Origin of the sequence: Hwanghaeella sp. 1Z406, assembly GCF_048892425.1 — a bacterium.
In the GTDB taxonomy this organism is placed as follows: domain Bacteria; phylum Pseudomonadota; class Alphaproteobacteria; order UBA8366; family Aestuariispiraceae; genus Pacificispira.
On sequence record NZ_JBLZHU010000004.1, the window covers coordinates 173,014 to 230,684 of the forward strand.

The 57,671-nt window shown below is 54.0% G+C and carries 50 protein-coding genes and 1 tRNA gene (2 of these 51 only partly in view); 26 read left to right on the forward strand and 25 right to left on the reverse strand.

The window, feature by feature from the left end:
- Both ACOSDR_RS10145 and ACOSDR_RS10150 read right to left on the reverse strand, forming a co-directional pair.
- Positions 1 to 837: the start of a CHASE2 domain-containing protein gene (locus ACOSDR_RS10145; protein ID WP_420731150.1), read on the reverse strand. The gene continues 990 nt to the left of window position 1, outside the view; 837 of the gene's 1,827 nt are visible here — the first part of the coding sequence; the start codon lies at positions 835 to 837; its stop codon lies off the left edge, out of view.
- Positions 838 to 941: 104 nt separating this feature from the next.
- Positions 942 to 1,505, reverse strand: coding sequence for a TetR/AcrR family transcriptional regulator (locus tag ACOSDR_RS10150; protein ID WP_420722710.1), 564 nt, complete (start codon positions 1,503 to 1,505; stop codon positions 942 to 944).
- A 308-nt stretch (positions 1,506 to 1,813) separates the two neighbouring features.
- On the opposite strand from ACOSDR_RS10150, the gene ACOSDR_RS10155 reads away from it, so the two are divergent.
- From ACOSDR_RS10155 to ACOSDR_RS10190, 8 genes are all read left to right on the forward strand, one after another.
- Positions 1,814 to 3,868: an AMP-dependent synthetase/ligase gene (locus ACOSDR_RS10155; RefSeq protein WP_420731151.1), complete on the forward strand. Its 2,055-nt coding sequence runs from the start codon at positions 1,814 to 1,816 to the stop codon at positions 3,866 to 3,868.
- A 40-nt stretch (positions 3,869 to 3,908) separates the two neighbouring features.
- Positions 3,909 to 4,703 carry an ABC transporter ATP-binding protein gene (locus tag ACOSDR_RS10160; RefSeq protein ID WP_420723124.1) on the forward strand — a complete coding sequence of 265 codons (795 nt, stop codon included), beginning with the start codon at positions 3,909 to 3,911 and terminating at the stop codon, positions 4,701 to 4,703.
- Between the two features lie 16 nt (positions 4,704 to 4,719).
- Entirely contained in the window at positions 4,720 to 5,667 is a 948-nt protein-coding gene (locus ACOSDR_RS10165; protein ID WP_420722708.1) for a branched-chain amino acid ABC transporter permease, read from the forward strand.
- Positions 5,668 to 5,681: 14 nt separating this feature from the next.
- Positions 5,682 to 6,761, forward strand: coding sequence for a branched-chain amino acid ABC transporter permease (locus ACOSDR_RS10170; protein WP_420722707.1), 1,080 nt, complete (start codon positions 5,682 to 5,684; stop codon positions 6,759 to 6,761).
- A 104-nt stretch (positions 6,762 to 6,865) separates the two neighbouring features.
- Positions 6,866 to 8,209 carry an ABC transporter substrate-binding protein gene (locus tag ACOSDR_RS10175; RefSeq protein ID WP_420722706.1) on the forward strand — a complete coding sequence of 448 codons (1,344 nt, stop codon included), beginning with the start codon at positions 6,866 to 6,868 and terminating at the stop codon, positions 8,207 to 8,209.
- Between the two features lie 49 nt (positions 8,210 to 8,258).
- A complete protein-coding gene (locus ACOSDR_RS10180; protein WP_420722705.1) occupies positions 8,259 to 9,098 on the forward strand; it encodes an ABC transporter ATP-binding protein in 840 nt (279 codons plus the stop codon).
- 19 nt (positions 9,099 to 9,117) lie between these two features.
- Entirely contained in the window at positions 9,118 to 9,744 is a 627-nt protein-coding gene (locus tag ACOSDR_RS10185; protein WP_420731152.1) for a hypothetical protein, read from the forward strand.
- Positions 9,745 to 9,917: 173 nt separating this feature from the next.
- The gene (locus ACOSDR_RS10190; protein ID WP_420731154.1) at positions 9,918 to 11,162 is read left to right on the forward strand and encodes a phenylacetate--CoA ligase family protein; all 1,245 of its coding nucleotides are present in this window, start codon (positions 9,918 to 9,920) and stop codon (positions 11,160 to 11,162) included.
- A gap of 55 nt (positions 11,163 to 11,217) precedes the next feature.
- Here ACOSDR_RS10190 and ACOSDR_RS10195 read toward each other — a convergent pair.
- Together ACOSDR_RS10195 and ACOSDR_RS10200 are read right to left on the reverse strand one after the other, a co-directional pair.
- Positions 11,218 to 11,324, reverse strand: a tRNA-OTHER gene (locus ACOSDR_RS10195).
- A 6-nt stretch (positions 11,325 to 11,330) separates the two neighbouring features.
- Positions 11,331 to 11,822, reverse strand: a complete 492-nt coding sequence (locus ACOSDR_RS10200; RefSeq protein ID WP_420731155.1) for a helix-turn-helix domain-containing protein — start codon at positions 11,820 to 11,822, stop codon at positions 11,331 to 11,333.
- A gap of 496 nt (positions 11,823 to 12,318) precedes the next feature.
- Here ACOSDR_RS10200 and ACOSDR_RS10205 point away from each other — a divergent pair, with 496 nt between their 5' ends.
- Positions 12,319 to 13,488 (forward strand): M20 aminoacylase family protein, encoded by a 1,170-nt coding sequence (locus tag ACOSDR_RS10205; protein ID WP_420731156.1) that lies wholly within the window; start codon positions 12,319 to 12,321, stop codon positions 13,486 to 13,488.
- 153 nt (positions 13,489 to 13,641) lie between these two features.
- Here the strand turns inward: ACOSDR_RS10205 and ACOSDR_RS10210 are convergent, their stop codons facing one another.
- From ACOSDR_RS10210 to ACOSDR_RS10220, 3 genes are all read right to left on the reverse strand, one after another.
- Complete coding sequence (locus ACOSDR_RS10210) at positions 13,642 to 13,971, reverse strand: YnfA family protein (RefSeq protein ID WP_420722702.1); 330 nt, start codon at positions 13,969 to 13,971, stop codon at positions 13,642 to 13,644.
- Positions 13,972 to 14,126: 155 nt separating this feature from the next.
- A complete protein-coding gene (locus tag ACOSDR_RS10215) occupies positions 14,127 to 14,447 on the reverse strand; it encodes a DUF2218 domain-containing protein (protein WP_420731157.1) in 321 nt (106 codons plus the stop codon).
- A 77-nt stretch (positions 14,448 to 14,524) separates the two neighbouring features.
- Positions 14,525 to 15,130 (reverse strand): PadR family transcriptional regulator, encoded by a 606-nt coding sequence (locus ACOSDR_RS10220; RefSeq protein ID WP_420731158.1) that lies wholly within the window; start codon positions 15,128 to 15,130, stop codon positions 14,525 to 14,527.
- Positions 15,131 to 15,313: 183 nt separating this feature from the next.
- Here ACOSDR_RS10220 and ACOSDR_RS10225 point away from each other — a divergent pair, with 183 nt between their 5' ends.
- The 8 genes from ACOSDR_RS10225 to ACOSDR_RS10260 all read left to right on the forward strand — a co-directional run bounded on the left by ACOSDR_RS10225 (position 15,314) and on the right by ACOSDR_RS10260 (position 21,210).
- Positions 15,314 to 15,958, forward strand: coding sequence for a LysE family translocator (locus ACOSDR_RS10225; protein WP_420722699.1), 645 nt, complete (start codon positions 15,314 to 15,316; stop codon positions 15,956 to 15,958).
- A 262-nt stretch (positions 15,959 to 16,220) separates the two neighbouring features.
- A complete protein-coding gene (locus ACOSDR_RS10230; RefSeq protein WP_420722698.1) occupies positions 16,221 to 16,535 on the forward strand; it encodes a hypothetical protein in 315 nt (104 codons plus the stop codon).
- 87 nt (positions 16,536 to 16,622) lie between these two features.
- Entirely contained in the window at positions 16,623 to 17,045 is a 423-nt protein-coding gene (locus tag ACOSDR_RS10235; protein WP_420722697.1) for an HPr kinase/phosphorylase, read from the forward strand.
- Positions 17,042 to 18,001 (forward strand): RNase adapter RapZ, encoded by a 960-nt coding sequence (gene rapZ / locus ACOSDR_RS10240; protein WP_420722696.1) that lies wholly within the window; start codon positions 17,042 to 17,044, stop codon positions 17,999 to 18,001. Before ACOSDR_RS10235 ends, rapZ begins: the two co-directional genes overlap by 4 nt.
- Positions 18,002 to 18,004: 3 nt before the next feature.
- On the forward strand, positions 18,005 to 18,400 hold the full coding sequence (locus tag ACOSDR_RS10245) for a PTS sugar transporter subunit IIA (protein ID WP_420722695.1): 396 nt from the start codon (positions 18,005 to 18,007) through the stop codon (positions 18,398 to 18,400).
- The gene (locus ACOSDR_RS10250; RefSeq protein ID WP_420722694.1) at positions 18,397 to 18,666 is read left to right on the forward strand and encodes an HPr family phosphocarrier protein; all 270 of its coding nucleotides are present in this window, start codon (positions 18,397 to 18,399) and stop codon (positions 18,664 to 18,666) included. Before ACOSDR_RS10245 ends, ACOSDR_RS10250 begins: the two co-directional genes overlap by 4 nt.
- Positions 18,667 to 18,672: 6 nt before the next feature.
- A complete protein-coding gene (ptsP, locus tag ACOSDR_RS10255) occupies positions 18,673 to 20,436 on the forward strand; it encodes a phosphoenolpyruvate--protein phosphotransferase (RefSeq protein ID WP_420731159.1) in 1,764 nt (587 codons plus the stop codon).
- Positions 20,437 to 20,661: 225 nt separating this feature from the next.
- Positions 20,662 to 21,210, forward strand: a complete 549-nt coding sequence (locus ACOSDR_RS10260; RefSeq protein WP_420731160.1) for a hypothetical protein — start codon at positions 20,662 to 20,664, stop codon at positions 21,208 to 21,210.
- A gap of 129 nt (positions 21,211 to 21,339) precedes the next feature.
- On the opposite strand, the gene ACOSDR_RS10265 is transcribed toward ACOSDR_RS10260, so the two are convergent.
- From ACOSDR_RS10265 to ACOSDR_RS10275, 3 genes are all read right to left on the reverse strand, one after another.
- The gene (locus ACOSDR_RS10265) at positions 21,340 to 26,232 is read right to left on the reverse strand and encodes an NAD-glutamate dehydrogenase (protein WP_420731162.1); all 4,893 of its coding nucleotides are present in this window, start codon (positions 26,230 to 26,232) and stop codon (positions 21,340 to 21,342) included.
- Between the two features lie 240 nt (positions 26,233 to 26,472).
- Positions 26,473 to 26,979: an Hpt domain-containing protein gene (locus tag ACOSDR_RS10270; RefSeq protein WP_420722690.1), complete on the reverse strand. Its 507-nt coding sequence runs from the start codon at positions 26,977 to 26,979 to the stop codon at positions 26,473 to 26,475.
- 11 nt (positions 26,980 to 26,990) lie between these two features.
- On the reverse strand, positions 26,991 to 27,506 hold the full coding sequence (locus ACOSDR_RS10275; protein ID WP_420731163.1) for a response regulator: 516 nt from the start codon (positions 27,504 to 27,506) through the stop codon (positions 26,991 to 26,993).
- A 148-nt stretch (positions 27,507 to 27,654) separates the two neighbouring features.
- On the opposite strand from ACOSDR_RS10275, the gene ACOSDR_RS10280 reads away from it, so the two are divergent.
- Positions 27,655 to 28,056, forward strand: coding sequence for a DUF2306 domain-containing protein (locus ACOSDR_RS10280; protein WP_420731164.1), 402 nt, complete (start codon positions 27,655 to 27,657; stop codon positions 28,054 to 28,056).
- A gap of 1 nt (position 28,057) precedes the next feature.
- On the opposite strand, the gene ACOSDR_RS10285 is transcribed toward ACOSDR_RS10280, so the two are convergent.
- The 3 genes from ACOSDR_RS10285 to ACOSDR_RS10295 form a co-directional block, all read right to left on the reverse strand.
- Positions 28,058 to 28,453, reverse strand: a complete 396-nt coding sequence (locus ACOSDR_RS10285; RefSeq protein ID WP_420731165.1) for a response regulator — start codon at positions 28,451 to 28,453, stop codon at positions 28,058 to 28,060.
- 15 nt (positions 28,454 to 28,468) lie between these two features.
- Entirely contained in the window at positions 28,469 to 31,540 is a 3,072-nt protein-coding gene (locus ACOSDR_RS10290; RefSeq protein WP_420731167.1) for an ATP-binding protein, read from the reverse strand.
- A gap of 143 nt (positions 31,541 to 31,683) precedes the next feature.
- Entirely contained in the window at positions 31,684 to 32,151 is a 468-nt protein-coding gene (locus ACOSDR_RS10295; RefSeq protein ID WP_420722685.1) for a MarR family winged helix-turn-helix transcriptional regulator, read from the reverse strand.
- Between the two features lie 130 nt (positions 32,152 to 32,281).
- Between ACOSDR_RS10295 and ACOSDR_RS10300 the strand changes: the two genes are divergently transcribed.
- The 4 genes from ACOSDR_RS10300 to ACOSDR_RS10315 are packed head-to-tail and all read left to right on the forward strand — an operon-like array spanning position 32,282 to position 35,680.
- Positions 32,282 to 32,980: a fumarylacetoacetate hydrolase family protein gene (locus ACOSDR_RS10300; protein WP_420722684.1), complete on the forward strand. Its 699-nt coding sequence runs from the start codon at positions 32,282 to 32,284 to the stop codon at positions 32,978 to 32,980.
- Positions 32,977 to 33,618, forward strand: a complete 642-nt coding sequence (maiA, locus tag ACOSDR_RS10305) for a maleylacetoacetate isomerase (protein WP_420731168.1) — start codon at positions 32,977 to 32,979, stop codon at positions 33,616 to 33,618. Before ACOSDR_RS10300 ends, maiA begins: the two co-directional genes overlap by 4 nt.
- Before the next feature lie 29 nt (positions 33,619 to 33,647).
- Entirely contained in the window at positions 33,648 to 34,856 is a 1,209-nt protein-coding gene (locus tag ACOSDR_RS10310) for a 3-hydroxybenzoate 6-monooxygenase (protein WP_420731169.1), read from the forward strand.
- 44 nt (positions 34,857 to 34,900) lie between these two features.
- Positions 34,901 to 35,680: an MBL fold metallo-hydrolase gene (locus tag ACOSDR_RS10315; protein WP_420731170.1), complete on the forward strand. Its 780-nt coding sequence runs from the start codon at positions 34,901 to 34,903 to the stop codon at positions 35,678 to 35,680.
- A 1-nt stretch (position 35,681) separates the two neighbouring features.
- Here ACOSDR_RS10315 and ACOSDR_RS10320 read toward each other — a convergent pair whose 3' ends face one another.
- The 7 genes from ACOSDR_RS10320 to ACOSDR_RS10350 form a co-directional block, all read right to left on the reverse strand.
- Positions 35,682 to 36,722, reverse strand: a complete 1,041-nt coding sequence (locus ACOSDR_RS10320; RefSeq protein WP_420731171.1) for an agmatine deiminase family protein — start codon at positions 36,720 to 36,722, stop codon at positions 35,682 to 35,684.
- 19 nt (positions 36,723 to 36,741) lie between these two features.
- On the reverse strand, positions 36,742 to 38,850 hold the full coding sequence (locus tag ACOSDR_RS10325) for a dipeptide ABC transporter ATP-binding protein (protein WP_420722679.1): 2,109 nt from the start codon (positions 38,848 to 38,850) through the stop codon (positions 36,742 to 36,744).
- Positions 38,851 to 38,859: 9 nt separating this feature from the next.
- Positions 38,860 to 40,011 carry an ABC transporter permease gene (locus ACOSDR_RS10330; protein WP_420731172.1) on the reverse strand — a complete coding sequence of 384 codons (1,152 nt, stop codon included), beginning with the start codon at positions 40,009 to 40,011 and terminating at the stop codon, positions 38,860 to 38,862.
- Positions 40,012 to 40,020: 9 nt separating this feature from the next.
- Positions 40,021 to 41,058 (reverse strand): ABC transporter permease, encoded by a 1,038-nt coding sequence (locus ACOSDR_RS10335; protein ID WP_420731173.1) that lies wholly within the window; start codon positions 41,056 to 41,058, stop codon positions 40,021 to 40,023.
- A gap of 135 nt (positions 41,059 to 41,193) precedes the next feature.
- Positions 41,194 to 42,849: an ABC transporter substrate-binding protein gene (locus ACOSDR_RS10340; protein WP_420731174.1), complete on the reverse strand. Its 1,656-nt coding sequence runs from the start codon at positions 42,847 to 42,849 to the stop codon at positions 41,194 to 41,196.
- 367 nt (positions 42,850 to 43,216) lie between these two features.
- Positions 43,217 to 44,416, reverse strand: a complete 1,200-nt coding sequence (locus tag ACOSDR_RS10345) for an aminotransferase (protein WP_420731175.1) — start codon at positions 44,414 to 44,416, stop codon at positions 43,217 to 43,219.
- Between the two features lie 58 nt (positions 44,417 to 44,474).
- Positions 44,475 to 45,752: an O-antigen ligase family protein gene (locus tag ACOSDR_RS10350; RefSeq protein ID WP_420731176.1), complete on the reverse strand. Its 1,278-nt coding sequence runs from the start codon at positions 45,750 to 45,752 to the stop codon at positions 44,475 to 44,477.
- Between the two features lie 137 nt (positions 45,753 to 45,889).
- On the opposite strand from ACOSDR_RS10350, the gene ACOSDR_RS10355 reads away from it, so the two are divergent.
- On the forward strand, positions 45,890 to 46,144 hold the full coding sequence (locus tag ACOSDR_RS10355) for a hypothetical protein (protein WP_420722673.1): 255 nt from the start codon (positions 45,890 to 45,892) through the stop codon (positions 46,142 to 46,144).
- On the opposite strand, the gene dusA is transcribed toward ACOSDR_RS10355, so the two are convergent.
- Positions 46,141 to 47,169 carry a tRNA dihydrouridine(20/20a) synthase DusA gene (dusA, locus tag ACOSDR_RS10360; RefSeq protein WP_420731177.1) on the reverse strand — a complete coding sequence of 343 codons (1,029 nt, stop codon included), beginning with the start codon at positions 47,167 to 47,169 and terminating at the stop codon, positions 46,141 to 46,143. The genes ACOSDR_RS10355 and dusA overlap by 4 nt on opposite strands.
- A gap of 175 nt (positions 47,170 to 47,344) precedes the next feature.
- Between dusA and ACOSDR_RS10365 the strand changes: the two genes are divergently transcribed.
- Positions 47,345 to 50,734, forward strand: coding sequence for an EAL domain-containing protein (locus ACOSDR_RS10365; protein ID WP_420731179.1), 3,390 nt, complete (start codon positions 47,345 to 47,347; stop codon positions 50,732 to 50,734).
- Here ACOSDR_RS10365 and ACOSDR_RS10370 read toward each other — a convergent pair.
- Both ACOSDR_RS10370 and ACOSDR_RS10375 read right to left on the reverse strand, forming a co-directional pair.
- A complete protein-coding gene (locus ACOSDR_RS10370) occupies positions 50,731 to 51,321 on the reverse strand; it encodes an HD domain-containing protein (RefSeq protein WP_420731180.1) in 591 nt (196 codons plus the stop codon). The genes ACOSDR_RS10365 and ACOSDR_RS10370 overlap by 4 nt on opposite strands.
- A 208-nt stretch (positions 51,322 to 51,529) precedes the next feature.
- Entirely contained in the window at positions 51,530 to 51,889 is a 360-nt protein-coding gene (locus ACOSDR_RS10375; RefSeq protein WP_420722669.1) for a zinc-ribbon domain and TM2 domain-containing protein, read from the reverse strand.
- A 322-nt stretch (positions 51,890 to 52,211) separates the two neighbouring features.
- Between ACOSDR_RS10375 and clpB the strand changes: the two genes are divergently transcribed.
- Together clpB and ACOSDR_RS10385 are read left to right on the forward strand one after the other, a co-directional pair.
- Positions 52,212 to 54,815 carry an ATP-dependent chaperone ClpB gene (gene clpB, locus ACOSDR_RS10380; protein ID WP_420731181.1) on the forward strand — a complete coding sequence of 868 codons (2,604 nt, stop codon included), beginning with the start codon at positions 52,212 to 52,214 and terminating at the stop codon, positions 54,813 to 54,815.
- A gap of 106 nt (positions 54,816 to 54,921) precedes the next feature.
- Positions 54,922 to 55,704 carry a hypothetical protein gene (locus ACOSDR_RS10385; RefSeq protein WP_420731182.1) on the forward strand — a complete coding sequence of 261 codons (783 nt, stop codon included), beginning with the start codon at positions 54,922 to 54,924 and terminating at the stop codon, positions 55,702 to 55,704.
- A 3-nt stretch (positions 55,705 to 55,707) separates the two neighbouring features.
- Here the strand turns inward: ACOSDR_RS10385 and recQ are convergent, their stop codons facing one another.
- Complete coding sequence (gene recQ, locus ACOSDR_RS10390) at positions 55,708 to 57,501, reverse strand: DNA helicase RecQ (RefSeq protein WP_420731183.1); 1,794 nt, start codon at positions 57,499 to 57,501, stop codon at positions 55,708 to 55,710.
- Positions 57,498 to 57,671, reverse strand: the 3' end of a protein-coding gene (locus ACOSDR_RS10395; protein ID WP_420731184.1) for an alpha/beta fold hydrolase. 603 nt of this gene lie beyond the right edge of the window; only the last 174 of its 777 coding nucleotides appear in the window; its start codon lies off the right edge, out of view — the gene reads right to left on this strand; the stop codon is at positions 57,498 to 57,500. The genes recQ and ACOSDR_RS10395 overlap by 4 nt, the downstream gene beginning before the upstream one ends.

Consider the following 57,671-nt stretch of genomic DNA (forward strand, 5'->3'; position numbering starts at 1 on the left):
TGCTGGTGATAAATACGAACCGCCCGGCCCGACCAGCATCGGATACCATCGTTCATTCGGTTCCCACCGCGTAACCGACTGATGGATATAATTGAATTGGGAACCATCTTGATCCGTTTTCATACGATCAAGCGCCGTTTCTTCGCCGGTCCATCTTTCCTCTGCGGCCGCAAAGTAAATCGGCGTTGTCTTATCAAACTCGGCCAATTGCACGGCCTGTGCCTTATGCACACGCTGACCAAAAGTGTCCAGGCTTAGGTCCCATCGTCGGGGCGCGCCATAGGTTATGTCCACCATAATTGCGGCCGGTTCCAGTTCAACCAGCTTGGCAATCAGATAGTCATGGATGCTGTACGCAATCGGCCATACTTCGGTGGGGTTATCGACCGGGAACCGGATCATCTGATCATTTTGCGAAAAAGATCCCCCCTGTTGCGACAAGGCCTGCAGGTCGCCAACGCAGGCTTCTTGCGCCATTTGCTTTCCCCGGCTGGCGCATTGCGGGCGGCAAACCGCCTCTGACTCTGACGTTTTAATTTCACACAGGCGCGTACAGGCTTCCAGGCATTGATTCACCCGAAGGGCCTTTAAGGTTTCATCTGTGATTTCCACAACGACGGCAGATTCATGATCTTTCTCCCGCCCATCCGGGGGGAAATACGGCGCGGCGATTGAAACGATAATCTCTTGCGTTTCTTCGTCCAGAGTATCAGACAATCCGAACGGCGAGGCATTAATCAGCCAAAGGCCAACACCCCAGATAAGCACCAGCCTTAATGTGAACAGCTCAATCTTCTGAGATTTTTGAATGACCCGCCAGATTCTGTTTTCTGTCATCCCATCCCCAAACGCCTTGCCCAATGGCCAGCATACCCAAGACCCCACGCTCAAAGGGTATCATAGAACAATTTAAAATTAATAGTTAGAAACACACAATTGTCCTAATGCCCCTCGATCAAGGCGCGGCATTGGGTATGCAGGCGCTCCATCACAGCCGTGTTGCCTGCAAAACTGAGCAAGCCCTGGGCGAAAATATAGGAAAAGAGCAGCAAAGCGCGGGCATTGGCTTCCGCCGGGTCAAATCCCGCCTGCTGGAACAGGTCCGCCGTATAGGACAGCCTTTGCTGGTCAACAGATTCAACCACGGTTGCTACTTTCGGATCCTGACGCGCCCAAATGCGCATGGCCAGTTCCAATGAACCCCCGCGGCCCGGACGCTTGGAAGTTGCGACAATATCCAGCATGAACCGGATTTTATCGGCGGGCGAGCCGCCATTCGCTTCCGCCCGTGTGATCACCAATTGATCATGCCAGCGCAGCAGAATCTCATCCAATAGATCGTTGCGATCCTTAAAATGCCAATAAAAACTGCCCTTGGTAACGCCAAGCCGTTTTGCCAGGGCTTCGACGTTCAGGGACTTCCAACCACTATCCGAAAGAGTGCTATAGGCCGCCCGTACCCAGTCTTCCTTACGCAACCGAGACTCTTTCGTCGGACGTTTCATTTCTCTTGAAGCCGCCATCCATTCCCGCTCAATCAAGATTGACATTCGGTGTTAATGTTGCGGTGCAACAATAAACCAAGACCAAAAATTTCAAAATTCTGCACGCTTGACGAACAATAATACCTTCGCTACAAACCATACGCAAGCGTATGGAGTTTTATCTGTGCTCTGTTAAAGCGAAGAACTTACGCAATCTATCGTTTTCAGTTTTGATTAAAACAATTAGAATGTTTTGCGTTGAGTGAGCGACCGGATCCAAAGAGATCAAACAGAACGGCGCTAGCAGGGAACAAGGGAGGATACGACGGGTGTTAACCGGGTCGAAAACCTATACGGCTGCACCATTGCCGCCGGCGCCGGATATGCCGGACATTGATGTCTATGACACCTTTCCAAAACTGCTGCGCTATAACGCCGTGCGATTGGGTGACCAACCCAGCATGCGCGAGAAAAGTTTCGGCATTTGGCAATCCTGGACGTGGTCACAGGTCAAGGAAGAAATCTATCGCTACGCCGCAGGGATGAAAGAGCTAGGCGTCCAGCGCGGTGATAAGATTGCGATCATTGGGGATAACCGCCCGCGCATGTATTGGACCATTTGTATGGCCCAGTGCCTGGGCGCAGTTCCAGTCCCGATCTATCAGGACTCCGTCGCTGAAGAAATTCTGTTTCCCCTGGAACATGCCGAAGTCCGTTTCGCCGTCGTCGAGGATCAGGAACAGGTCGATAAGCTGCTGATCATCAAAGATCGCCTGCCGAAGCTGGAAACCATCGTCTATGACGAAGAACGCGGAATTCGGGACTATACCGAAACCTTCCTGCACTCCTACCGGGACACACTGGCTTTAGGCGATTTGGCTCTGGCAAAGAATTCATTGCTAATTGACGACGAAATTGACCAGGGAACCACCAACGATATCTCCATCATCCCCTATACATCGGGCACGACCGGGAACCCGAAGGGGGTGCTGCTGAGCTATCGCAATGTGATGCGCGCAGCCTATAACGGGGCGCGGTTCGAAGGGTTAAAATCAACCGATCAAAGCCTAGCCTATCTGCCAATCGCCTGGATTGGGGATCACATATTCAGCTACGGACAGGCCTATATTTGCGGATTCTGCGTTGCCTGTCCGGAAAGCAGCGATACGGTGTTAACCGACCTTCGGGAACTCGGGCCCAGCTATTTCTTCGCGCCGCCCCGGATTTTTGAGAACATCCTGACCACCGTGATGATCCGCATGGAAGACGCCAGTGCGATCAAACGTAAGGTCTTCAATTACTTTATGGATCACGCCCGGCGCGTGGGTGTAAAGATCCTGGATGGTCACACGGTCGGGCTGTGGGACCGGTTTCTGTATGCGCTGGGCGGGGTTCTAGTCTATGGGCCATTGAAAAATGTCCTGGGATTCAGCCGGGTCCGGGTCGGCTATACAGCCGGCGAAGCGATTGGCCCGGATATCTTTTCTTTCTATCGCTCCATCGGTATCAACCTGAAACAGCTTTATGGCTCCACTGAGGCTGCGGTTTTCGTAACCATTCAGCCCAATGGAGAGATTTATGATGACACTGTCGGCACACCCGCGCCAGAAGTCGAACTGCGCATAGCCGATAATGGCGAAGTGCTGTTTCGCAGTCCGGGCGTTTTTGTTGAATACTTCAAGAATGAGGCCGCAACGAAGGAAACCAAAACGGCTGATGGCTGGGTCCATACCGGCGATGCTGGGTTCATGGATGATCGCGGCCACCTGAAGATCATCGACCGCGCCAAGGATGTCGGAAAGCTGAACAACGGGACATTGTTTGCGCCGAAATACATCGAAAACAAGCTGAAATTCTTCCCCAATATCAAGGAAGTCGTCGCCTTTGGGAATGGTCGGGACTACTGCGCCTGTTTCATCAATATCGACCTGGAAGCCGTCGGCAGTTGGGCAGAGCGAAACAACCTCTCTTATGCTTCTTTCCAGGATTTGTCTTCTCGCCGTGAGGTCTATGACATTATCAAAGGCCATGTGGAACAGGTCAACCGGGACTTGGCACAGGAAGAGATGGTCGCGGGCTCTCAGATCACGCGCTTTCTGTTGCTGCCCAAGATGCTGGATGCCGATGACGGAGAACTGACCCGCACCAGCAAGGTCCGTCGCAGCTTCATTGCAGAGAAATACGCGTCCCTGATTGATGCCCTATATGACCCGTCGGCCAAGACAGGATCAATCAAAAGCGAGATCACGTTCGAGGATGGGCGCAAGGGAATGCTGGAGGCCACCGTCGATATTTATGAGGCGACACAGACCCCACCCAGCCATACCTCAACAAAAGTGGCGCAGAGTAAGCGACGTGCCAAAAGGAGATGTCAGGGTGAGTGATAGCCTAGCGCAAGAAACCAATTCCGGCCCATCGCGCAGCGTGCTTGCGCACCAATCACGTATCGGGGACGTCCTTTTGAAGGTCGAGAACATCACGCTGCGCTTTGGCGGGGTGAAGGCGATCAACGGCGTATCCTTTGACATTCGCAAGGGTGAGGTTCGTTCTATCATCGGGCCGAACGGGGCCGGTAAATCCTCCATGCTGAACTGCATCAACGGTTTTTATCAGCCGCAGGAAGGATCGATCTGGTATCAGGGTAAAACCTACAGCCCGATGCGTCCCTATGATGCCGCATCCAATGGTATCGCCCGCACATTCCAGAACATTGCCCTGTTCAAGGGGATGACGACCCTGGACAACATTATGACCGGGCGCATTCTGAAGCAGAAGGCAAGCCTGCTGGAACAGGCGTTTTACATCGGACGCGGCCGGTCTGAGGAAATTGAGCACCGGGAATTTGTCGAAGACATTATCGACTTCCTGGAGATCCAATCGATCCGCAAGACACCCGTCGGGCGCCTGCCTTATGGCCTGCAAAAGCGGGTTGAATTGGGCCGCGCCCTGGCAGCCGAGCCAACACTGTTGCTGTTGGATGAGCCAATGGCCGGGATGAATGTTGAAGAAAAAGAGGACATGTCCCGTTTCATCATCGATGTGAACGATCACTTTGGCACGACCATCGCGCTGATCGAACACGATATGGGCGTCGTCATGGACCTGTCGGACCGGGTTGTGGTTCTGGACTATGGGTCGCTGTTGGCAGATGGAACCCCCGATGAGGTCCGGGGCAATCAGGCAGTTATCGACGCCTATCTGGGCGTGGCGCACGACTGATGCGAGGGGGATCGGTATGATTGAGGCATTCGCAAATATTCTGGGCATCGACCCTTTCGAGATTTGGTTCTTTCTGGAAGTGCTGATCAGCGGCCTGATGGCCGGGGTGATGTATTCCCTGGTCGCATTAGGATTTGTCCTGATCTTCAAGGCCTCCAGCGTTTTCAATTTCGCCCAGGGCGTCATGGTGCTGTTCGCCGCGCTTAACTTTGTGGGCTTCATCGATCTGGGTGTTCCCGCTTGGTTGTCTTTCCTGATGACCGTCGGGGTGATGATCATTCTGGCCTTCGCCATTGAACGGGTTGTGCTGCGCCCATTGGTGAATCAGCCCCATATTTCCCTTTTCATGGCGACAATCGGGATCGGTATATTTCTGGAAGGCTTCGGTGAATTGATCTGGGGATCAAACGTCAAACCACTGGATATCGGAATCCCCAACGATGCCGTCTTTATGGGTGAGGCAATGATCCAGGAAGCCGATATGTTCGCCGCCGTTGTGGCCAGCATTCTAGTGGCAGTTCTGGCACTGTTTTTCCATTATACCCGCATCGGTCGGGCGTTGCGCGCGGTGGCGGATGATCACCAGGCGGCTCTTTCTGTGGGAATTCCCTTGAATACGATCTGGGTCATTGTCTGGTCCGTTGCCGGTTTTGTCGCGCTGATTGCGGGCATCATGTGGGGATCGAAGCTGGGGGTTCAGTTCTCCCTCTCCGTCCTGGCGCTCAAGGCCCTGCCTGTGCTGATCCTGGGGGGCTTCACCTCCATTCCTGGTGCCATCATCGGGGGCTTGATCATTGGGGCGGGCGAAAAACTGTCCGAAGTCTATATCGTCGATTTCATTCAAACATTCGACCCGACCTTCTCAGGCGCGATTGAAGAATGGTTCGCCTATATCCTTGCCCTGGCCTTCCTGTATTTCCGACCACAGGGGCTGTTTGGCGAAAAAATTATTGAGCGGGTGTAAGGGGAAAATTCACTATGTTCTATCGTGAGGCCGGACAGTTCAAAACCACCTATGCCGCCGATCAACAGATGCTGCCGATTCCGCTGGATCGGAATTTCATGATTGCCCTGATTGTGTTCGCGGTTGTGATCGTGCCCATGATCGGATCGCAATATTGGCTGGAATCCATCCTGATCCCGGTTCTGATCCTGACCATCGCCGCTTTGGGGTTGAACATCCTGACGGGCTATGCCGGACAGTTGTCCCTGGGAACCGGGGGCTTTATGGCGGCGGGCGCCTATATGTCGTACAAGATCGCAACCAATATGCCGGAATTCATGCCGATCTGGGTGCCTGTCATTGCTGGTGGCTTCTTTGCCGCCGCGATAGGGATTGTGTTTGGCATACCGTCCCTTCGGATCAAAGGCTTCTATCTGGCGGTCGCCACCCTGGCGGCACAGTTCTTTCTGATCTGGGCGTTTCAGAAAATCGGCTGGTTTGTAAATGACTCGATTTCCGGCGTTCCCTCCACCCCCCCCAGTTCACTATTCGGCTATGGCGTGACCGGGGCCACGGCCCTGCCGGAGGCGAAGTATCTCTTCGTGCTGGCCTTTACCATCGTGCTGGCGGTCATCGCGCGGAATCTGGCCCGAGGCCGGATCGGGCGATCCTGGATGGCGATCCGCGACATGGATATCGCCGCAGAGCTGATCGGTATCAGACCTTTGCAAACAAAGCTCAGCGCCTTCGCCATCAGTTCTTTTTATTGCGGCATTGCCGGCGCGCTGTGGTCCTTCTGCTATATCAATACGGTGGAGCCGTCAGCCTTTTCCATCACGCGGTCGTTCCAGATCCTGTTTATGATCATTATTGGTGGTCTGGGCTCCGTTCTGGGGGCGTTTCTGGGCGCGGCCTTTATCTTCCTGTTGCCCATTTTTCTGAACAATGCGCCGGCTTGGGTTGGTCTGGAACTGAGGACAGATACCGTCACCCATATCGAATTCATGGTCTTTGGCGCGCTGATCATCTTCTTCCTGATCGTGGAGCCCCATGGGCTGGCCCGCCTGTGGCGCATCGCAAAGGAGAAATTGAGATTATGGCCATTTCCTCACTAACAGAGGCGATGTGAATGAGCCGGCGAAAAGTCCGGCCCTGCCATGAAAACCCAAACCCTCGGGGATAAGAGGGCGCTAGAAAAAACCAAACAAGGAGAAACGTCATGTTGGTGAGTAATGTTGTGAAGAATAGCCCAAGAGCCTTGATGGGCTTGGCGCTTGGGACAATCCTGGGGGTCAGTGCCTTTGCCGCTGGCACCGCATCGGCACAAGAACAGGTCATTCCGTCCCTGGTCTATCGCACCGGCCCTTATGCGCCGGGTGGTATTTCCTTGGCAGATGGCTATGCGGATTATTTCACCCTGATCAATGAACGCGACGGCGGCATCAATGGCGTCAAATTCAAGGTCACGGAATGTGAAACCGGCTACAGCACCGACCGCGGCGTCGAATGCTATGACCGAACCAAAAATGAGGGCGGCGGGGCCACGGTTTATAGCCCCTGGTCCACCGGTATCACCTATGCGCTGATTGAAAAGGCAACCCAGGACAAGATCCCGGTCCTGTCCATGGGCTATGGCCGTACCTCAGCGGCGGATGGTCGATACTTCCCGTACATCTTCAACTTCCCGTCAACCTACTGGAATCAGGCAACCGCCATCGTTCAGTATATCGCCAATCAGGAAGGCGGGATTGAAAAGCTGAAGGGCATGAACTTTGCCTATATCTATCTGGATCACCCCTATGGGAAGGAGCCGCTGCCGACCATGGATGTCATGGCCGCCAAATTCGGCTTCTCCTTTGACCGGTATCCAGTTCCGCCCGCATCGATGACAGAACAGAAATCGATCTGGCTGAAAATCCGTCGTCAACGCCCGGACTATGCCATCATGTGGGGCTGGGGCGCGATGAACGGCACGGCTGTGAACGAAGCCGCCAATATCAATTTCCCGATGGACAAGTTTATCGGCAACTGGTGGGCCGCGGGTGAAGACGCCGTAGAAGCCGCTGGTCAAGGGGGCATTGGCTATAAGGCAGCAACCTTCCACGGGGCCGGTGACGATTATGATGTCTACAACGATTTGAAAAAATACGTGTATGACACCAATAAATTCGCCGGGAATGGCGATCAGTGGGGCCGTGTACTGTACAATCGCGGCGTCGCCAATGCGATCTATGTCGTGGAAGCTCTGAAGATCGCCCATGCAAAATATGGCACGGGCGTGATCACGGGTGAACAAATGCAATGGGCGCTGGAAAACCTGAACCTCACCGATGCAGACATTGCAAAGATTGGGGCTGCGGGTCTGGTGCCTGCCGTCAGCGTCACCTGCGCCAATCATGAAGGGCAGAACCCAGCAGTTCTGATCCAGCAATGGGATGGCAAGGAATACAAGATCATCACCGACTGGATCCCGGCTATGGCGGACCTAACCCGGCCGATCTTGGAAGAAGAAGCCGCGAACTATGCCAAAGAGCAGGGCATCACCGCCCGCAGTTGCTCTTAAGGCATTGTGACACAGTAGCCAAACGGTAAGCCGAACAGGGAGAGACCCGATGAGCGTACAGGCACAGGATCTTGCAGAGAAACCCGCAACAGCGGAAATTCTGCTACAGATCAATAATGTGGAAGTGATTTACGACCACGTGATCCTGGTGCTCAAGGGTGTCTCCCTCTCGGTGCCGAAGGGGGGGATCGTCGCCCTGCTGGGCGCCAATGGCGCTGGCAAAAGCACGACACTGAAATCAATCTCCAACCTGTTGCGCGCCGAACGCGGCGAGGTCACCAAGGGCAGCATCGAATTGGCGGGCGAGAAAGTCCACCAGATGACCGCCAATGATCTGGTCAAGCGGGGCTGTGTGCAGGTGATGGAGGGGCGTCATTGCTTCGAGCATCTGACGATCGAGGAAAACCTGCTGACCGGAGCCTATACACGCGGCGGCGGGTCAGAAATCAAGGCAGACCTGGAAAAGGTTTATGACTATTTCCCGCGCCTGCGTGAACGGCGCAAAAGCCAGGCGGGCTATACATCCGGTGGGGAGCAACAGATGTGCGCCATCGGGCGGGCGCTGATGGCAAAGCCCAAGCTGATCCTGCTGGACGAGCCCTCCATGGGCCTGGCCCCGCAATTGGTAGAACAAATCTTTGAAATCGTAAAAAAGCTGAATGAGCAGGAGGGGGTTACCTTCCTGCTGGCCGAACAGAACACCAATGTCGCCCTGCGCTATGCCGATTACGGCTATATCCTGGAAAGCGGACGTGTTGTTATGGACGGCAAGGCCGACGCCCTCCTCTCCAATGAGGATGTAAAAGAATTCTATCTGGGCCTCTCCACAGAAGGCCGCAAAAACTTCCGCGAAGTAAAACACTACAAACGCAGGAAACGGTGGCTGTAAGCGATAGGAACTTTCAGTGATGCAAATTGATCAAGGGTTACTTCAAATTGCGTTAATTTTCATTCCGGGTCTATTATGGGCTTCAATTGAAAAGAAGTATGCATCTAAAGGTATGTTAAGTATCACTTGGTTTGTTATGAGAACCTTCCTTTTCGGCGTTTTAAGTTACGCAATTCTCATTGCAATTTTTCTAATGTTTGGGATCCAATCAGATTTGGTTACTAGTTCTGCCACGCAAAGCGATGTAATACCAAACGTGCACCTTCAAGATGCAATTCTTGCGACAGTTGTTAGTTTTCCATCAAGTATTCTTTGGCTTTACATCCAAAATTACAAAATCCTAACAAAATTATTGCAGGCGATTGGTGCTACAAAAACTTTCGGTGAAGAAGATCTCTGGGATTATATCTTCAACAGCGCCAACAAAGGCGTGGTGGAGTATGTACACGTTAGAGATTTCGATAAAGAGTTGGTTTATAGTGGTTGGGTTATGTTATTCTCAGAAACGGATAAGCTGCGTGAATTGCACCTAAAGAACGTGGAAGTTTCTGATTTTTCAGGAAATACATTGTATGAAATGCCTTGGGTCTACTTAGCCCGTGAACCATATGACGTAACTATAGAATTCCCCAGAAGAAATGGTTAAAAGGAGCAACTCATGTCGTCACTACGAAATCAAGCCTCTGATAAGAACGGTGTTTTCTTAGAAGGTTACAAATCACGAGGTGGCAAGATGGGAACTGTCGTTAACTCGAATCGACCGGCCTCTCCTCCACCAATTAAAATTGATCATAAGCAGGAACCTGCAGCCAAAACAAAATGACAAATTTTTTCGATTCGCTTGAGACCGACAGCACCGATGCCCGCACTGCCCGACAATTGGCGCAATTGCAGGATCAGGTCGCCCTGGCACAGGCCAAAGCTCCATATTTTGCGGAAAGTCTGAAGGGTGTTGATGCGGACAGCCTGACCAGCCTTGAAGCCTTAGCCGCCCTTCCGGTGGTGCGAAAATCGGACCTGATGGACCATCAGCAATCCAATCCGCCCTTCGGCGGCATGACAGCAACCCCGTCAGCGGATCTGGCGCGGCTGTATATGTCACCCGGCCCGATCCTGGACCCGGACGGTCATGCCCCGAATTTCGATTGGTGGCGCTTTGGGCGGGCCGCCTGGGCAGCGGGTTTGCGCAAGGGGGATCGGGTCGCGAATTGCTTTTCCTATCACCTGACCCCGGCGGGGCGCATGTTTGAAGAAGCCGCCCATGCCTGTGGTGCCGCCGTGATCCCCTGCGGCGTTGGCAATACCGAGGCTGTGGTCCAGGCCATGGCGTTATTAAAAGCCACCGCCTATTCCGGCACGCCCGACTATCCCAAGGCGCTGTTTGAGAAGGCCGTTGAATTGGGGTTGGACCTGTCTGGCGTTAAAACTTTGATCGTAGGGGCAGGTCCGTTGTTCCCGTCGATGCGACAGGACTATCACGACCGGGGATTGGTCTGTCTGCAAACCTATGGCACCGCTGATCTGGGCAATGTCGCCTATGAAAGCAAGGCGATGGAAGGTCTGATCACCGATGAAGGCGTGATCGTTGAAATCGTGCGCCCCGGCACCGGTGATCCCGTGCCAGAGGGTGAAGTTGGAGAGGTTGTTGTCACCCTGTTGACCAACCGGGACTATCCGCTGATCCGCTTTGCGACCGGCGATTTGTCTGCAGTGATGAATGGCACCAGCCCCTGCGGCCGCACGGCGCCCCGCATCAAAGGCTGGATGGGCCGTGCCGATCAAACCGCTAAAATTCGGGGCATGTTCGTGCGCCCCAGCCAGGTTGCCGAAATTGTTTCCCGCCACACGGAAATTACCAAGGCACGGATCGTGATCTCTTCTGATTCAGCAAAAAAAGACATCATGACCATACGATGTGAAGCAACGGGCGATCTGGATGCCGCCCGGCTGGCAGAAACGGTGCAGAGCGTCACAAAGCTGCGCGGTACCGTTGAGGTGGTAGAACCCGGCACCCTGCCCAATGATGGCAAGGTGATTGACGACACGCGGGATTTTTCCGCGTAAAGCGGGAGCGGTATTTAAAAAAAGGTTTTTATTAAAACAATGGCCTTGATTCGGCTGGTTGCAACGGCAGGACTTGAACCTACATCTTTCCGCCCGTATGTTCCATTTGGCAATAGACACTACGTAGATAGCAGAAGCTTTATCCAGTTAAGCTACGTTGCAATATATTTACTCCGAAGAAACCACTTTCAATTTCGGCTTGCCTTTCCGTTTAGCACGGGCAGATTGTTCACGTTGTTTGTGAGCAATATCATCAAGTTTTTCTTGCGCATATGGAGCGGCGGCTTCAATCAAACCATCTAGGTGATACAAATTTGTCTTACTTCCTTTCCCAAAAATTCGTCGTTCTTCACGACGAATAAGGCCCCCTTTTTCGAGCGATGCAATTCGTCTTTGAACAGTTCTTGGGTCAATACCGATTGCATTAGCTATAGTCTTCTTTGATGGGTGAGGTTTGTTTTCCTCCGTCCACCAATAACTAGCCAAGTGAAGGATGATGTTTATATCAACCGCATCCAATCCCAGAGCTTGCTGTCGCTCAATAATGATACTTGGGATGGCAGTCCATCCAGCATTCATAAGTGGCTTCGACCACTTTTTTTCATTAACCTTTAACTGGTCTGTTTCATGTTTTTGAACATCCTCTTTTTTTGTCGCCATTGTTTTGTTCCTTCTTCTGACTTTGTTAAAATCCTATATGTGTCCATCACCAACAAAATGCAAACTATACCGGGAGGCAACAGTGTCTAGGGCCCCTAAATAATTAGAGATTAGCTTAGGAATGTCTACGCTAGTTACGTCTGCATAGAATCGCGTATACTTCGCGAGGCACCGACGCCTCTCACCGGGAGACACTTAAGTCTCCGAGGGCCTAGACAATGATGTCTACTGGTAGGAGGCACTGGTGTCTAGGGGCTATTCCAAAAAAACTTCAATTTAATACTCGCCAGAGAATTTTGCCGCACTGCTATAGCTAAATTCAGCTTTATAAATGTATCTCTAAATTTACACAGCAACGCTACCGCCATCAAATGAGAACTCGTACCTCGGTCAGTTATTGCCAGCCTTAGTTTGGGACAAAAGGGCCGTTGGTAGCTGCAGCATTTAAGTCTAAGCTGATGTCCGATCAAACTGGCCCTCCAATTGAAAGACGACAATGTCCAGTCCGACCGATCTTCAGGAACAGATGACCCGATGGCGTCACGACCTGCATGCCCACCCTGAATTCGGATTCAGTGAGAAGCGTACCGCCGCCTTTGTCGCCGCGAAACTGCGCGAATTCGGATTGGATGATGTCACCGAAGGGGTTGGCGGGACAGGCGTTGTTGGTACTTTGAAACGGGGCACCGGCAACCGTGCGATTGCCTTGCGGGCCGATATGGATGCGCTGCATATCACCGAACAGGGCAGCCTGCCCTATAAGTCGACCCATGACGGCTATATGCATGCCTGCGGTCATGATGGGCACACCATCATGCTGTTGGGCGCGGCCAAGACCCTGACCCAGCAGGAAGGGTTTGATGGCACGATCCGGTTTATCTTCCAGCCAGCGGAAGAATGGGGCCAAGGCGCGATAGCAATGATCAACGATGGCCTATTGGATCGCTTCCCGTTCGAAGAAATTTACGGTCTGCACAATATGCCAGGCTATCCGATCGGCCAATTTGTGACGAAGCCGGGCGCGATCATGTCTGCGGAAGATGTTTTTGAAATCACCCTGCGAGGCGTCGGGGGCCATGCGTCCAGACCGCATTCTGGCAGTGAAACACTGGTCGCCGCCTGCGCCCTGGTCACCAATCTACAAACCATCGTCTCTCGACGGGTCGATCCAACAGCAGTCGCGGTGGTATCGGTTACTGAATTGACCACCGACGGCACCCGCAATGTCCTGCCAGGCCAGGCACAAATCCGGGGTGATGCCCGCAGCTTTGACCCAGCCGTCAGCGCACAGATCGAAAAGCAGATGCGCCTGATCGCCGAAGGGACGGCGCTCTCCTATAATGTCAGTGTCGACGTCAATTATGCCCGGGAATTCATCTCTCTGTTGAATGACGAGGCCCTGACCCAGGAAGCCCTGAATGCGGCCAGGGATGTGCTAGGGTCGGATGCCGTTATGATTTCCGACGAACCCATCACCGCGTCAGAAGACTTCGCCCAGTTCCTGCGCCATGTGCCAGGATGCTTTGCCTTTCTGGGCAATGGGGAGGACTCCCTGCCACTGCACAACCCCAACTATGATTTCAACGATGCCAGCCTGACCGCCGGGGTCGCATTCCACACCGCCATCGCCCGCCGTCGCCTGCCCCTAGCGACCCCACGAGCCTAAAACACTTTCTTAGCTTTCGCGATTGCGCCAGAGCAAAGCCTGCGCAAACAGGCTCGAGTGCGACGACGTATTTACTGAAAAAACAGTTGGTAAGAGTATCATGTGTGAGCTCCTGCGAGCGCATGATGCTCTAACGCACGACGCGGGATATATTCAGGTGGGTGCCCTGGGGATCGCGATAATGATAATCGCCCCAACAAGACAAATAACAGCGCCGGTAATATCCCAGCGATCCGGTTTGATACCTTCGACAAGCCACAACCAGACAAGGGAGCATACAATATAGACCCCGCCATAAGCTGCGTAGGCGCGTCCAGCGGCGACGCTGTCGACCAGCGTCAACAGATACGCAAATAAGGCCAGGGATGCGATCCCCGGCAGAACCCACCAAATTGTCTTGTCGAGGCGCAGCCACGCCCAAAATGCGAAACATCCTGCGATTTCAGCAATAGCCGCGCCAATATAGGCAACGAGAGTCGGCATGTTGATTGTTTCTCCTTACAGCGATTACTATCAGAACCGACGCAGGCGTTATGGGCAGGGCTTCCGGCTAGCAGAGACCCTGCGCCACCTTAATCCGGTCAAGAAATGATGGCATATGGGGCCTATCTCCGCACGACTGAGAAACCATTTCGCAATTAGGCGTTTTTCCAGTTGAAAGTCAAAGGGGCTTCCCGAAAGGCAAAACGATCCAGATGAGACGCAAGTACATCTTGCAATGCATCTCTCTGCCCCGTTTCACTGGCTTCGATCCGACATTCCAGATGCGCTGGATGGGCGGTCAGGATTACGGTTGCATCCTGTGACCAAGACCCGCTGCGGCCATCTTTCGGGAAAGTGATCCGCCCTTGCCCGGATGTGAAGTCGACCGTCAATTTATGCGCCCAGTGCTTGCATAATTGCTGCAGATACCGGCTGCCGTTTTCGGTTGGTATTTCGGTGGTGCTGATGGTTTGCATAGTTATATTCTCCTGAGTTTGGGGCTCTGCGTCCAAGCCGTGACGACGGCGCAGGGTGTCTTGAAGTGTCGCTCTCATCACAACCGCTCAATCCGCTGGGCTGTTTCGTCCAGAATTCCCGCGACCGTGTGCAGCATGTCTTTATCCACATCATCATTGCCCAGTCGGGATCGTATGACGCGTCGCAAATTCTCTATGGCCCGGCGCACCGGCCCGCCATCCATCCGTTGATGGGTTTCTCGCATCGCAGACATACGGGCAATGATCCCGTCAATTTCCTTTACACTGGCTGTGATTTCCAGCGTCCCCTGATCTGTGAGGGAAAATGCCTTGCGAGATCCCTCGGACTCCAACTCAGAAATCAGGTCCATTTCCTGCAACAAAGTCAGAGTTGGATAGACCATACCAGGGCTGGGCGCATAAGCCCCGCCCGTCATGGCCTCAATCTCGCGGATCAAGTCATAGCCATGGCGCGGAGTTTCCGACAACAGCTTCATCAGCAACAGGCGTAATTCGCCCGAATCAATGACCCGATGGCGACCATGGCGACGTTGATGTCCACCACCATGGTCGCGCTCATGATGATCTTTGCCAATAAAGTCATTGTCGTGGGCACCATGCCCTCTTCCGCGGCCAGATCGTCCACCTGGATGACGGGATCGCCCTTCAATAGGATTATTCATTTTTCTCTCCAATCTATTTTAGATAAGTTAAGATATATCATGAGTCTTTTAAAATACAAGAAACGTCGAGCAGAATTTTTGATTCAAGCATCACAAATGGCACTCTGCATCCGGTGAAAATTGCTCTTGCGCTGGGTGGAATGCCTGCTCAGGATGCGTCAGAAACATCGATAGGGTTCTGCTATGTCAAACTGGGATTTGTTGTTGCCGTTCCTTGCCGCCACTGTGGTTTTTGCGCTTATTCCCGGACCGGCACTGCTCTATACCGCCGCCCAGACATTAGCGCATGGTCGACGCGGGGGATTTATGGCGGCATTGGGTTTGCAAATCGGGGGATTGTTCCACGTTGCCGCCGCCGCATTGGGATTATCAGCCCTGCTGGCCGTGGTGCCGACGCTCTACACCGCGTTGAAGATCGTGGGGGCATTGTACCTTGTCTATATGGGGATATCGATTATCCGCACCAGACTTGCCACAGAAGAGGGCAATCCAGGAACCCTGAACGGCAAACTCCGGAAGCAGGGACGCTCCGCCTTTATACAAAGCATGTCGGTGGAGATGTTGAACCCCAAGACGGCCATGTTCTTTGTTGCCTTCCTGCCACAATTTGCAGACCCCAGTGCCAGTTTCCCGATCTGGCTCCAGATGTTGATCCTTGGGATTATTGTGAACCTGGCTGTCACCTTTGCGGATGTCGCCGCCGTCTTTCTGACCAACGCGGTAATGGCAGGCCTGCGCAAGGGACGGCACACGATGCGCATCGCCCGATGGGCCGGGGGGTCCATTCTGATTGGGTTGGGAGTCAATCTAGCGATCACGCAACGGTGAAGATTTGCCCTTAAAATGCCTTAATTGAACCTCTACAAAACCCTGTTTGCCACCCAATATCTAAACTGCTGAGACCTCCCCTCTCACCGGGGCGCCCCCAAACTGCCCCGGGACGACCTTCAACAGGTCGTTGCAACCGCGATAGACGGCCGTCGATACCCCCCCATCGGCGGCCGTCGTTTTTTGTGGTATCCCTTATTTACATTCGCTATCCAAGTGGCGTGATCCAATAAACCCCGACAGTGTGACGGCAGAATGATCAATGCGCCATATTAAGCCCCAGGATTATACCGGAACGCGCCCCTGGGATGCGCTGGATATCGAAACAATCGATACCGCCACCATTCGGCTGCATTGGACGGACCAGGCCTATATCTGGCATGTCAATGACGGGCCGGAGGTTTTCGTGTTGCTGGACGGGTCTCTGCGCATGCATTTCCGCCATCCCGATGGCCGGGAAGACAGCCTGATGATGGAACCCGGCGACATTGTGCATTGCCAGGCTGGAGATGCCCACAAGGCGGAACCCTTAACCGCCTGTCGCATTCTGGTGGCGGAACGTGCAGGGTCAATTTAACCTAAAATGACTGCACAGCCTCGCCATCTTGATTGACAGGTACCACGCTGCACCGCACGCTAATTCTGGATGGGAGTGACAGGGACCATGGGACTGGTGCACGGGACAACAATCGCCATCGATGGATGCGGCATTTTGCTGCGCGGCGCATCGGGTGCGGGAAAATCTGACCTGGCTCTGCGCCTGATTGATGCGGGCGCCGAACTGGTTGCAGATGATCAAACTGCGCTGACTGTCGATAAGGGCATTCTATACGCCCAGGCGCCAGATCAATTACGTGGACTGCTGGAAGTCCGGGGTATTGGCATAATGACCCTGCCCTATCGCAATCGCTGTGCCTTGGCCCTGCTGGCCGATCTGACATCTGGTCCGATTGATCGGCTGCCGAGCCCTGACCAGGATATTATTGAGGGGGTGAGCCTGCCCTGCCTGACAATTAACCCTTTTGAGATCTCTGCACCCATCAAGCTGAAACTTGCCTTGCACCATGGCTTTGGGGTGCCGGCATGACTGAGACGCCCTCTGCGAACGCCAATAATCGGGCTGATCTTGTGCTGGTAACCGGCATGTCGGGGGCAGGACGCTCCACGGCCCTGGCGGTGCTGGAGGATTTGGGGTTTGACGCGGTTGATAACCTGCCGCTCAGCCTGCTGCCACGCCTGGCCCAGTCGATACGCGAGAATCCCAGCGCCTCACCGGTCGCAATTGGGGTTGATATCCGCAATCGAGATTTCGGCATTGCCAGCCTTCAGGCGGAAATTGATACATTAAAGATGGCCGACGGCCTGAAGGTTACAACCCTGTTTCTGGATTGCAGCGACGATGAATTGCTGCGGCGCTTCACCGAAACCCGCCGCCGCCATCCCCTGGCTGCGGATCGCCCGGTCGCTGACGGCATTCGCATGGAACGGGAGGCGATCCTGCCTCTGGCGTCCCATGCCGATATGATGATCGATTCCACAGGGCTGACCGTGTGGGATTTCAAACAGCGGATGACATCCCTGTTTGCCGATGGCAGCCCAGTTGGGGCGGCGATCACGGTGATGTCCTTTTCCTTTCGCCGGGGTGTCCCCAGAGAGGCCGATATGGTTCTGGATGTGCGGTTTCTGAAAAACCCGCATTATGAGCCGACATTGCGGGATTTGACCGGCCTGGACCCAAAAGTGGGCGCGGCGATTGAAGCCGATCCAGATTGTGCGGGTTTCCAAAAGGACCTGCAGACATTATTGACCCGCGTGCTGCCGCGCCAGGAAGCCGAAGGAAAAAGTTATCTAACGATTGCATTTGGCTGTACAGGGGGCAAACATCGGTCTGTCTATATGGCAGAACAGCTTGCAGACTGGCTGACACAGCAAGGACGACCGGCCTACCGCTTTCACAGGGATATGCCAGCAAATGCCGACGGTGAAACCCCAACGGCACAGATAAACCACACTACGGATCAAAACGGGGCGAAAAAGGGATAACGCATGATTGGATTGGTCTTGGTCACCCATGGGGGGCTCGCGCGGGAATTCGTGTCGGCCATGGAACATGTTGTCGGGGCGCAACAGAACGTCACGGCCATTTGTATCGGCCCCGACGATGACATGGAACGCCGCCGGGTCGATATCCTGGAAGCGGTTAAAGCAGTCGATACCGGAGAGGGTGTCGTCGTCCTGACCGATATGTTTGGGGGCACACCGTCTAATCTGGCGATTTCGATCATGGATCAGGCCAAGGTTGAGGTTATTGCGGGCCTGAACCTGCCGATGCTGATCAAATTGGCGAAGGTGCGCCAGACGGAAAGCCTGGAGGCGGCGGTCGAACAAGCCCAGGATGCCGGCACGAAATACATAAACGTCGCCAGCAAGCTGCTGGGATGAGCGATGCCACATTAACGATTTGCAACAAGCGTGGCTTGCATGCCCGCGCTGCTGCAAAATTTGTGCAGACCGCGGAACGATTCGATGCCCATATCGAGGTATCCAAGGACGGTCAGACCGTAACGGGGACGTCCATCATGGGCCTTATGATGCTAGCCGCATCCAAAGGAACAACGATTAGCATCCGTGTCTCCGGTCCGGAGGCGAAAGCGGCAATGGATGAAATCACCGCCCTGGTCAATGCCGGCTTTTACGAGGAGACCTGACCTGCAATGTCGGTGAAAATGCCGCAGCATATTCTGACCGGAGTTGGGGTTTCCCCCGGTGTCGCCTTTGGGTTTGCGGCACAGATCGATGCGACGGGGATGGCTGTTTCCGAACACAGGATCATGGATGCCGACATTCCAGACGAGGTTGAGCGACTGGAAAAAGCGGTTCGCAAGAGCCGTCGGCAAATTTTGGCTTTGAAGAGAATACGTGGGCGCGTCACGGACAACACGGCCGAGGGATTGAATGAAATTCTGGAAGCCCATGTCCAGATGCTGCAAAACTCGCGCCTTGTGCGGGGGGCGCGGCAGCGTATCGAATCCGACCGCCTGAACGCCGCTGCCGCTATGAAAGCCGAAAGTGATGCGGTGATAACCGGGTTTCAGGCGATGGATAATCCCTATATCGCCGCCCGGGCGGAGGATGTGCGAGAAGTATCCCATCGGGTGCTGCGCAACCTGATGGATGTGCCCAAGAATGCCTATGCCGCTGCCGAGAAGGGCGCGATCATGCTGGCGGAATCGATCAGCCCTGCTGATACCGCCCTGATGGATCCAACCCGGATCAATGGCTTCGCCGCAGAGCAGGGCGGCGCGCAGGGTCATACCGCCATCATGGCGCGGTCCCTTGGAATCCCAGCCGTCCTTGGGCTGGCCGGTGCAGCCTCTGTCCCTGCCGGCACACCTGTGATCCTGGATGGCGGCGAAGGGGTTGTGATTGCCAACCCCACGCCAGATACCGAGGCGCGCTATCGCGAGAAACGCGCAAAACAGCTGCGCGAGCAACAGCGTCTGGAAACCCTGATCGGGGAAAGTGCCGCAACACGCGATGCGGTTATCATCTCTCTGGAGGCCAATCTGGAATTACCCCGGGAAGGGATCATCGCCCACCGACTGGGTGCAGATGGCATTGGCCTGTTTCGTACAGAATTCATGTTCATGAACCGCACCCTGCCCCCCAGCGAAGACGAACAGTTTGAAAGTCTTGCCACCGTCATTCGCGCCATGGCGGGCCGCCCCGTTACCATTCGCACGATGGATGTAGGGGGGGAAAAGCTGGCCTATTCCCTGGGGGATGATCTTACCCCATCGCCCAATCCGGCACTGGGCCTTCGCGCCATACGCCTGTCCCTGAAACGCCCAAGACTATTGGAAACACAGCTTTGCGCCATTCTGCGCGCAGGGGCATTGGGCCCGGTTCGCATCCTGCTGCCAATGATCACAACAGCCGGTGAAGTTCGCACCGTTCGTGATATTTTGCACCGCATGGTCAAGCGCCTGAAACGTCGGGGCGTCGCTATCGCTGATCCGGTGCCACCACTTGGGGTGATGATTGAGGTGCCCGGCGCCGCCCTGGCCGCTGACTCCCTGGCGCAAGCCGCAGATTTCTTTGCCATTGGGACAAATGATCTGACGCAATATACGCTGGCCATCGACCGCACCGATGATCAGGTCGCGCATTTGTACAACCCGCTGCATCCCGGCGTTTTGCGACTGATGGATTTTGCCATTCAGGCCGCATTGCGCGCGCGCATCCCGGTATCAGTTTGTGGGGAAATCGCGGGCGACCCGAAGTTCACCGCCCTTCTGATCGGCCTTGGCGTGCGGGATTTGTCGATGGCGACGACAAGCCTGCTGCAAGTAAAAAATCGGGTTCGGCAGATTGAATTCACCGCAGCGGCTGCCCGCGCCCGCATGATTATGGAAAGCCATGATAGCGGCCGAATTCGCATGTTGCTGGAAGATTTGAACGGCATCGCACAGGGTTAGAATCGACCTTCGACTCCGGTCTGGTTGATTGTATCGAATATGACAATTCTGATAACCCAACCAACCCCTTGCGCCGAAAGGCCAAAAAAACTGGCCTTGATTTCTTTTCAAAGCGCTGGATACTGTGGCCACATTAAGGCAGCGTTCAATCTGAGTTGTGACGCGATCTAAGACTCATGGGCAGGGAGAGTGCATCCGATGCATGGTTTCAAGCAAGTTTTCAATGTGAGAAAATTCGTCAAGTCATGCATGGTCGCAACGGTATTTGCGGCGTCTTTTTCCGTCTCAGGCATTGCACAGGCCTGCCTTAGCACGGTCGCCCCGAAACACACATTGGCCCTGTCGGTGCGGACCTTGCAGTCGGATATGATGGTTGCCGCTCTGTCTTGTAACGAGCGCGATCACTACAATGCCTTTGCGATCCGGTTTCGCCCGGAAATACAAAAACAAGGCGGCGCGCTGAAGAGCTACTTCAAGAGCCTGCACGGCCAGAATGCGACACGGGAAATCAACGCCTATGTGACGGATCTGGCAAATTATGCGGCCGTCCGCCATGCTGAGAACCGCAAGTCCTTTTGTGGCGGCGCAGCCAGCGCTTTCACGGCTCTGTTGGAAGATCCAAACTCGGATATTTACAAAATAGCGCTGGCATATTCGATGCGCGTCTCTCCATCCCTGAAACAGGAAATCGTTCTGGCCGCTGCCAGCGGTGGCTGTGATGTTATCGCCCGGGGCGATATGGTCGCTGCAGACGGCATCACCATTCTGAAATAATCCCCCACGGACAGTTTCCGCCGAAACACAGAAGCCGCCTGGACCCATTGGTTCCGGCGGCTTCTTCATTTTTGAATTGGATTTGGGGGGGAGTTGGCTTCTCCCCCCAGATCGATTTTACGTGCTTCGTCAGGAGGCTGTCAGGTTACGCAGTTCGCGGTTCAGCACCGCCAGCATCGCCAGATCCAACTGTGGCAGGCTGTGCAGTTCCAACAGCAATGTGTCCAGCCGTTCTACCGTATCATTCCGCCGCGCGGACCATTTATCAACAGCGTCGACACCGGCCCCTTCCCTGGCAAGAACGCGGGACGTAATTTCCGACTGCAAGCCCCACAAATCATCAATAATCGCCCCCAGCGCCAAACGGTGCCATTGATTGTCCGACGGAATTCGATTTGCCGCAGACCGCAGCCAATCCAACCCGAACCGGGATCCAACGGTTGAATAAACCCGGCCCACATCCACGACCGGCGCATCGGCCTGACCGGCAAGGCGCACAACATCGCAGGATGAAGACAAGACCTTTAGTTGCGCAACCGACAAGGCCAGATCATCCGGCACACCGTTCTTCTGGAACCGTGCCAGACGTGCAGCCACATCATCCTTGGCGAATTTGGACAGGATTGTATCCAGATTTTCCTTCAACGTGGTCACACCGGGACGATAGGTCTCAATACTGGACTTCATATCAATGGGATGATCGCTGTTGCGCAGGAACCATTCTGTCATCCGTTCAATGGTGCGTTCTGTTTCACGCAACATGCGGATCTGGATCTTGGCATCGGTCTTATTGTCCAGTGCCTCAATTGCAGCCCAGATGCCACGAAGGCTGAAAACCTCCCGAACAACTGTATAGGCACGGGCGATTTCGGATTCGAACCGACCTGTGCGCTGATGCATTTCACTGACAAAGGCGGGGCCGGTCCGGTTGATCATGGAATTCGTCACCGCCGTTGCGATGATTTCCCGACGCAAGCGATGGTTCTGAATTGCATCAGGATAGTGTTCCTGCAGCGCTGTCGGGAAATAGCGGAACAAATCCGCCTCCAGCATCGGGTCGTCCGGCAAATCGGAATCCAGCAATTCGCGATAGGTGATGTTCTTTGCATAGGCCAGGATCACAGCCAGTTCCGGGCGGCACAGTCCTTCTTTCTTCTGCATCCGCTCTGCAATGTCTTCATCATCGGGCAGGAATTCCAGTCGGCGGTTCAAATCCCCGGCCCGTTCCATCGCCCGGATCAAACGCTGGTGACGATCCAAAAGCGTTTCCGCTTGAGACAATTCCACCGACAGCGATTGAGTCTGCTGGTAATTATCACGCAGCACCAGGGCGGAAACTTCGTCGGTCATTTTTTCCAACAGCGTATTGCGCTGCTTTTCCGTCATATCCCCGCGCTGGACGACATCCCCCAACAGAATCTTGATATTCACCTCGTGGTCGGAACAATCCACACCGGCAGAGTTATCAATGGCATCGGTGTTAATCCGCCCACCCAACTGCGCAAACTGAATACGGGATCGGTGGGTCACGCCCAGATTGGCCCCTTCGCCAATGACCTTTGCGCGCACTTCATCGGCATCAACCCGCAGTGCATCATTGGCGCGATCCCCGACATCCGCGTTGCTTTCATCGGTATGTTTCACATAGGTCCCGATACCGCCGAACCACAACAGGTCCACTGGCATCCGCAGCGCCGCCTTAATCAATTGCGCTGGTGGCATCGTATCTTCCGTCACCTCCAGCATTGCCTTCATTTCCGGCGTTAATTTAATCGACTTGGCGGAACGATCAAAAATGCCCCCTCCTTTGGAGATCAGAGAGGTGTCATAATCCGCCCACCCTTTCACCGCATCAAACAAACGTTTGCGCTCAACAAAGGTCTTCTTTGGATCTGGAGTCGGATCAATGAAGATATGCAGATGGTTAAAGGCGACCTTCAGGCAGATATGCTCACTGAGGATCATGCCATTGCCAAAGACGTCGCCGCCCATATCTCCGATCCCAACAACACTGAAATCCTGGGTCTGGGTATCGTGACCAAATTCCCGGAAATGGCGCTTAACCGCTTCCCAACCGCCTTTAGCCGTAATGCCCATCTTTTTATGGTCATAGCCAGCCGACCCGCCCGATGCAAAGGCGTCCCCCAGCCAGAAACCATAGTGTTGCGATATCGCATTGGCAAAATCTGAGAATGTCGCCGTGCCCTTGTCTGCCGCAACCACCAGATACGGGTCATCCTGGTCATGGCGCACGACATGCGCCGGCGGGACGACTTCACCCGTCACCAGATTATCGGTAATGTCCAACATGCCGGAAATGAAGGTCTGGTAACAGGTAATGCCTTCCTGCAGATATGCCTGTCGGTCGGAAGGGGGCGGTGCCTTCTTCAGCACGAAACCACCCTTGGACCCGACGGGCACGATAACAGCATTCTTTACCTGCTGCGCCTTCACCAGGCCCAAGACCTCTGTGCGAAAATCTTCACGCCGGTCGGACCATCGCAGCCCGCCACGTGCAACAAGACCAAAGCGCAAATGCACAGCCTCAAACCGGGGGCTATAGACGAAAATTTCCCGCAACGGCGCAGGCTGAGGGATTTCCAGAATATCCCGGCTGGCGAATTTCAAAGACACATAGGACTTTGGCCGCCCATCGGGTCCAGGCTGATAAAAATTCGTGCGTAGAGTGACCTGGACCATATTCAGGAAACGGCGGATGATCCGATCCTCGTCCAGATTGCTGACATCTTCCAGCGCCGCTTCGATCTGTGCAACATATCCTGCGCACACACCCTCGCGATCCCCTGAGAAATTCGGATCAAAGCGGGTTGTGAACAGTTTCGCCAGATTGCGAACAATGTCGGGATTCTTCGCCAGGGTTTCGGCCATATAGTCCTGAGAGAAGGGAATACCGGCCTGACGCAGATATTTTGAATAGGCACGGCTGATCACCACATCCCGCCATGCCAGTCCGGCAGCCAGGACCAATCGATTAAAGCCATCGCTTTCGACTTCACCCGACAGGACCTGCAGGAAGCTGTCGTGGAAAACCTCGCGAACGCTGGCAAAGTCGATGTCGCGCCCGTCTTTACTTTCCAGAGCGAAATCGTGGAGATACAGGCTGTCCTCTGCATCACTCTCATCGGAGTCAGTCGTGTGGTCTGTGACCAGTCGACCGGGGACATTCTTTGACCCCGCCGGATGGATTTCATACAGCAATTCTTCCATCACCATGACACCCATATTTTCCAGCATGGGCATCACCGCCGAGAGAACCAGCGGCTTATTGGGGCTGTAGATCTTAAAGCGCAGTTGGTTCGCGCCAGCCTCAATCGGGTGATACAGATTGACCTGCGGATTGTTGGTGGCAAGCGCCCGTTCGACATTCTCCAGGTCGTAACAGGCTGTTTGAACATTAAACACTTCGGCATAGGCATGGGGGAAGGCTTCGCGATAGCGATGGAACAGACCCATGCCACGTTCTTCACCCAGATTCTCCACCAGGGCCTGCTGTAGACGATCTTCCCAGGTGCGGGTCACATCAGCCAGATGCTCTTCCAACTCCTTCCGGTCGATGTCAGGCACATCACCGGGTTGGGTCTTGACGATGAATTGCACACGGGTAAGCGGTTCATCGGTCATGAAGGTATAATGCGCGGAAATATGGCCCTTGAATTCCTTGGCCAATTGCCGGCCGATCAGTTTGCGCAGGGATGAAGAGAAGCGGTCCCGGGGCACATAGACCAGGGCGGAGATATAGCGCTGGAATGGGTCTGGACGCAGAAACACAGCAATCCGCTGGCGTTCCTGCAGAAACAGAATGCCCCGCGAAATATCGCTCAACAGATCTACGGAAATCTGAAACAGCTCATCACGTGGATAGCTTTCCAGGACATGGGTCAGCGCCTTTGACGAATGGCCGCCGGGTTCAAAACCAGAGGCTTCAATCACCGCATTGACTTTTTGACGCAACAGCGGGATTTCGCGCGGCGATTGGTTATAGGCGACAGAGGTCAACAGACCGATGAACAGATGTTCCCCGACCACGGCTCCGTCCGCGTCAAACTTCTTGATCGCGATCGTATCCATATGGACACGACGATGAACGGTAGAGCGATTATTGGCTTTGGTGATACGGACCAGATCCGGCGCGCGCATCTGTGCCTGAATCTGGGCCGGCAGAGCCCCCAGATTGCGCAGCCCATCGAAAACAAGGCGTTGCGGGTCCTTCAGGATTCCCAGTCCGCTGTCTTGTACGATGTCCAGTCGCGCTTTTTTCCCGGTGCCGTGATAGTCGATTTCACGGTAGCCCATGAACGTAAAATGGTCATCATGCAGCCATTTCAGGAAGGATGCCGTCTCTGACACCAGGGTTTTATCCATGCCCTTTGGCGGCGTCTTGCTAAGTTGTTTTTCGATCTTCAGGGTCTGCGCCCGCATGTCACGCCAATCCGTGACCGTGGCGCGAACATCTTCCAGGATCGCCAGTATCCCATTCTCAATCGCTTTGAGGACCTCCGGACTGGATTGTTCATCAACTTCGATATGCATGAAGCTTTCGCGCGGAAAGTCTTCTGTTTTGGCCGATTTCGACGGGAAATTCTGGGCCTTGCCTTTTGAATCCCGGTCGACGCCAAAGACCGGGTGAACAACCAGATGCACCGTATACATCTGGCGCGTCAGTTCCATTGTCACACTGTCCACAAGAAACGGCATGTCGTCATTGACGATTTCAATCACCGTATGGGTCGCATGCCATCCGTGTTTTTCAAATCGCGGATTATAGGCGCGTATGCAGGGTTTCCCGGAAGGTCGCTCCTGACCAAATGTCCACATGGAGATCGCGGCACCATACAGATCTTCAGGTTCGCGGTTACAAATGTCTTCCGGTGGGACATTGCGGTAATAGTGTGTGGTGAAGACATGGGCGGGTTCGCGTTGCTCCTTCTTGATGCGATCATCAATCAGGGCGTGTACCTTTTCCAATAGTTCCTGTTTCCGAACGTCGATCCGATCAGCCATAACAAATCCCCCGCATGGTTTCATTCGCACTGTCCGCTGTAAGGAGAAGGGTGACTATCCCCCCACCCAAGCGCGTGACGTATTTTCATTCTCAATAGCTTAGACCTAAAACGCTAAGACGCAAATCCCGTCTGGACCAAACCGATCCAGAACCAAATCCGCATACAGGTTCTTAACGGTGAATTGTTACCGTTCATGTGGCATCCGCAGTGCTTTGAAAATTTGATTTAGACGCCCAGGTCAAATCAGTTCGCGACGAACGACTTCTTCCAATGCCGTTGCAACAGATACGGAAACCGCATCCCCTTCCTTTGCCTTGCGCTCTTTCAAGACGATACGCAGGGCCTGGATATGTTGTTCTATCAAAGACGGCTTTATCGGACGGTTTGGATTTCGTTCAATCATGTAAGAACAAAATGAACTGCCGATCCGGGTGATCAATGGAAAGCCCAAGGTCGTCCCCTGGCCCCGCAGATTGTGTACCCGACGGAACAGTTTGTTTAAGGTTTCTTCATCTTGTGATTTCTTGTAGCTGGACATAAGGGCATCCAATTCGTCCAATTCTTCCCCCAGTATGCCCTCAAATTCCTGAACCACCGCAGCAACGGCCTTGTCTGCACGTCGCATTGCCTCGTCGACAGAAGGCCCGCCGACGGCAGGAACCTTTTTGGCCAGCGATGTCGGCGTGAAAAACTCCGCCTTCTCTTTAGTCTTAGATTGTTTCGGCTCTTCCCCGTCAGCGGTCATGGCCTTTTCTTTCATCCAAGATCTGCATAATCTTCAGGGGCTCGTCGTTCTGCCCCCGAATAGCTTTCATTCGCAGCCCGGCGCCGATCCGGTCCAAAATAATCCCGCCCTACCCGCACAAAGGGGCGTGGGCGTTCCACCAATGCGACAAGGCGCGCATGCAGCGCCTTTGCAGAAACCGGCTTAGACAGAAACTCGGTGATACCAAAATCCCGCGCAGCGATGACGCGGCGCATTTCCGCATATCCTGTCAGCATAATGACATTTACATAGGGATCCGGGCTTTTGGGGTCATTACGCAACAAGTTAACCAATTCAGGCCCCTCGCCCCCATCCATATCCCAGTCGGAAATCACGATATCCGGATTATAGCGACAGGCCGCTTCGAACCCGTCGCGCCCGGACGTCGCGGAAAACACGGACCCGATCCCCAAGGCTTCCAATATATTAGAAACAACGCGGATCATGAACTGGCTGTCATCAACCACAAGCACCCGCAAATTGCGAAAATCATAATTCCTGGCCACAGTAGAATCCCCCATTGACCCTGCTGAACATCGCATCTTAGGGTGCGTTGAGCAGTCCTTATCCAAATATTCATTAACCAAAATATCATACGCCCTAAAAAGAGCCCTGCAAACGGTTTAGTCTTCCCCGAATTAAAGGTGATGCGGCATGACGTTAACCCCCCTGTGGAATGATGGGGTCATCATCTCAATCCATGCTATAGTTGCGATAGGCGCCATGGTGCTGGGCGCATTTCAATTCATTTTGCCAAAGGGTACATCGACCCATCGCGGGATAGGAACCTTATGGGTGTCCCTGATGGCGATCGTTGCCGTAAGCAGCTTCTGGATACATGAGTTCAAGGTCTTTGGACCGTTCAGCGCCATTCACCTTCTATCGATTATTGTGCTTTTCTATTTGTTCAGCGGAATCAGGGCCGCAAGACGGGGCGAAATTACAAAACACAAACACCAGATGACTCAGCTATACCTTTTAGCGCTGTTGATCACCGGGGCATTTACCCTGTTGCCGGGGCGCACAATGCACGCAGTAATATTCGGCGCCAGTTAGCCTACCGCGACAGCACGGCTTCAATCCGGTCTTTCAACGCATTCAAAGAAACAGGTTTGACCAGATACCCATCGACCCGCAAATCCTTGGCGGCAATAACCGTCGTACTGTCAGTATCTCCCGTTAGAAAAATAACTGGCTGGGCCGCATATTTCGGTTGGCTCAATGCCCGCAACTTTCGCAAAAAGGTGATGCCATCCACCGGTTCCATGTGAATATCGCACAAGATGACATCGGGCTGAACGCGCAGCAATGTCTTGAACCCTTCAGACCCATCTGCTGCTTCATCAATCAGGCGATAGCCGATTTGACGCAACAATCGGCAGATGATTTTCCGAATGTGGATTTCATCTTCAATCACCAGAATCCGCGTTGTCTCATAATTAATTTCCGCCATGTTCAATCTCCCCGGCTACACAGCAAGAATCCTTGGTAGGATCGCATTAAACTCATCCAAAGAATCCATCAGCACTTCTGCAAGCATACCGGCCATATCCATATCCCCCTCATCCAGGGCATCCTGAATATCACTGGCCAATCGTCCCAATCTCTTTGCCCCAACGGACAGGGCCGCGCCCTTTAGCGCATGGGCCGCATGTCGTGCCGCTGGCTGATCCCCTGCGGTGATAGCAGCCTCAATTTCCTCAATACGCCCACGCCATCCCTGTGCCGCATCCTTGATCAGGGCTTTTGCATCGGCATCAATGCTGCCAAACGCTTCTGTCATCTGCGTTGCGTCAAAGATCTCAGTATCCCAATCGGGACCAGCCGCTTCCGGCGGGTCAACAGGGTCCGGTGTCGCCATTACCTGGGTTTTTCGCAATGACAAGGCCTGGGGCAAAAATTCAGCCAGCGCTGCGCCTAATTTACGACTGTCGATCGGTTTGGTGAAGAACCCATCCATACCCGCGTCGCGACAAGCCTGTTCTGCGCCTGCCAAGGCATCCGCCGTCAGGGCCAAAATGGGCAAGTGTCGCCCTGTACCCATTTCCTGCGTGCGAACCGCACGGCTGAGCTCAAACCCATCCATGACGGGCATGTTAAAATCAGTCAATAACAGGCCATAGCCAGGCCGCGCCAGCATATCCAGCGCCACTTGCCCATTTTCCGCCAGTTCACAGGCAAATCCCATTTTGCTGAGCATCTGACGGATGACGATTTGATTGGTTTCATTATCTTCCGCCACCAGAATCAGCGCGTTTTCACGGCGCGCATCCTCCACATCTGGGGGTCCAAAGGCGAGATCTTCTCGTTCCAGAAGAACTTCTGCCGCCTCAAGCCCAAGCGCGACGGCAACCACATGCCATAAGGGTTCCCGTGACAGTGGATAGGTCATTACACCGGACAATCTGGCCCGATCTGTCGCCGATAACTCCGCAATTGCACTGCGGGAACCGACTACAGCGATAGCAGCACTGACATCTGGCAATGGATAGGATGCATCAAGGATCAAAAGATCCGACGTCTCATCGATATCCCCTAGGCTCTTTGCAATCGTTACCTTCGTAACGTCTGTGGCATGCAGATAGCGTGTCGCGATATCGATTACCCGGTCCGGCAGACCAAGCAGACAAACACGGGCCGCTGACAAATCCGCAGGATATCGCAGGGCTTCATCTCCCTGCGGTGACAAGGGTAAATCGAACGTGAAGGTCGACCCTTCCCCAATTGCGCTGGTAACAAAGATATCTCCGCCCATCAGGGTGCACAGCCGTTGACAGATGGACAGCCCCAGACCGGTTCCACCGAATTTGCGGGATGTTGATGTATCTGCCTGCACAAAGGCCTGAAACAATTTGCCCTGCTGCTCTGGTGTCAGCCCGATCCCGGTGTCATGCACCTGAAACCGCAACCAGTCACCATCCTGCCCCCCTTCAGTCTCCGGTCTTTGGCCAACCACAATTTCTACGGATCCAGACTCCGTAAACTTAACGGCATTGCCGCCCAGATTCAGAAGAACCTGACGGATGCGCGTTGGATCTCCCAACCGATGATCCACCAGTGCCGGGTCTATTTCTACAGCGAAAGCCAGGCCCCGCTCATCCGCGCGGGGGGCCAGAAGTTCGGCGCATCCATCAACCACTTCCGACAGGGAAAACGGGATCGTTTCAATTTCGATCTTTCCGGCCTCAATCTTGGAAAAATCCAGGATATCATTGATGATCGTCAGCAGGGCCATTGCAGAATTATTGATAATGCCCGCCATACGCCGTTGTTCCGTATCCAGGCGCGTCAACGTCAATAACTCTGCCATAGAGACAACGCCATTCATTGGCGTTCGAATTTCATGGCTCATCGTTGCCAGGAATGTTGATTTTGCCTTTGTCGCCGCCTCTGCAATTTCCTTCGCGTCGATCAGTTCCGCCTCGGCGCGTTCACGGGCCAGTACCTCCACCCGCAGTTTCACGGCATACAGGCCAACAATGCCGAAAATCAAAATCGCGCTGAACAGCAGGATCACATTTCGCTGCATCCCGGCTTCCGCATCGGCCAATACGACATCAAGATCCCTGGCGATAAAGATATTCAGGGGCATCGCTTTGGTAGGGTCCAGAACGGCCTTGATCGCGATAAAGGACCGCTTATCCAGAGACAGCGGCACCACCTGACCGGGCGTTGTGACGGTTCGTTGTACGGTGCCTTCAAAACTGGTCGGTACACTGTAACGGGCAAAAAAGGTGGCGGTATCCCGCCTCATTTCTTCCGCCTGCTCCACAAAATCGGGATGGCCCAGCATTTTGTTTCCCAAATCGGTCGCAAACACAAGATTACCAATGCCAGCCAGATCGTCCGCAGTCTGCAGCATTGTCCGCGACAATGTATTTAACGACAGATCAATTCCCAACACCCCCCATAAAGCGCCGGTATCGTCGAAAAGCGGTTGGGCATAGGTAACGCCGATTTGGCCGCTGGATGCGAATACATAGGATTCCGTCCATACCGGCCCATTCGCTTCTAACGCGCTGGTGTACCACGGACGGGTGCGGGGATCGAAAGGTTCACTGCGTGTCTTGTCGTAAGCCCATTTCCGACTTACCGGGTTGTACAGTTCCCAATGCCCCTCTGGCTGATTTATCGGGTCCCCGATTGTCCGCCGATGGATCGCAACTCTTTCCATATTCCGGGCACCCGACAATGTCAGATTCTGGATATGAAAGAACCGCCCATCTGGAAACCCGATAAAAGCACCGTTGAGATGTTCAAACTGGCGCACAGGTCCGGTTGTTAAACTAAAGAACGAGTCAGCATTTCCGGCTGGATCTTCACGCCAAATTCCAGAATCAACAATCGTTCGCGACAAGACCAGGGCTGGCTCAAAAATATCATTCAAAGCACGGACAAAGGCATCCGCAGAAACATGTAGCTCTTTCGATGCCTGAGTGAAAAGGCTTTCTTTTTCATACTGATACGTGAAGTAGGAAACCAACCCACCCGCAATCAGAATCAAGCATCCCAGGGACAACAATATCGGCCGGCTGCTCATGCTTTTATTCAATTTCATAAATATGTTTTCTTTTCTGGATCAATCCACAACCACAGCAAGTTTAGCCACTTCATTTGTATCGCACTACAACTCTTTCGTCGGTACGTTAGATTCTTAATTCTGCGCCCTGATTGTCGATTTTGTTAAAGGGACTGAATATCAATAAAGGGGGCACGGCTGCGTTGGTTGCCTGCCTGCGTCGCTTTACTTAACAAAGCGATTAATTGAGACCGCTCCCCAGCGTCCAATCCGTCCAGCATGGCTGATTGAATTTCGGAAACCACCGGCTCCGCCAGGTCTGAAAGACGCCGCCCAGCCTGTGTCGCTGTCAATGCCCGGGCACGTCGATCCTGGGCCTTAGGAATACGTTTAACCAAAGCCTTACGCTCCAGTCGATCGACAACGCCCCCAATTGTCGCACGATCATAAGCAATTGCCCCGGCCAGGGTGGCTTGATCGATACCGGGATTGCGAAGAATCGTCTTAAGGGCGGCATACTGCACCGGGGTTAAATCAATCCCGGCTGCCTGGGTCATTTCAGCAAAAACCGACTGGGAAATCTGGTGCAACCTGCGGATCAAATGTCCCGGCATATTGGTAATATCTGCCATGGTATCTCCCGCCTTCCCGGAAAAGGACATACTTCGCTTACATTCTTATTTGACAGTATACTTATTAAATTAGAGAGTACACTTACATTTTATCCATCGGCACGCATCAAAACGATCAGGAGCCATTATCGTGAGCCTATTGTTTAGCATTGAAAATGAATTCTCTGTCCCCGTGGAACAGGAGACTGCGCATTATCCGGTTGGCCGGATATTCTGCGTTGGGCGCAATTATGCAGCCCATGCCGCGGAAATGGGCGTCGAAGTAGATCGGGAAGCGCCGTTCTATTTTATCAAACCTTCCTCTGCCATTGTAATGTCCGGTGCGACCGTGCCCTATCCTCCAGGTACGGAAAATTACCATTACGAAATGGAATTGGTGGTCGCAATTGGCGCGCCTGCCTTTCGGGCCCGTGTCGCCGATGCCGGAAAGGCCGTTTATGGCTATGCCGCCGGCCTGGATATGACACGCCGGGACCTGCAACTGGCCGCGCGGGCAAAACAGCGCCCATGGGATCTGGGCAAGGCCTTTGAGCAATCTGCCATCATCGCACCGATGAAGAAGGCCACAGACTATGTCGCCGATCTGGCACCCCAGCGCATCACGCTGGCAGTGAATGGAGAGACTAAGCAGGAAGCCACCCTGGGCGATTTGATCCATTCGGTCCCGGAGCTGATCGCGGACCTGTCTAAATACTATCATCTGATCCCCGGGGATCTGATCTATACTGGCACGCCCGCAGGTGTGGGGCCTGTCGTGCCTGGCGACAAAATCCATGGCGTTGTAGACGGCTTGCAGCCAGTTGACCTGACTGTTGGAGACCCGGAATGAAGTATTACGGATATTTCAGAAGCTCCGCCGCCTTCCGCCTGAGGATTGCTTTTAATCTGAAGAGCCTGTCGCCGGAGATGATTCCCATTCATTTGACGCGCAATGGTGGGGAGCAGAAAACGGATGCATTTCGCGAGATCAATCCCCAGGCCATGGTGCCAGCATTGGAGACGGATGGCACCATCCTGACCCAGTCCATGGCCATTCTGGAATGGTTGGAAGAAACCCACCCCCAACCACCGATCCTGCCCAGCGATCCGATTCAGCGCGCCAAGGTTCGGGGTTTTGCACAGGTTATCGCCTGCGATATTCACCCCCTGCAAAACCTTCGGGTGCTGAGCTATTTACGGCAGGATTTAAAGCTGGACGAAGACGGTGTAATGGCCTGGATCCATCGTTGGCTGACCGATGGGTTGATGGCCTGCGAACAGCTGCTGGCTGATCAACCAGAAACGCGGTTCTGCTTTGGCGATGCGCCCGGTCTGGCGGATATCTGCCTGGCACCACAATTGTTTTCCGCCGCCCGCTTTAAGGTGGATCTGACAGATATGCCCCGTTTGCGCGCCATTCAAACACAGATGGACGACCACCCGGCCTTTAAGGCGGCGCAACCTGGCGCACAGCCAGACGCAGAGTAACCGACAATCCGTTCTGGGAGGAACGCGAAATGACAGAGACAAAGCGCATTCTGATCGCAGGCGGCGGCATCGGTGGTTTGGCCCTTGCCAGCGGCTTGGCGCAGAAAGGCATTGCATCCCTGGTCCTGGAACGGTCCGCCAAATTGGGGGAAATCGGGGCGGGTATCCAGCTTGGCCCGAATGCCTTTCACGCATTCGATTATCTGGGGGTCGGTGACACGGCGCGCAGCATGGCCGTTTATGTCGATAATCTGCGCCTGATGGATGCCATGAGCGGTGATCAGATCTGTCAAATTCCTCTGGATGAAGGGTTTCGTAAACGGTTTAAGAATCCCTATGCGGTCGTTCATCGCGGCGATTTGCATGGTGTTTTCCTGAAGGCCTGTCAGGATCATCCGCTGGTCGAATTGCGCACCAGCAGTGAAGTCGTGGATTATGATCAGGATGGCACCACGGCAACGGCAATCCTGGCCGATGGATCCCGGGTGACAGGGTCGGCGTTGATTGGTGCGGACGGATTATGGTCTAAAATCCGCACGAAACTGGCTGCCGACGGCCCACCGCGTGTTTCCGGCCACACAACGTACCGTTCTGTTATTCCAACAGACCAGATGCCCGAAGAGCTGCGTTGGAATGCAGCGACACTGTGGGCCGGACCGAAATGCCATATCGTGCATTACCCGCTATCAGGCTGGAAGGTCTTCAATCTGGTCGTCACCTATCACAATGATGCCCCGGAACCTGTTGCCGGCCTGCCCGTTACCCATGAGGAAGTCCGGCGCGGTTTTGAACATATCCATCCCCTGCCCCGCGAGATTATAGAACGGGGCAAGGATTGGAAGTTATGGGTCCTGTGTGATCGCGACCCAATCACCAATTGGGTCGATGGGCGTGTGGCCTTGTTGGGAGATGCGGCCCATCCGATGATGCAATATTTCGCCCAGGGCGCTTGCATGGCGATGGAAGATGCCGTTTGCCTGACCGCACAACTAGAGGCCCTTTCCGGCAATGTGGAACGCGCCCTTGCGGCCTATCAGAACCGCCGCCTGTTGCGCACGGCGCGGGTGCAACTGCAATCACGTGCCATCGGGGACCATATCTATCATCCTGACGGGGCCCATGCGGCCCTGCGAAACGCGATCATGCGCGCCAAATCCACCGAAGATTGGTATGATGAGATTGAATGGATTTATGGGGGCAGTGGATTGAGCGAAGCCGCCAGCATTGATCCAACCTGAAATTGATCCAACCTGGAATCAATCTGGCCCAACCGGAGGACAGCATGGCCCTGAAGATCGCCGATCATTGGTTTGAACGCAAAACAATCGATGACGCGATTACCTTGCTTTGGGAACCTTATGTCGACCCGCTGATCCGCTGTAACATCTGGCATGTGCGCGGGCGGGATTTTGACCTTATGATCGATACCGGCCTTGGCATTGCCAGCCTGGCAGAGGCCGCACAGGACCTTCTGGAAAAGCCTGTCAAAGCCGTGGCAACGCACACCCATTACGACCATGTCGGCGGACACCACGAATTTCAGGAATGCATCGTGCATAAGCTGGAGGAGGCGTCCCTGCGTAATGAGGATAAGAGCAACTTTGCGGGGCTGACCAAAGACACAATAGACCCCTATGTCGCAGAGAAGATCGAAGCGTCCGGCTATAAGTTAAAAGATGTTCTGGTTACCGCGATCCCGAAAAAAGGGTTCAATCTGGCAGACTATGAGTTGAAGGGCGTCCAGAACAAAATCACCACGGTTGAAGCGGGCGATGTTATCGATCTGGGCGATCGGCAGTTTGAAATCCTGCACCTGCCGGGCCATTCTCCAGGCAGCATTGGCTTATGGGAGGCGAAGAGCGGCACCCTGTTTTCTGGCGATGCGATCTATGATGGTCCGCTGATCGAAACCCTGCCCGGGGCAGACTTGGACCAATACATCGCGACCCTTAGGACACTGATGGATATTCCAGCAACCGTTGTTCATGCCGGTCACGACCCCAGCTTTGGCCGTGACACGCTGCAACAGATTGCCCGCAAATATCTGACTATGTGGGCCTGATCTAGGCGCGCGGCACCTGTTGGGTGATGCAATGAATACCACCCCCGCCCGTCGCTAAGGCATCAACTGACACGGCCACAATTTCGCGACCAAACATCACATCCTCGAAAACCTCGCGGGCGACATCATCGGCGGGAATGCCATATCGGGGCATGATGAAACCACCATTGGCGATATAGCCATTCAGATAGGATCGGCAGAATTTATCGCTGTCCGATTCTGCCTCCAATGCTTCCGGGATCAGGGTCATATGGATTGAACGGCCCTGCGCATCCGTTTGCCCATCCAGTGCGGCAATGTTGGCGCGTTTAATCTCTCCCCAGGGATCGCCCGGCTCGTCCCCATCTTCTATCAGGACCTGGCCCGGCGCGACAAACATCGCAATGCCATCAATATGGCCATTTGTTTCTGTCTCTAACTCATTGCCCGGCAGCCAAATAACTTTCTTCACCCCCAGCATGGCTTTCAGTTCCGCCTCAATCTCATCGCGCGACCAGTCGGGGTTTCGGTTTGCATTGGGGAAACAGGTCTCGGTGGTCAGCAAGGTGCCTTCCCCATCGACGCAAATACCCCCACCTTCCGCAATCAGTTTGGAATGAAACTGCCGCGCGCCAGTCTTGGACAACACGAATTCCGAAAACGCATTATCCGAATCATACGGGTGATAGGTTTCCCCCCAGGCATTGAAGGTAAAATTAACCCCCGCACGATTGCCTTTGCCATCGACCAAAAAACAGGGGCCTGCATCCCGCGCCCAGGAATCATCAATGGGTATTTCCGCCAAGGTGATATCGCTGCCAAGGCGATTGCGGGCATCTTTCACAGTGCCTGGCGGAACGGCCATGGTGACAGGTTCGAATCGTGCAATCGCATGAGCAATTGCAACATAATCCTGCTTCACCGCCTCGATATCGCTCCAAACTTCCTGGCGGCAGGGCCACATCATCCAACAGCCGTCATGCGGTGCCCATTCAGCCGGCATATAAAACCCGCATTCCGCTGGAGTTTCAGCCTGTGTCACGGCATCAACACCCTTTGTCATTCTATCTATGAACGTCGAATTACGCGCTTGGTTGGCTTGAAGGTTTTGCCTTATCAGTCCGCTTTGAATTGACCACGATGACGGGTTCCATCTTGTCAAAGATTTCCTGCGCCAGATGACACTTCACATAATGCCCATCGCCCAGTTTCACCTGTTTCGGAACCTCAGTGTTACACCGATCATTCGGAACTGAGTCTCGGCGTTGGCATCGCGTGACGAAAGGACAGCCCTTTGGCGGATTCAAGGCAGACGGAATGTCGCCTTCCAGAACAATGCGACGTTTTTCAACCGATGTGTCTGCAATCGGCACAGCCGACAACAGGGCTTCCGTATAGGGATGATAGGGCGGGCTGAACACCTGTTCAGTCGACCCCGATTCAACGATATGACCCAGATACATAACCACAACACGGTCGGCCAAATAGCGAACCACAGACATATCATGACTGATGAACAGCATCGTCGTGCGGGACTGGCGCTGAATATCCATCAGCAATTCAGTCACCGCGGCCTGAACGGAAACGTCCAGTGCAGAAACCGGCTCATCCGCAACAACAACTTCCGGTTCGCCAGCAAAGGCCCGGGCAATCCCAATACGCTGTTTCTGACCACCCGATAACTGTCGCGGCATGCGTGTCGCGAATTCACGCGGCAACTTTACCAGATCCAGCAATTCCAGCATGCGCTCCTGTCGTGCCGCGGTATTCTCCCCAATATTAAACTTCTCCAGAGTACGAACAATCTGACCACCTACCGATTGGCTGGGATTGAGCGTATCGAACGGATTCTGGAAAATCATTTGAATTGACGCAACCGTGCGGCTGGTGCGCTGGTTGACAGCGACCCTGCCGATTTCCTGACCGCTGAGCAGCGCATCACCCGCAGTGGAGGTTTCCAAACCCAGAAGGATCTTGGCCAGCGTGGATTTCCCGCATCCGGATTCCCCAACGATGGCGACAGTTTCCGCCTCGCGTGCGTCCAATGAGATATCCTCATTGGCTTTAACCGTCAGATTTCGATTGCCGCCAAAGATCGAACCGCCGCCGACTTCATACCATTTCTTCAGTTTCCGTACGTCCAGAACGACGTCACCGGATTTCACTGGTTCAGAAATAACATGTTCAACAGGCGGTGCTTCCCAATCGATCTCCTTGATCCGCTCGCATCTGCTGAAATGGCGATCATCCTCAGAAACCACAGACATATGAACATCACCGATGTCGCATATATCCGCCTTAAAATGATCACAGCGCGGTCCGAAATTGCACCCGCGTGGGCGCTGATGCGGCAGCGGCAACTGCCCGCGTATTGGCACCAATGGCCGCTGATTCTTATCAGCACCGGGCAACGGAATCGAATTCAACAACCCCTTGGTATAGGGATGGCGCATCTCATCAAACACACCTTTGATTGAACCTGTTTCCACAGCCTCCCCAGAATACATAACCGTGATGCGGTCACAGGTATCCAGGATCAGCCCCAGATTATGGGATACGAAAATCATCGAAGTCCCGTAATTTTCCGCCAGTTCTTTGACCAATTCAACGATACCGGCTTCGACGGTGACATCCAGGGCCGTGGTTGGCTCATCCAACAGCAACAGTGACGGCTTGGACAACAGACCCATGGCGATCACCACACGTTGCTGCTGCCCCCCTGATAGCTGGTGCGGATAGGCATTGAACACACGTTGAGGATCGGGAAGCTTCACCGCCCCCAAAATTTCAATTACCATTTCCGCCGCTTCAGATTGGGACTTGCCCTCGTGAAGCATTGGCACTTCCATCAACTGTCGACCGATCTTCATGGCCGGGTTCAATGACGCCATCGGCTCCTGATAGATCATCGCGATCTCGTTGCCACGCAAATGGCGATATTCCTCATCCGAAATCTGGGTCAGGTCCTTGCCTTTGAACTTTATAGAGCCGCTCATAATACGACCGTTCTTGCCCAGATCCCCCATGATTCCCAAGGAAACGGTAGACTTACCGCAACCAGATTCTCCCACCAGTCCCATGGTTTCACCCGGCATCACAGTGCAGGAAAAATCCATAACGGCTGGAATTTCCCCAGCCCGGGTGAAGAACGAAATGTTCAGGTCTTTGATCTCCAGAATAGGCTCTACCATGGTGACCTCCTAATCCTTGAGCGACTGCTCGCGCAGCGCATCAGCAAGCAAGTTAAGACCCAGAACGAATGACATCAGGGCAATGGCAGGGGGCAGCGCAGGGTGATAATACAGGCGCAGCAATCGACTGCCTTCCTTGATCGTCGTCCCCCAATCCGGGCTTTCCGGCACCAGGCCCAACCCGAAATACCCCAAAGTTCCAAGCAGAATGGTCGTATATCCGATCCGAAGACAGGCATCGACGATCAACGGCCCGCGCGCATTGGGCAGAATCTCCCACAACATGACATAAAAGGGGATTTCCCCGCGCGTCTGTGCGGCAGCCACATAGTCACGGGTGGCGATATCCATCGTCAGCCCCCGCACGATCCGGAACACGCCTGGGCTGGAAGCAAAGACAACCGCCACGAAAATGTTCAATTCGTTGGGCTCCAGCGACAAGACACCGAACGGATCCGCATCAAACACCAGGCTGACATAAACCCAGCCGCCAAAAATCAGCACGAATGCAAGCTGCCAGATCAGTTTCTGCGGCCGTTCACGAAAGCGGCTGTAAAACAGCATGCCAAAAAACAGGATCGGGAAAATGAAGAAGACACCCGCCATGGATTGCGGCAAGGCAGTCTCTCTGATCCCAGGCGTCACCAGCAGGTAGAACAACAGGATGACCGGAAAGGCCAGAACCATATTGGCCAGAAACGACAAAATGCTATCGATCTTGCCCCGGTAATATCCGGCTGGAAGTCCCAGGGAAATACCGACGACAAAGGCAAACATTGTCGCAGCAGGCGCAATGACCATGACAATCTGGCTGCCCGAAATCATCCGGCTAAAGACGTCCCGACCAAACTTGTCGCCTCCCAGATACTGCACCAAACCCGTGGTCGGTTCGATAACGCCGGGGCCCTTATTCTTCAGCATTGCAAACTGATCCAAGGGGCTGAAGGGCGAGATAAAATCAGCATACAGGGCACAGAACAGCCAGAAAAACACGATGAACAACCCGATCAACCCGGCGGGGCTCTCATAAATCCGACCATACAAAGACAGCTTCTTGTGAAATTTCCAGCTTAACCCCATAACCACAAGGATGGATATCCAGACAGGGATTAACTGCGTGAAAAGTCCAAGGACGATTTGTCCAAATCCGACATATTCCATAGCTGCCTCCTATCGCACGCGAATTCGAGGATTGAGGTAGGCATATCCAATATCGGATATCATCTGGGTCGACAGAACGACCAGAACTGAAACGATTGAGCAGCTTAGCAGCATATCAATATCGTTGTTCCCTGCCGCTTCAACCAATACCCAGCCAAACCCCTGATAACGGAACATAACCTCGACGATGACAACGCCCGTCAGCAACCAGGGAAATTGCAGCATGATAACCGTGAAGGGGGCGATCAGGGCATTACGCAATGCATGGCGCAGCACCACGGTGTGAAACTTCAGACCTTTCAGTCGGGCGGTCCGGATATATTGCGAGGTCATGACTTCCGCCATAGAGGCCCGCGTCATGCGCGCAATGTAACCCATGCCATAGATGGCCATCGTCATTACCGGCAGGGAGAAGTTATAGAATGTCGGGCCTTGCGTAGTCGCAGTTACCGCCGATCCATTCAGCCAGCCAAGCCAGGACGCAAAAATAACCGTAAAGACAACACCAGACACATATTCCGGTGTGGCTGTGGACGTAATGGAAACGACAGAAAGTGCGCGGTCCGTATTCGTCCCCTCACGCATTCCAGCCAAAATTCCGATTACCAGGGCAGACGGAACCATCGTCACCATAACCCAGAACATCAAAATACCGGTAGCCTGTAATGCAGGCAAAAGCCTTTCATGGATTGGCTGCCGAAACATCGTCGAACACCCCAGATTGCCCTGCAGAATACCGGAATAGGTCGCAAATGGAGGTTCGTCACAGAAGGTAAATCTTGGTTTTGGCTCTCCCGTATCAACGTCACGCGCGGGTTGCTTTTCCATAACGCCCAACCACTGCGCATAACGTTCCAGGAACGGTTCTCGATACCCGTTATAGTCCAACCAACGTTCAATCATCTCATCAGACGCGCGCATGTTTGTCTGGCTAATGGACAGTTTTCGAAGGTTCGGTTCCAGATTGACCAGAAAAAAAACAATGAGCGTCAGGCACAGCATCGTCAGAAGCATGGCCCCAAAACGATTGGCTAACAAACGAAGCATCGGCTCCCCCCAAACTGCGTGAAGTGCGGATAGGACCTGTACTAGGGACCGATTCGGCCCCTATCCCCTAAGCAAAAACGAATATAAGCGAAAACAGGAGGGATCTGATAGATCCCTCCTGTCGCTAATGAACGCTTACGCTTCGTCTAGCCATGCATCATGGAAATGCTGTTCCATTGTCTGCTGCATTTTATAGCCTTTAAGGGCCGGGGTGTGGTGGCAATACACCGCACGCCAGTAAGGCTGAACGATAACACCGCTTTCCAGCAGCAATGTCTCAACCTCTTCCATAAGGACCTTACGCTTCTCAGCATCAGCAATGGTCAATGCCTTACCCAAAGCCTCATCAAACTTTGGATCGTTGTGGGCGGATTCGTTCCAGGCTTCGCCAGAACGATAGGCCAGGCTCAAGACCTGAACACCCAGCGGGCGCATGTTCCAGTTCGTGATTGAATACGGATACTTGGTCCAATCGTTCCAGAACGTGGAACCAGGCAAGATCGTCCGTTTGATCTGGAAACCGCATTCCCGCAATTGAGCGGCGATCGCATCCCCGGAATTCCGGCGATAATCATCGTCAATCGTGATCAGTTCATGCTCGTAATCCATCATATTGGCTTCCGTCATCAGACGGCGTGCTTCTTCCGGATCCCGCTTGAACGGCGTCAAAGCAAAGTATTCCGGGTGAATCGGCGCAACATGGTGGTTTTCTGCAACTGATCCCAGACCAGCATACCCCAAGGCCAGAACAACATTGTTGTCCACGCCCAATTGCAATGCCCGACGGACGCGAACATCGTCATAAGGTTTGTTGTCTGTGTTGGTACGACAGACGATGGTCGCTGCGGTGATTGCCTCGGATTTCACAAGCGTGCCCAGGCTGTCCAAGACTTCCACGAAATCTGCCGTGGTTTCATAGTTCAATTGAACTTCGCCGGATTCATAAGCGGCAACCTGAGCCGCCGGGTCCGTTCCATAATCGGTCCAGGTGATGCCATCCAGATAGCTCTCACCGCGCCACCACTTGCCATTGGTCCGACGCTTGACTTCAGCGCGCGCGCCAACTTCCAGCGACACCAATTCAAAAGCGCCTGTTCCAACCGGCCATTCGGACAGTTTCGCGCCGTTCTTGTCGAAATCACGGTGCACAATCAAGGCAGGATAGTCGACCATACCAGGGATAATCGTGATGTCAGGCTGGTTCAGCGTTAATTTGACCGTATGCTCATCCACGATGGTAACCGCACCGTCCCGCGCCTTGCCGGTATCCGGGTCGACCAGTGAAGACATACGCGCCGCCATTGAGTTGCCTTCTACGGCCTTGTCACACCAACGTGTAATGTTATGGGCGACATCTTCGGCCGTCAGCATGTCACCATTATTCCAGGTAACACCCTTGCGGACATTCAGAACATATTCTGTTGCGTCATCATTGACAGACCAGTCTTCCAGCAACCAAGGCTCAAACGTATAGTCTGTCGTATACAGCACCAGGGGCTCAACAAATTGACGCGCCACATTGGCCATTTCCGACCAGTCAAACGTGCGTGGGTCATCAACACGACGAACGTTTGCAGCAACCCGCAGAACACCGCCTTTTTTAGGGGTTTCTGCTTTTGCCTGTTTCGGTACAGTCAGGCCCAGCATGCCATAGGCCGCAGCGGTGGTCGCACCAAACGCTGTCGCCAAGGCAAGAAATTCACGACGCCCCATCGCGCCAGAGCGCGCTTCTTCAGCCCACATGCCAATGGCTTTATGCAGTGGCTTTCCATTCCGATCCCGATAATTCATTCATATTCTCCCAAGACGAGTTGCACGGTTGCACTTGCCTACCGCAAATGCCTCCCGCGGTGACAGTGTAGTCTTATTTGATGAAGAGTGTGACCCAAGAACCCCAACAACTCAATGGTAACCTTAATAATCCATCTAGGTGTTACAGTTCAGTGCCCCAAAAATCTATAGCCTGCCCTCTCCCTCAATTCCTCAAATCCCAGCAAAAGTCTGATTGCATCAGAATGCATCCGCCTGTGCCGTGGGATCATCACACCCTAAACACTGCGGGAAAAAATGGAAGCTGTATGGTCAAAATTTCACATAAATTGTACAATTAGCGTCATTCTGCGGCTCTTAATGACTGGAAACGATTCTAAATTTCATATTACTTTAAAATTCCACCGTCGCTGATTGAATGTGCCTTCAAACGCTCAGATAACGCATAAATCCCGGATTCATCCACATTGGCAAAAGCGGCACGCAAATATCGTTCCTGCGCAATTCCGAAGATTGGTCCCGGCAGCATGAATATCGCCTGATCCCGAACTAGCATACGTGCGACATCAGCCGCTGTCCTGTCGGGATATGGATGTTCCAGATAGGCAAAGAAGGCACCCCGGGATCGCAAACGGTACCCCCCTGGATTTCCATCGAAAGCCTGATCCAGCGCTGCGACGCGATTGATCATTTCATCCCGCCGCTGACGTTTCCATTGTGCCAGATTTTCAAGGCCATACAGCGCTGCCAATTGACCGATATGGCTTGGACAAATCGTCACCGTGTCCGCGATCTTGCCAATTGCCGCCATAATACGGGGTCCCGCAGTCAACGCGCCGACACGATATCCAGTCAGGCTATAGGCCTTCGAAAAACTGTACAAATGCACAAATCCATCCTGCCATCGGGGATCAGAGAAAAGGTCATGGGGAGGCGGTCCATCGGGCAGAAAATCCCGATATGTTTCGTCGATCATCAGGGCAATCTGTTTGCGGTAGGCCAGATCAAAAAATGCCTGCACCAATTCCGGACTGTAAACTGTTCCTGTCGGATTGTTCGGACTGACCAGCAAAATGGCCCGTGTGCGTGGCCCGATCAGTGCTTCCGCCTCCTTCGGATCAGGCAAAAGCCCTGCCGGTCCAGCATGACAGGGAAGCGGCACGACCCGGATTCCCTGCATCGTGCACCACATTTCGTGATTAAAGTAACAGGGTTGCGGAACAATGATTTCATCGCCGGGCCCCGCCAAAGCCATTACAGCCATGCAGAAAGCATGGTTTCCGCCCGCACTGATCGCCACATCTTCTGGACCAACCTGCCCCTCATAATCCCGCGACAGCGTTTCAGCGAACAGTTCCCTCAGCGGTTCGATACCCAGAATTGGTGTATAAAATGCGGTCTCAACTTTTTGTGCCGCAATCGCCATGGCATCCCGCAAACTCTCCGCCGGGGGATAGCTTGGCACGGCTTGCGCCAGATTCAAAAGCGGACGCCGCGGCGTGATTCCGGCTTCCGCCAACCAGGACATGGCCTCTGGGATGGGGGGCTCCGCTGTTGCTGAAACATTGGGGTTTAGGTGGATCGGCATGGAAATACCCTAATAATTAGCCAGAAAACAACGCATCGAACACGGCAATCGACGCACCTCATTCAGGGGTTCGTTCGGGCAAGAACAGCAACCCGATCCGAAAGAAGAATGTCATCAGCACCATGCTGCCAAGCCACCATGTCTGCCAGGCCCCATAGCTGATCGACGCAATGACAATCGCAGCAACCAGCCCTCCAAAGCAAACACTTCGATCCAGCGCCCCTGGCAGCCGAACAATTCGGCCAATGATCAAAACAAAAGCCAGCAGTGTCGCCGCAACACCCGGCAGCCCCAGCTCAAGCCGAATTTGCATAAGAATATTATGGGGATGAAGCGGAAGATTCTGTCCTAATCGGACGACGCCCTCATGCAACAGGGTGGTATCCAGACCCTGCAATCGATCAGGTGTATCCACAATTCTATCCGACCCGTGCGGCAAGAACCGCGCACTGTCCAGCCCCCACCCCAGAAACGGATGCTGGCGGATCTTTTTCAGGGCAAAATCCAATATAAGAACCCGATGTTGCAGGCTGGCATGATTCTGTGTTGCGGACAGCAACGCATTGACGTTGGACGGACTGTTGGCGACGGGCACAACCGTCATCATCACAAAAACACCAATCACGATTATGCCCCCAACAAGTTTGGGGGCCCACCGCCCGGCGATGGCGATACCCAGACCAATCAATGACGCCGCAATGGATGTCGCATGCCCCGACAACAATACCCCAAGCACGGCGACGCCATACAGCCCTGTCACCAATCTGGTACCAACGCCTTCGCTGGCGGTAGACTGATAAACCAGAAATGCAGGAAATATCAGAACAGCCAAAATCGTTGCAGGCGCCTTATAAAAATTCTCGTATCCCGCCGTATTTGGCGGACCGACAAAAATGGTGCCCAGGAATCCAATAAGGCCATTTTCAATAAGGACAACGGCCACCAGAGCGGTGCCGATAAGAAGTCCCATTGCGACTGCCCGAATCGTTATGTGCCCCAAAGGAACAGCCATAAGCAGGAACAGGGAAAGCCCCATAGCAGCCAGCTTCCCAACGCGGTCGAATGGCAGCGGCTGTTGCGGAACAAACCAGAAAAGCGAAGCGCCCGCGACGACCAGAAAGAACAGACCGGCAGACAGGCCGATACGCCATTTCTTCCAACAAGCGGTTCGCCACGATGAATCCCTAGCCACCGACAGGACACCAATGGCTGCTATTGCTGCACCTGCAAAGACATATACGGACATGATCTTAGGTTGCACCAAACCACCAAGGCAGCAGGCAGCGACAAGAAGCGTCAACGGAATCCGCAAACCGGGCGTAATCAGCAAATGCATGAATCCTAATTGCCCTTTATAAAAGCGGCTGTCCATCTTGTTTCTTGCGCGACACGACCAAGCATTGCAGGACCAGAGTGCTTGCTCTGTTTACCCGAATCGAGCGGAAGTTTTTCCTCTATAAGGAAATGTCGCGCATGTCAGATGATATTCACACCATTATCGCCAAGGCGATCAAGCGGGCAGACCGAACTTTTTTCAATGAGAATTATACAAAACAGGCCGAGTCCGTGATCCGCGCGATCAACAATGCCGGATGGGGCATCGTACCGCTGGAGCCTGATCCTGAAATGCTGAAATCCGGCCGGGAAACAATAGAAATCGGGCGACACAAGCCGTCAGAAGTGGCCAAAGCCGTCTATGCAGCCATGGTGCGCATCGGCCGCCTTTAGGCCCGCAATCCAGCGTCATCCTGCTCTGGCACCAAGGCTATTGCCTGCTCAACAATTTCGGGCCCTGCATTTGTGCCATAGGCATTTTCACTCAAAAAACGCCGCCATCGCCTTGCCCCTGGCAGACCATTGAACAGTCCCAAAATGTGTCGGGTTATATGGTGCAGCGCAACCCCGTCGCGGCATTGCGCCTCAATATAGGGCAGCATCAAACGCACAATATCATGCCGACTTTTTTGTTGGCCTGGCGCATCCCCAAAAATCGCAGCATCCGCCTGGGCCAGACAATAAGGATCCTGATACGCCGCCCGGCCTATCATGACGCCATCCAGATCTGATAGATGCACAACTGCGTCATCCAGGCTTTGTATCCCGCCATTCAAACTGATCGACAAGGATGGGAAATCCCGCTTTACCCGATGCACCACATCATATTGCAGCGGTGGGATTTCACGATTCTGCTTCGGGCTGAGCCCTTCCAGGATCGCGATCCGGGCATGGACGATGAAAGTATCGCATCCGCCCTGCCGAACGGTATCAATAAAGTTCGTTAAATCCTGATAACTGTCGCGGCCATTGATCCCGATTCGACATTTTACCGTTACGGGAATAGACACGACATCGCGCATCGCAGCCACGCAATCGCGCACCAAATGGGGATCCGCCATCAGACACGCCCCGAATTGCCCATTCTGCACACGATCCGACGGGCAACCAACATTCAGGTTCACCTCATCATATCCAGCACCTTCGACCATTCGGGCGGCTTTTGCCAGATCATGGGGCGATGACCCACCCAACTGACAGGCGACCGGATGTTCCGCACCGTCAAATGCCAGGAACCGCTGTGCATCGCCATGTAACAGCGCGCCGGTGGTTATCATTTCCGTGTATAACAGACTGTGCCGCGTGATGAGACGCAGGAAATACCGGTCAAACCGATCCGTCCAGTCCATCATCGGGGCAACACTCAGCCGCCGATCAATTGCGCGGCTGTTGCTGTTTATCGTCGGTTTCGTTTTCATGAACGGGCTTTTACACCAGGATTCCACAGCATCCAATCCCCGTGACACTTGACCAAACAATGCAAGACTGTTGGACTCCCCGCCACAAATAAGGCAGACACAGTATAAGTTCGTATTTTGGGAGATTTCGCCTGTGCGGCAACGCCTAGCCACTGGGTGGTACTGGTTTGCGATTATGATCGCAATTATTACCATTGGTGCGGGATGGATTGCAGCATGGCAAGTGGACCGACATGCCGCAAAGCATTGGTCCAACCTTGTTTCGCAAGAAGCCAATGACATCACGCAAATGGTGTCTGGCGCGCTACAGCGCGATCAACTGCAACTTTATGCATTTGCCCGCAGTCTCCCTGAAGGGTCTGAGCGCAGCAACATGCAGTTTGATGCTGTCTTCACCCTGGAATCCTCTTTGCTATATCGTCGTCAAAGGTCCATATCCTTTGATGGATTGGCCTATGCTGTTTGGGTTCCGGGGCAAGATCGTGATCGTTTCGAATCCCTCTATGGGATCGGAATTCTGGGCCCGGACCATCTGCCCAGCACGCAAACCGGGGATGGTTTTATCGTGCTTCACGCCGATGGCGCGCCTGATAGCCTTTTCTCTGGTCTTGATCTGACGTCAGTGCCTGCATTTGTCCAATCCGTTACCGAAGGCTTTCGGTCTGAAAATGACCCCATGATTGGTCCGGTATATAGCGGCAAGACGGGGATTATGGCGCCGGTTACCGTCTGCCAGGGCGACAACGGGATCGTGCTGGGCCTTCTGAACCTTACTAAACTTACCCGCAGCATTTTATTGCAGTCTCTGCCCGATGGTATTTCTGTTGCAATCGTCGATCGCAACAACACTATTCACGAAACCGGCCCGATTGAAGGGGCGCAAGTCACCCTGACGACACAGATCAACAAAGACAGCCTGAACATTTCCTTTAACTGGCAGGCCAATGAAAGATTTCAGGGTGGACCGTCCGATGAGTTGGGCAACAGCCTGCGGCTTGGCAGCGTTATTGTCAGCGGCCTGATTTTGGCCGTCCTATTTTCCGCCAGCGCCACGAGCCGCAGAAAACATGCCTTAAGTCGTGAACGTTCCTTGATGCAGACCATGGTTGAACGCATGGCTGAAGGGATCACGATTATTGACCCGAATTTGACCCTGGTTGCCTGCAACGATCACTTCTACACCGTATATGGTCTGCCGAAAGACCGGTTTAAAACACCGGTGCCGGTTGAACAGATACTGCGTCTGCGCCTGGAACGAGGAGAATTCGGAGCCGTTCGGAACCCCGAATACTTCATTGCAGACCGCCTGACCATGTTAAAGCGTGCGTCCACGGACACGACCGAAGAAACGCTTTCTGATGGTCGTTTAATAGAAATAAGACGGTTAAAATCTCCCGATGGAATGCTGATATCGCTTTATCTGGATGTCACCGACCGACGCCGGGAAGAGCGGGAAAAGGCGGCCGCCGCAGCCCTGATAAAGACAACATTCGATAATATGAGCGATGGCCTGACGGCATTGGATCATTTGGGGAATCTTCTGAATTGGAACAACAGGTTTCAAAACCTTTTCGCCATTGATCCTGACAAGATATCCGTTGGCATGTCGCTGCGTGACGTCATCCGGGTTTCTTTGACAGACCAGGACGCCGACGCTTTACGCGCGGCACTGGATCGACTGATGGAAGGTCAGGGTTCCCACAAAGCTGAAACCCATTCATCGCCCGACACCGAATTTATTCGCCTTAGCAATGATCGCTGGGTGCAGGTCTCGTGCAGCACTATGGGCGATCGCGACATGGTTATCACCTATACCGATATCAGCGACCGTGAACGCACCAGTGAAGCCTTACGCCGCTCTGAAGAACGCTATGCGCTTGCCGCTGCCGGGGCGAATGACGGCCTGTGGGATTGGAATATCCAGGAAGACCATTTATACACGTCGCCACGCTGGCGCGACATGCTGGGATTGGGCAAGGATCCAATTTCAGAACAATCGCACGACTGGTTTGATCGGGTTCATCCAAAAGATATTGAAGAATTGCAAATGGATATCGATGCGCATCTGGATGGTCGCACCGATCATCTGCAGTCGCGTTTCCGTATCCTGCATGCGAATGGGGATTATCTGTGGGCATTGGCCCGTGCCATCGCCGTGCGGGACGACACCGGGAAGGCGGTGCGCCTGACCGGCTCTTTGACCGATATAACAGAGCGCAAACGAACGGAAGAAAAGCTGATCCGCGACGCGCTGTATGATCCCGTCACAGGCCTGCCCAATCGTGCCCTGTTCCTGGACCGAATAGAACAGGAACGCCGGCGCCATCCAGAAACTGCCAAAGACAGATATGCGGTGCTGCTGTTGGACCTTGACCGGTTTAAAGTCATTAATGATTCACTGGGTCATGATCTGGGCGATGCCTTACTGATCAAAGTTGCCCGCAGATTGGAAACGGTATTGAAGGCCGGGGATTCCATCGCCCGCCTGTCTGGCGATGAATTTGGCATCCTGCTGACCAGTATCGCGTCGGAGGAAGAGGCTCTGGATACCGTGCATTGGGTCCAATCAGACCTGGCCGCAGCCTTCCAGATTGGCGATCAGGAAATCTTCACCTCTGCCTGCGTCGGGATCGCAACGCCCAGCAAAGGGTTTTCCGATGCCGAAGAAATGCTGCGCGCAGCCGATATTGCAATGTACAAGGCCAAGGCAAAGGGACAATCGTCAACAGCCGTTTTCGATTCACAGATGCAAACCCGCGCCATCACCCAGATGCAGTTAGAAAACGACCTGCGCCGTGCCGTGGATCGCGACGAAATTGAAATGTATTACCAACCGATCATCAGTTTCGAGACGGGTGAAATTGCCGGTGTCGAGGCCCTTGCCCGGTGGCGACATCCAGATCGTGGGACTGTTGTTCCGGCTGACTTTATTCCCCTGGCGGAAGATACAGGCCTGATCAACGCCATTGGCACGGCCGCCTTGCGCCTGGCCTGCCGGCAACTCAAGAAATGGGATGACACATTGGGGCCAAAAGCACCCAGGACAATCAGTGTGAACCTGTCGGGTCGGCAGTTACAAGACCCCGACATGGTGCGGGAGATTGAACTGATACTGGCCCGCGAAGGCATTGATGGATCACAGTTGAAGCTGGAAGTCACAGAAAGCATGATCATGATGAATCCGGAAATCACTTCTCGGATTCTGATGGACCTGAAAGAATTGGGCGTTGCATTGTCTATCGACGATTTTGGAACAGGCTATTCATCGCTAAGCTACCTGCACCGCTTCCCCTTCGATACATTGAAGATTGACCGGTCTTTTGTCGTCAGCATGGATGAAAAGGCGGAAAATATGGAAATCATTCGCTCGATTATCCTGCTGGCCCACAGCCTTGGCATGGATATTATTGCCGAAGGGGTGGAATCAGATCGCCACCTGCGGAAGCTGAAGGCCTTGAAGTGCGAATATGGTCAGGGCTTCTTTTTCGCAACACCACAACCAGCCGACAAATTGTCAGAAATGCTGTTGGCGGGCCAGCGCTGGGACATTCCAGCAATTGATTAGAGCACGTGCATCAAGAGGGGCCGAAAGGTTTCAATATCGGGCAATGACAGATTGGGTACTTTTGCCCCCTCGTCACAGCGCCTCAATGTGACCGCGTCCTGCCGATAGGGATTGGCGGCAAAGGCTTCCAGCGCGTCCCCCTGCAGCGGGCCCCCCTGAAGTTCCAGGCTGCGAATGGATGCCTGCGACAGGCGATTGAAATAGTCAGGCTCAACCGCGCATAAATACCGCTTCGCATTCACATGCAGGCGCACGGGCTCACTGACGGCCGGAGGATAGAACCGGGCCAGAAAATCAGCACCATAATCTTCATGCTGCGCATCAATTCCATGATCGGCGCAATCTTCGGCGCGGGTATGCAGGAAATGTCCAAGGTCATGCAGCAGGGCCGCAGCGGTCAGTGTATCCTTGCTCTCCAGCTGATCGGCCATAATGGCGCATTGAATACCATGCTCACCCTGACTGATCGCTTCCCCCAGATAGTCCTGGCTGCCCATATGGTGAAACATCTCAATGATGAAATCGACCACAGTATCCCGCGTTACCTGATCAGGATGCATCGGCAGGGTGTCACGAATGGCGATCATAGCAACGTCCTTCTACCAGTTTAACCGAAACCGGGATTCTAGATATCATCCTAAGAACGCACAGACGAACGGAGATTTCGTGACAATGACGCGCCCAATCTCAGCATTCATCAACCCCTGCATATCCAATATCCTAAGCAACAGAAAGGTTGCTTAGGATATATCTAAACAGAGAATAGCCGCGAACCGACAATTGGCGTTTTTCTTCTCATCCAAATTTTTCGGCGAATGCTTCATCCGTCATTGTCAGATAGATGATGAATTCAATAAATGCGATTAAAGCTGGAATAAATGTCCAGCAAAACAGCAGATACAAAACGCCCATTCCACCTTGCCCAAGATAGAATTTATGTATCCCGAGCCCTCCCAGAAAGAATGCCAACAGAGCGGCTGTGACCCTGCTCTTTGAGCCCACACCAGATTTACCCTTTTGTGATACACCACATTTAGGGCAAACAACCGCCTCCAGATCGATTTGCGCTCCACAAGCGTGGCAGAATTTCGTTGGTCTTGAAGAAGCTCCGTTGTTATGCACAGCGGTAACGTTAGAGTTTTCTGACGAAGACATAGACCCCCCCAAATCTAATAAACCGACACACGCATTATTAGTATTACGGCTCACTATGCATATCAAGTATGGAGTTACTTCCAGAGCACCTTTGGATCTTCCAAGGTTGTTCTGACTAACGACAAATAATCAGAGTATGCTCCAGTCCTAAAAAGATGAAATTCTCTCTCAGCATAAAATAGCCAAACCTTGTGGCACAATCTGTGCTTACCCATATAGATTATGAAGGGATGCCGACACGCGGGTCCCGTCAAAAATGAACCAATAACTCCTATACCGATCTTGCCTCAAAGAGGGAGACGGAAACGAGAGGTTAGTGACCATGAATATTGAAAAATTCACTGAACGCGCGCGCGGATTCATTCAAGCGGCGCAAACAATAGCCGTCCGGGAAGACAACCAGCGGCTGACCCCTGAACATCTGCTCAAGGCCCTGCTGGACGACGAAGAAGGCATGGCAGCCAATCTGATCTCAGCCGCCGGTGGCGATGCCAAACAGGCCCTGACCAGTGTTACTCAGGCCATTGCGAAACTGCCAAAAGTGCAAGGTGCTGGCGCGGGTGGCCTGCATCTGGACACTGCCCTGGCAAAGGTTCTGGATTCTGCAGAAACGACCGCAGAGAAAAATGGCGACAGTTTCGTCACAACAGAGATTTTACTGCTTGCCCTGGCACTGGCACAGGGGACAGAAGCGGCGAAAATTCTCAGCACCGCAAATGTGAAACCTCAGGCCTTGAACGCGGCAATTAAAGACATGCGCCAGGGTCGCACCGCCGATTCAGCCTCTGCAGAGAGCAAATACGACGCGCTGAAGAAATATGCCCGCGACCTGACGCAAGTGGCGCGGGATGGAAAGCTGGACCCTGTTATCGGGCGTGACGAAGAAATCCGCCGCACCATTCAGGTCCTGTCCCGCCGCACCAAAAACAACCCCGTATTGATCGGGGAACCGGGGGTCGGTAAGACCGCGATCATCGAAGGCCTGGCCCAGCGCATCGTTGCCGGTGATGTGCCGGAAACCCTGCGCGACAAGCGCCTGATGGCGCTGGACCTTGCCTCCATGGTGGCGGGTGCAAAATTCCGCGGTGAATTTGAAGAGCGCCTGAAAGCCGTGCTGGAAGAAATTGAGGCCGCCGCCGGCAGCATCATCGTCTTTATTGACGAATTGCACACCCTGGTCGGCGCGGGCAGTGCAGAAGGGTCCATGGATGCGTCCAACATGCTGAAACCCGCCCTGGCGCGGGGGGCCTTGCATTGCGTCGGGGCCACGACCCTGAATGAATATCGCAAGCATATCGAAAAAGATGCGGCCCTTGCCCGCCGGTTCCAGACTGTCTTTGTCGCAGAACCTTCCGTGGAAGACACAATTTCAATCCTGCGTGGCCTAAAGGAAAAGTACGAGCTTCATCACGGGGTCCGCATCACCGATGCGGCAATCGTGGCGGCCGCGACCTTGTCCAATCGCTATATCACCGACCGGTTCCTGCCCGATAAGGCCATTGATCTGGTGGACGAAGCCGCGTCGCGCCTGCGCATGGAAGTCGACAGCAAACCAGAAGCCATCGACGAACTGGATCGACGTATCATTCAATTGAAGATCGAACGCGAGGCCCTGAAAAAGGAAACCGACAAGGCGTCCAAGGATCGCCTGGAAAAACTGCAGACGGAATTGAGCGATCTGGAGGAGCAATCGGCCACCCTGACCGCCCAATGGCAGGCCGAGAAAGGCAAGCTGAATGCGGCCCAGGGCTTGAAGGAGAAGCTGGATTCAGCGCGCAGCGAATTGGCGACCGCTCAGCGGGAAGGCCGATACGACCGCGCGGGCGAATTGGCCTATGGCGTCATACCCGACCTGGAAGCCAAGCTTGCAGCGGCGGAAACCCAAGGCACAGGGTCGATGCTGGAAGAGGAAGTGCGCGATCAGGACATTGCATCCATCGTCTCGCGCTGGACCGGTATTCCTGTCGACAAGATGCTGGAGGGTGAACGCGAAAAGCTGCTGCAAATGGAAACCCTGCTGGGCAAGCGCGTGATTGGCCAAAGCCAGGCAATCACCGCGATATCCAGTGCGGTCCGGCGCGCCCGTGCGGGCCTTCAGGACCCCAATCGACCCATTGGCAGCTTCCTGTTTCTGGGCCCAACCGGTGTCGGGAAGACGGAGCTTACCAAATCACTGGCGGATTTCCTGTTCGATGATGATCAGGCCATGGTCCGCATCGACATGTCGGAATATATGGAAAAGCATTCCGTCTCTCGTCTGATCGGCGCACCTCCGGGTTATGTCGGCTATGACGAGGGTGGTGCCCTGACCGAAACCGTGCGGCGCAGACCCTATCAGGTGATCCTGTTCGATGAGATCGAAAAGGCACATCCGGATGTTTTCAATGTGTTACTGCAGGTCCTGGACGATGGACGCCTGACCGATGGACAGGGCCGCACGGTGGATTTCCGCAATGTGCTGATCATCCTGACCTCTAATCTTGGTGCGGAATTCCTGGCCGACCAAAAGGACGGTGAGGATGTCGAAGCGGTGCGCCCACAGGTTATGGAAGTCGTACGCCATGCCTTCCGACCGGAATTTTTGAACCGGTTGGATGAAATCCTGCTGTTCCGCCGCCTGTCGCGGGAGAACATGTCGGGGATCGTGGATATCCAACTGGATCATCTGCGGGCCTTGCTGCAGGACCGCAAGATCACCTTGGCGGTCGATCCTGCCGCCCTGATGTGGCTTGGCAATGCGGGTTATGACCCGGTTTATGGCGCCCGTCCGCTGAAGCGGGTGATTCAGAAACATCTGCAAAACCCCCTGGCCAATCTGATTCTGGATGGCAGCCTGAATGATGGGGATACCGTCACGGTGGGGGCCAGCAACGGGCATCTGGTCCTGAACGGGCGCGAGATCGAAGCCGAGGCCGAAGCCGCATAACAGCACTTGCTGATTATTCTGAGAAGGCGCGGTGGTTTTAAACTTCCGCGCCTTTTCTTTAGGCACAAAGCCGAATACGATTCTGTGTCACAGCCGGAGACTATCGATGGGAAAAGCCAATTCGCATCTTGCCGCCGCAATCGCCGATGGCGCGCGCCTTTCTGTTTTTCTGGAACCTGAATTTGAAAAAAGCACCTTGGCGCATCCGCGTCCGCACTATATCGAATCCTATCCCCTGCCGCATGTCTGTGTGAAGGAAGGTCAGGTTTGGGGCGCAACCCGCCGCACCCACCTGACCCACAAGCCCGGTGATCGCATCGATTCCGTGACCAGTTTCGCCTATACGGATTCCCTGCCCCTTTACTGCCTGTCCAGCTATAATGACGAAATGGCCGTGTTGAATAAACGGACCCTTTTGACCCGTTTGCTAAGCGCAAATCAATATCGACGTCTGGACCTGATCGCGCGCCCCGCAGGTCCGTGCGTCTGGCGCGACACGCAACCCAACAACCTTAACGCCTTAAACGCATCTATTCAGGCAGGAAACGAACATTACATAACCTTCATCGATCAGAATGATATACTGCGATCCCATCCCCTGGATCTCGCCTTCCTGTTTCCAGACAGCGGGGCGGTGGAATTCAGGATAGAGCACGCCGCCTTGCCAGAGGTTTTCTATGATCCTGTCGCGTTTGAGACCAAACTGTCCAGGTCCGTTCCAGATCTGGACAAAGCCCTGGCCAGCCCAACCTTTGGGGGGCAAAGTGCAATGGCGGCGTATCTGACGTTTCGGTGTATTGACGGCAACGGATCTGCCTATGGGGTTCCCGATATTCAGCCGGACACCCGGCATGCCTGCACAAACGTCAAAGTCTATTCAACCCCTTGATCCTTATGCATTGACCCTGGCAATGGCACGCAGGAACACGGTTCCGAAATCTTCCAGCTTCTTTGGACCCACGCCGCTGACCATTGCCATCTGGTCCAGCGTTTCGGGGCGCAGGCGGCACATGTCATGCAAGGTGGCATCGGCGAAAATGACATAGGCGGGGACATTGCGTTCCTGTGCCAGGTCCCGACGCAACGCCTTCAGGGCCGCCAGCAGATCTGGATCGACGCCTTCCAGGGAAACCGCGCGGCGTTCCGAACGCTCCGACTTCTTGGATTTTGGAATTTCGCGATACAGGAAGGCTTCGTCCCCGCGCAGCACCGCTTGCCCCTTTCGGGTCAGCACCAATCCACCAAAGCCTTCGATATTGATCGACAGATATCCGCCCGCAACGGCCTGGCGGATAAAGGCCTGCCAGTATTGCTTTGGATGCTCCGCGCCAATCCCATAAGTGGGCAGCTTGTCATGCCCGCGTTCTTCGATCTTTGCCGTCTTTGCGCCGCGCAGCACATCGATGATATGCGCCGTGCCGAAACTTTCACCCGTCCGCAGAATGGCAGACAGCAGCATCTGCGCTTCCCGCGTGCCATCAATCACGACCGGCGGATACAGACAGGTATCGCAATTGCCACAGGGTTCCGGATCCTCCCCAAAATAGGACAGCAGCGTCGCGCGGCGGCATTGTGTTGCCTCGCAATAGGCAAGCAGGGCATCCAGCCGCTTATGTTCGCGGCGCTTATGATCCTCGTCCTGGCCATCCTGATCGATGAATTGGCGGCGCATGCGCAGATCATCCAGGCCGTACAGCATCCATACATCAGACGGCAGGCCATCCCGACCCGCACGGCCGATTTCCTGATAATAGGCTTCCATACTGCCGGGCAGATTGGTGTGAAAGACATAGCGGATATCCGGCTTATCAATCCCCATCCCAAAGGCGATGGTGGCGACCATCACGACGGCAGATTCCGACATGAAAATATCCTGGTTTTCCTTGCGCTGATCTGACGGCAGGCCCGCATGATACGGCAGGGCGCGATACCCTTCCGCCGACAGGGCTTCAGCGACTTCATCGGTCAGGCGGCGCGACAGGCAATAGACAATGCCGGACTGATCCTTGCGATCCTCCAGAAAGCTCAACAACTGCTTCTTCCAATGGGTCTTTGGAACCACGGTCAGGCTCAGATTGGGGCGATCAAAGCCATGCACGACGGTGTCCCCGCGTCCCCGGAACAGCTTTTCCGCAATATCCCGCCGGGTCGCCACATCTGCCGTGGCGGTGAAGGCGCTGACCGTCGCATTGGGGAAATGGTCCGGCAGCGTTGACAGCATCTCGTAATCCGGTCGGAAGCTGGCCCCCCATTTCGAGATACAATGAGCCTCATCAATCACAAAAAGGGCTGGATCCAGCTTTTGCAAGGCACCGATCATGCGCGGCGTCATCAGACGTTCGGGTGACATATACAGAATTTTCGCGCCGCCTTTCGCGACCCGCAGCCATTGCTCTACATTTTGATCCCGCGATTGCCCGGAATGGATACAGGCGGCATCAACACCATTCGCGCGAAGGCCTGCGACCTGATCGTCCATCAAGGCGACAAGTGGGGACACAACAAGGGTCGGTCGATCCAACATCAGGGCGGGCACCTGATAGCACAGGGATTTTCCCGCCCCGGTCGGCATCACCGTCAGGGTGTGGGTTCCCGACAGCAAACGATCAACAATCTCCCTCTGCCCCGGTCGAAAGCTTGGATAGCCAAAGACCGAGGACAGGACGTCTTCAGGCGACTGGGTCAAGACAGAAAACTCTCCACGGCTTCCAGAAACAAGGCGGGCTGTTCCGCATGTAACCAGTGCCCTGCATCGGGGATCGCTTCAATCTCTGAATTGGGGAAAAGACGCTCAATTTCGGCATGATGGCGCGGCAGCACATGGGTCGAGTTTGCCCCGGTCAGGTGTAGGCTGGG

Bases quoted from the DNA above. Each gene is read 5' to 3' on its own strand.
- ACOSDR_RS10340 (WP_420731174.1), bottom strand. From the start codon at position 42,849: ATGAATTATCGGGATCGGAATGGAAAGCCACTGCATAAAGCCATTGGC.
- ACOSDR_RS10310 (WP_420731169.1), top strand. From the start codon at position 33,648: ATGACAGAGACAAAGCGCATTCTGATCGCAGGCGGCGGCATCGGTGGT.
- rapZ (WP_420722696.1), top strand. From the start codon at position 17,042: ATGACTGAGACGCCCTCTGCGAACGCCAATAATCGGGCTGATCTTGTG.
- ACOSDR_RS10285 (WP_420731165.1), bottom strand. From the start codon at position 28,453: ATGGCGGAAATTAATTATGAGACAACGCGGATTCTGGTGATTGAAGAT.
- ACOSDR_RS10185 (WP_420731152.1), top strand. From the start codon at position 9,118: ATGCAAATTGATCAAGGGTTACTTCAAATTGCGTTAATTTTCATTCCG.
- ACOSDR_RS10335 (WP_420731173.1), bottom strand. From the start codon at position 41,058: ATGCTTCGTTTGTTAGCCAATCGTTTTGGGGCCATGCTTCTGACGATG.
- maiA (WP_420731168.1), top strand. From the start codon at position 32,977: ATGAAGTATTACGGATATTTCAGAAGCTCCGCCGCCTTCCGCCTGAGG.
- ACOSDR_RS10385 (WP_420731182.1), top strand. From the start codon at position 54,922: ATGGGAAAAGCCAATTCGCATCTTGCCGCCGCAATCGCCGATGGCGCG.
- ACOSDR_RS10250 (WP_420722694.1), top strand. From the start codon at position 18,397: ATGAGCGATGCCACATTAACGATTTGCAACAAGCGTGGCTTGCATGCC.
- ACOSDR_RS10355 (WP_420722673.1), top strand. From the start codon at position 45,890: ATGTCAGATGATATTCACACCATTATCGCCAAGGCGATCAAGCGGGCA.
- ACOSDR_RS10345 (WP_420731175.1), bottom strand. From the start codon at position 44,416: ATGCCGATCCACCTAAACCCCAATGTTTCAGCAACAGCGGAGCCCCCC.
- ACOSDR_RS10190 (WP_420731154.1), top strand. From the start codon at position 9,918: ATGACAAATTTTTTCGATTCGCTTGAGACCGACAGCACCGATGCCCGC.
- dusA (WP_420731177.1), bottom strand. From the start codon at position 47,169: ATGAAAACGAAACCGACGATAAACAGCAACAGCCGCGCAATTGATCGG.
- ACOSDR_RS10205 (WP_420731156.1), top strand. From the start codon at position 12,319: ATGTCCAGTCCGACCGATCTTCAGGAACAGATGACCCGATGGCGTCAC.
- ACOSDR_RS10350 (WP_420731176.1), bottom strand. From the start codon at position 45,752: ATGCATTTGCTGATTACGCCCGGTTTGCGGATTCCGTTGACGCTTCTT.
- ACOSDR_RS10230 (WP_420722698.1), top strand. From the start codon at position 16,221: ATGCGCCATATTAAGCCCCAGGATTATACCGGAACGCGCCCCTGGGAT.
- clpB (WP_420731181.1), top strand. From the start codon at position 52,212: ATGAATATTGAAAAATTCACTGAACGCGCGCGCGGATTCATTCAAGCG.
- ACOSDR_RS10280 (WP_420731164.1), top strand. From the start codon at position 27,655: ATGACGTTAACCCCCCTGTGGAATGATGGGGTCATCATCTCAATCCAT.
- ACOSDR_RS10315 (WP_420731170.1), top strand. From the start codon at position 34,901: ATGGCCCTGAAGATCGCCGATCATTGGTTTGAACGCAAAACAATCGAT.
- ACOSDR_RS10200 (WP_420731155.1), bottom strand. From the start codon at position 11,822: ATGGCGACAAAAAAAGAGGATGTTCAAAAACATGAAACAGACCAGTTA.
- ACOSDR_RS10235 (WP_420722697.1), top strand. From the start codon at position 16,623: ATGGGACTGGTGCACGGGACAACAATCGCCATCGATGGATGCGGCATT.
- ACOSDR_RS10175 (WP_420722706.1), top strand. From the start codon at position 6,866: ATGTTGGTGAGTAATGTTGTGAAGAATAGCCCAAGAGCCTTGATGGGC.
- ACOSDR_RS10150 (WP_420722710.1), bottom strand. From the start codon at position 1,505: ATGAAACGTCCGACGAAAGAGTCTCGGTTGCGTAAGGAAGACTGGGTA.
- ACOSDR_RS10220 (WP_420731158.1), bottom strand. From the start codon at position 15,130: ATGAATAATCCTATTGAAGGGCGATCCCGTCATCCAGGTGGACGATCT.
- ACOSDR_RS10180 (WP_420722705.1), top strand. From the start codon at position 8,259: ATGAGCGTACAGGCACAGGATCTTGCAGAGAAACCCGCAACAGCGGAA.
- ACOSDR_RS10265 (WP_420731162.1), bottom strand. From the start codon at position 26,232: ATGGCTGATCGGATCGACGTTCGGAAACAGGAACTATTGGAAAAGGTA.
- ACOSDR_RS10365 (WP_420731179.1), top strand. From the start codon at position 47,345: ATGATCGCAATTATTACCATTGGTGCGGGATGGATTGCAGCATGGCAA.
- ACOSDR_RS10325 (WP_420722679.1), bottom strand. From the start codon at position 38,850: ATGGTAGAGCCTATTCTGGAGATCAAAGACCTGAACATTTCGTTCTTC.
- ACOSDR_RS10330 (WP_420731172.1), bottom strand. From the start codon at position 40,011: ATGGAATATGTCGGATTTGGACAAATCGTCCTTGGACTTTTCACGCAG.
- ACOSDR_RS10270 (WP_420722690.1), bottom strand. From the start codon at position 26,979: ATGACCGCTGACGGGGAAGAGCCGAAACAATCTAAGACTAAAGAGAAG.
- ACOSDR_RS10165 (WP_420722708.1), top strand. From the start codon at position 4,720: ATGATTGAGGCATTCGCAAATATTCTGGGCATCGACCCTTTCGAGATT.
- ACOSDR_RS10320 (WP_420731171.1), bottom strand. From the start codon at position 36,722: ATGACAAAGGGTGTTGATGCCGTGACACAGGCTGAAACTCCAGCGGAA.
- ACOSDR_RS10290 (WP_420731167.1), bottom strand. From the start codon at position 31,540: ATGAGCAGCCGGCCGATATTGTTGTCCCTGGGATGCTTGATTCTGATT.
- ACOSDR_RS10370 (WP_420731180.1), bottom strand. From the start codon at position 51,321: ATGATCGCCATTCGTGACACCCTGCCGATGCATCCTGATCAGGTAACG.
- ACOSDR_RS10170 (WP_420722707.1), top strand. From the start codon at position 5,682: ATGTTCTATCGTGAGGCCGGACAGTTCAAAACCACCTATGCCGCCGAT.
- ACOSDR_RS10375 (WP_420722669.1), bottom strand. From the start codon at position 51,889: ATGTCTTCGTCAGAAAACTCTAACGTTACCGCTGTGCATAACAACGGA.
- ACOSDR_RS10225 (WP_420722699.1), top strand. From the start codon at position 15,314: ATGTCAAACTGGGATTTGTTGTTGCCGTTCCTTGCCGCCACTGTGGTT.
- ACOSDR_RS10245 (WP_420722695.1), top strand. From the start codon at position 18,005: ATGATTGGATTGGTCTTGGTCACCCATGGGGGGCTCGCGCGGGAATTC.
- ACOSDR_RS10210 (WP_420722702.1), bottom strand. From the start codon at position 13,971: ATGCCGACTCTCGTTGCCTATATTGGCGCGGCTATTGCTGAAATCGCA.
- ACOSDR_RS10215 (WP_420731157.1), bottom strand. From the start codon at position 14,447: ATGCAAACCATCAGCACCACCGAAATACCAACCGAAAACGGCAGCCGG.
- ptsP (WP_420731159.1), top strand. From the start codon at position 18,673: ATGTCGGTGAAAATGCCGCAGCATATTCTGACCGGAGTTGGGGTTTCC.
- ACOSDR_RS10295 (WP_420722685.1), bottom strand. From the start codon at position 32,151: ATGGCAGATATTACCAATATGCCGGGACATTTGATCCGCAGGTTGCAC.